General features: G+C 35.5%; 44 protein-coding genes and 3 tRNA genes (2 of these 47 running past the window's edge). 13 read left to right on the top strand and 34 right to left on the bottom strand.

The features are described 5' to 3' along the window. Positions 1-126, top strand: the final stretch of a protein-coding gene (locus tag LZQ00_RS17920; protein WP_234510623.1) for a DNA-3-methyladenine glycosylase I. 435 nt of this gene lie to the left of the window's left edge; only the last 126 of its 561 coding nucleotides appear in the window; the start codon falls outside the window, past its left edge; the stop codon is at positions 124-126. On the opposite strand, the gene hpt is transcribed toward LZQ00_RS17920, so the two are convergent. Further along, positions 123-662: a hypoxanthine phosphoribosyltransferase gene (hpt, locus tag LZQ00_RS17915; protein ID WP_234510622.1), complete on the bottom strand. Its 540-nt coding sequence runs from the start codon at positions 660-662 to the stop codon at positions 123-125. The genes LZQ00_RS17920 and hpt overlap by 4 nt on opposite strands. After that, entirely contained in the window at positions 663-2702 is a 2040-nt protein-coding gene (locus LZQ00_RS17910) for a transglycosylase domain-containing protein (RefSeq protein WP_234510621.1), read from the bottom strand. A gap of 181 nt (positions 2703-2883) precedes the next feature. Between LZQ00_RS17910 and LZQ00_RS17905 the strand changes: the two genes are divergently transcribed. Beyond that, on the top strand, positions 2884-3945 hold the full coding sequence (locus LZQ00_RS17905; protein ID WP_234510620.1) for an Mrp/NBP35 family ATP-binding protein: 1062 nt from the start codon (positions 2884-2886) through the stop codon (positions 3943-3945). A gap of 112 nt (positions 3946-4057) precedes the next feature. Here LZQ00_RS17905 and LZQ00_RS17900 read toward each other — a convergent pair whose 3' ends face one another. The 5 genes from LZQ00_RS17900 to LZQ00_RS17880 form a co-directional block, all read right to left on the bottom strand. Beyond that, positions 4058-4822, bottom strand: coding sequence for an exodeoxyribonuclease III (locus LZQ00_RS17900; RefSeq protein ID WP_234510619.1), 765 nt, complete (start codon positions 4820-4822; stop codon positions 4058-4060). A gap of 20 nt (positions 4823-4842) precedes the next feature. Next, positions 4843-5595, bottom strand: coding sequence for a peptidylprolyl isomerase (locus LZQ00_RS17895; RefSeq protein WP_234510618.1), 753 nt, complete (start codon positions 5593-5595; stop codon positions 4843-4845). A gap of 6 nt (positions 5596-5601) precedes the next feature. Further along, positions 5602-5949, bottom strand: coding sequence for a hypothetical protein (locus LZQ00_RS17890; protein WP_234510617.1), 348 nt, complete (start codon positions 5947-5949; stop codon positions 5602-5604). Between the two features lie 28 nt (positions 5950-5977). Next, a complete protein-coding gene (locus LZQ00_RS17885) occupies positions 5978-6412 on the bottom strand; it encodes a low molecular weight protein-tyrosine-phosphatase (RefSeq protein WP_234510616.1) in 435 nt (144 codons plus the stop codon). A 166-nt stretch (positions 6413-6578) separates the two neighbouring features. Then, positions 6579-8126 (bottom strand): Do family serine endopeptidase, encoded by a 1548-nt coding sequence (locus tag LZQ00_RS17880; protein ID WP_234510615.1) that lies wholly within the window; start codon positions 8124-8126, stop codon positions 6579-6581. Between the two features lie 231 nt (positions 8127-8357). Between LZQ00_RS17880 and dapF the strand changes: the two genes are divergently transcribed. Together dapF and LZQ00_RS17870 are read left to right on the top strand one after the other, a co-directional pair. Continuing rightward, positions 8358-9140: a diaminopimelate epimerase gene (gene dapF, locus LZQ00_RS17875; RefSeq protein WP_234510614.1), complete on the top strand. Its 783-nt coding sequence runs from the start codon at positions 8358-8360 to the stop codon at positions 9138-9140. A gap of 184 nt (positions 9141-9324) precedes the next feature. Beyond that, a complete protein-coding gene (locus LZQ00_RS17870) occupies positions 9325-12210 on the top strand; it encodes a DEAD/DEAH box helicase (RefSeq protein WP_234510613.1) in 2886 nt (961 codons plus the stop codon). Between the two features lie 128 nt (positions 12211-12338). Here the strand turns inward: LZQ00_RS17870 and gltX are convergent, their stop codons facing one another. Beyond that, positions 12339-13862, bottom strand: a complete 1524-nt coding sequence (gltX, locus tag LZQ00_RS17865) for a glutamate--tRNA ligase (RefSeq protein ID WP_234510612.1) — start codon at positions 13860-13862, stop codon at positions 12339-12341. A 163-nt stretch (positions 13863-14025) separates the two neighbouring features. On the opposite strand from gltX, the gene LZQ00_RS17860 reads away from it, so the two are divergent. From LZQ00_RS17860 to LZQ00_RS17835, 6 genes are all read left to right on the top strand, one after another. Then, positions 14026-15255, top strand: coding sequence for a sensor histidine kinase (locus LZQ00_RS17860; RefSeq protein WP_234510611.1), 1230 nt, complete (start codon positions 14026-14028; stop codon positions 15253-15255). Next, entirely contained in the window at positions 15236-15784 is a 549-nt protein-coding gene (locus tag LZQ00_RS17855) for a DinB family protein (protein WP_234510610.1), read from the top strand. Before LZQ00_RS17860 ends, LZQ00_RS17855 begins: the two co-directional genes overlap by 20 nt. Beyond that, a complete protein-coding gene (locus tag LZQ00_RS17850; RefSeq protein WP_317259286.1) occupies positions 15756-16175 on the top strand; it encodes a hotdog fold thioesterase in 420 nt (139 codons plus the stop codon). Before LZQ00_RS17855 ends, LZQ00_RS17850 begins: the two co-directional genes overlap by 29 nt. A gap of 332 nt (positions 16176-16507) precedes the next feature. After that, positions 16508-17803, top strand: a complete 1296-nt coding sequence (locus LZQ00_RS17845; protein ID WP_234510608.1) for a sugar MFS transporter — start codon at positions 16508-16510, stop codon at positions 17801-17803. 76 nt (positions 17804-17879) lie between these two features. After that, positions 17880-19607 (top strand): DUF4091 domain-containing protein, encoded by a 1728-nt coding sequence (locus LZQ00_RS17840; protein WP_234510607.1) that lies wholly within the window; start codon positions 17880-17882, stop codon positions 19605-19607. Between the two features lie 107 nt (positions 19608-19714). Beyond that, the gene (locus LZQ00_RS17835; protein WP_234510606.1) at positions 19715-20563 is read left to right on the top strand and encodes a DUF2911 domain-containing protein; all 849 of its coding nucleotides are present in this window, start codon (positions 19715-19717) and stop codon (positions 20561-20563) included. Between the two features lie 45 nt (positions 20564-20608). Here LZQ00_RS17835 and cdaA read toward each other — a convergent pair whose 3' ends face one another. Continuing rightward, positions 20609-21403, bottom strand: a complete 795-nt coding sequence (cdaA, locus tag LZQ00_RS17830) for a diadenylate cyclase CdaA (RefSeq protein ID WP_234510605.1) — start codon at positions 21401-21403, stop codon at positions 20609-20611. 115 nt (positions 21404-21518) lie between these two features. On the opposite strand from cdaA, the gene LZQ00_RS17825 reads away from it, so the two are divergent. Next, positions 21519-22235, top strand: a complete 717-nt coding sequence (locus LZQ00_RS17825) for a pyridoxine 5'-phosphate synthase (RefSeq protein ID WP_234510604.1) — start codon at positions 21519-21521, stop codon at positions 22233-22235. 40 nt (positions 22236-22275) lie between these two features. Here LZQ00_RS17825 and lepB read toward each other — a convergent pair whose 3' ends face one another. The 5 genes from lepB to LZQ00_RS17800 form a co-directional block, all read right to left on the bottom strand. Then, positions 22276-23700, bottom strand: coding sequence for a signal peptidase I (gene lepB, locus LZQ00_RS17820; protein ID WP_234510603.1), 1425 nt, complete (start codon positions 23698-23700; stop codon positions 22276-22278). A gap of 104 nt (positions 23701-23804) precedes the next feature. Continuing rightward, positions 23805-24548 carry a 4-hydroxy-tetrahydrodipicolinate reductase gene (dapB, locus tag LZQ00_RS17815; protein ID WP_234510602.1) on the bottom strand — a complete coding sequence of 248 codons (744 nt, stop codon included), beginning with the start codon at positions 24546-24548 and terminating at the stop codon, positions 23805-23807. Between the two features lie 84 nt (positions 24549-24632). After that, positions 24633-25358: a DUF5683 domain-containing protein gene (locus LZQ00_RS17810; RefSeq protein ID WP_234510601.1), complete on the bottom strand. Its 726-nt coding sequence runs from the start codon at positions 25356-25358 to the stop codon at positions 24633-24635. Between the two features lies 1 nt (position 25359). After that, positions 25360-26280 (bottom strand): ParB/RepB/Spo0J family partition protein, encoded by a 921-nt coding sequence (locus LZQ00_RS17805; protein WP_234510600.1) that lies wholly within the window; start codon positions 26278-26280, stop codon positions 25360-25362. Between the two features lies 1 nt (position 26281). After that, positions 26282-27079 carry a ParA family protein gene (locus LZQ00_RS17800; protein WP_234510599.1) on the bottom strand — a complete coding sequence of 266 codons (798 nt, stop codon included), beginning with the start codon at positions 27077-27079 and terminating at the stop codon, positions 26282-26284. Positions 27080-27308: 229 nt separating this feature from the next. Here LZQ00_RS17800 and LZQ00_RS17795 point away from each other — a divergent pair, with 229 nt between their 5' ends. After that, on the top strand, positions 27309-27830 hold the full coding sequence (locus tag LZQ00_RS17795; protein ID WP_234510598.1) for an NADPH-dependent FMN reductase: 522 nt from the start codon (positions 27309-27311) through the stop codon (positions 27828-27830). Between the two features lie 101 nt (positions 27831-27931). Next, positions 27932-28654: a DUF1080 domain-containing protein gene (locus tag LZQ00_RS17790; protein WP_234510597.1), complete on the top strand. Its 723-nt coding sequence runs from the start codon at positions 27932-27934 to the stop codon at positions 28652-28654. 48 nt (positions 28655-28702) lie between these two features. Here LZQ00_RS17790 and LZQ00_RS17785 read toward each other — a convergent pair whose 3' ends face one another. From LZQ00_RS17785 to LZQ00_RS17690, 20 genes are all read right to left on the bottom strand, one after another. Next, positions 28703-31636: a M16 family metallopeptidase gene (locus LZQ00_RS17785; protein WP_234510596.1), complete on the bottom strand. Its 2934-nt coding sequence runs from the start codon at positions 31634-31636 to the stop codon at positions 28703-28705. A gap of 258 nt (positions 31637-31894) precedes the next feature. Beyond that, positions 31895-32368 carry a DinB family protein gene (locus LZQ00_RS17780; protein WP_262910917.1) on the bottom strand — a complete coding sequence of 158 codons (474 nt, stop codon included), beginning with the start codon at positions 32366-32368 and terminating at the stop codon, positions 31895-31897. 541 nt (positions 32369-32909) lie between these two features. After that, positions 32910-33155: a GIY-YIG nuclease family protein gene (locus LZQ00_RS17775; protein WP_234514829.1), complete on the bottom strand. Its 246-nt coding sequence runs from the start codon at positions 33153-33155 to the stop codon at positions 32910-32912. A 45-nt stretch (positions 33156-33200) separates the two neighbouring features. Next, positions 33201-33275 (bottom strand) — tRNA-Val (locus LZQ00_RS17770). A gap of 27 nt (positions 33276-33302) precedes the next feature. Then, a tRNA-Val gene (locus tag LZQ00_RS17765) sits at positions 33303-33380 on the bottom strand. Between the two features lie 55 nt (positions 33381-33435). After that, positions 33436-33513: transfer RNA gene (locus LZQ00_RS17760), tRNA-Val, on the bottom strand. Positions 33514-33657: 144 nt separating this feature from the next. Further along, positions 33658-35646, bottom strand: a complete 1989-nt coding sequence (locus tag LZQ00_RS17755) for a putative porin (RefSeq protein ID WP_234510594.1) — start codon at positions 35644-35646, stop codon at positions 33658-33660. A gap of 27 nt (positions 35647-35673) precedes the next feature. After that, positions 35674-36489 carry a purine-nucleoside phosphorylase gene (locus LZQ00_RS17750; protein WP_234510593.1) on the bottom strand — a complete coding sequence of 272 codons (816 nt, stop codon included), beginning with the start codon at positions 36487-36489 and terminating at the stop codon, positions 35674-35676. A gap of 69 nt (positions 36490-36558) precedes the next feature. After that, positions 36559-38049, bottom strand: coding sequence for a sodium:solute symporter (locus LZQ00_RS17745; protein WP_234510592.1), 1491 nt, complete (start codon positions 38047-38049; stop codon positions 36559-36561). 28 nt (positions 38050-38077) lie between these two features. Further along, positions 38078-38890 carry an N-acetylmuramic acid 6-phosphate etherase gene (murQ, locus tag LZQ00_RS17740; RefSeq protein WP_234510591.1) on the bottom strand — a complete coding sequence of 271 codons (813 nt, stop codon included), beginning with the start codon at positions 38888-38890 and terminating at the stop codon, positions 38078-38080. Between the two features lie 24 nt (positions 38891-38914). Continuing rightward, the gene (locus tag LZQ00_RS17735) at positions 38915-39610 is read right to left on the bottom strand and encodes a polysaccharide deacetylase family protein (protein WP_234510590.1); all 696 of its coding nucleotides are present in this window, start codon (positions 39608-39610) and stop codon (positions 38915-38917) included. Positions 39611-39612: 2 nt separating this feature from the next. After that, complete coding sequence (locus LZQ00_RS17730; protein WP_234510589.1) at positions 39613-41439, bottom strand: glycoside hydrolase family 9 protein; 1827 nt, start codon at positions 41437-41439, stop codon at positions 39613-39615. 19 nt (positions 41440-41458) lie between these two features. Next, on the bottom strand, positions 41459-43315 hold the full coding sequence (locus LZQ00_RS17725) for a PQQ-binding-like beta-propeller repeat protein (RefSeq protein WP_234510588.1): 1857 nt from the start codon (positions 43313-43315) through the stop codon (positions 41459-41461). Positions 43316-43498: 183 nt separating this feature from the next. After that, a complete protein-coding gene (locus LZQ00_RS17720) occupies positions 43499-45358 on the bottom strand; it encodes a RagB/SusD family nutrient uptake outer membrane protein (RefSeq protein ID WP_234510587.1) in 1860 nt (619 codons plus the stop codon). 11 nt (positions 45359-45369) lie between these two features. Next, positions 45370-48828, bottom strand: coding sequence for a SusC/RagA family TonB-linked outer membrane protein (locus LZQ00_RS17715; RefSeq protein WP_234510586.1), 3459 nt, complete (start codon positions 48826-48828; stop codon positions 45370-45372). 52 nt (positions 48829-48880) lie between these two features. Next, positions 48881-50095: an exo-beta-N-acetylmuramidase NamZ domain-containing protein gene (locus LZQ00_RS17710; RefSeq protein ID WP_234510585.1), complete on the bottom strand. Its 1215-nt coding sequence runs from the start codon at positions 50093-50095 to the stop codon at positions 48881-48883. 473 nt (positions 50096-50568) lie between these two features. Next, complete coding sequence (locus tag LZQ00_RS17705) at positions 50569-51219, bottom strand: N-acetylmuramoyl-L-alanine amidase (RefSeq protein WP_234510584.1); 651 nt, start codon at positions 51217-51219, stop codon at positions 50569-50571. A gap of 64 nt (positions 51220-51283) precedes the next feature. Next, the gene (locus tag LZQ00_RS17700; protein ID WP_234510583.1) at positions 51284-53056 is read right to left on the bottom strand and encodes a SusD/RagB family nutrient-binding outer membrane lipoprotein; all 1773 of its coding nucleotides are present in this window, start codon (positions 53054-53056) and stop codon (positions 51284-51286) included. A gap of 12 nt (positions 53057-53068) precedes the next feature. Continuing rightward, positions 53069-56230, bottom strand: coding sequence for a SusC/RagA family TonB-linked outer membrane protein (locus LZQ00_RS17695; protein ID WP_234510582.1), 3162 nt, complete (start codon positions 56228-56230; stop codon positions 53069-53071). Positions 56231-57081: 851 nt separating this feature from the next. Then, positions 57082-57671: the 3' end of a glycoside hydrolase family 10 protein gene (locus LZQ00_RS17690; RefSeq protein ID WP_234510581.1), read on the bottom strand. 1033 nt of this gene lie beyond the right edge of the window; only the last 590 of its 1623 coding nucleotides appear in the window; the start codon falls outside the window, past its right edge; it ends in the stop codon at positions 57082-57084.

The raw sequence follows: 57671 nt of genomic DNA, 5'->3' as shown, positions 1-57671 counted from the left end.
GACCTGATCGCTAAAGATCTCAAAAAAAGAGGTATCAAGTTTTTCGGATCGACAATCTGTTATGCTTATATGCAAGCAGTTGGGATGATTAATGATCACCTTGTTTCTTGTAGTTTTAGAAACTAGACAATTATATTTTTATAGATATCTGGAATATTCCGGCCTAAACCATTATAATCCATGCCATATCCTACAACAAATTCTTTTTCTATTTCGAAACCAACATACTGAATGTTTTCAAAATCATATTGTAAACATTCAGGTTTCAATAATAAGGTACATACAACCACACTAGCTGGTAATTGCCTTTCAATAGCCTCAATCGTATATTTCAAAGAGTTCCCCGAATCAACAATATCTTCAACAATGATAACATCCCGCCCTTGGAGATCTATCCCCAATCCAATAAGTTCACTCATTTTACCTTGATCTGTTCCTTCATAAGAAGCTAATTTCACAAAAGAAATTTCGCAAGGAATAACCACTTGTTTTAATAAATCGGTCATAAACATGAAACAACCATTTAAAACACCAATAAATACAGGATTCTTTTGCTCATAACGATGATTGATATCAGTACCTATCAACCGTATACGCTTTTGAATTTGATTTTCATCAATCATCAACTCAAAATGTAAATTATCGATTTCTAATTGTTTCATTTACTTCTTCTCCTCTTCTTTATTTCGACCTAATAATTTATCAAAAATAGAACGTGTATGTTCTTTGGTATGCTCTGTTTCATCTGGAAAAATTTCTTCTCCTTCATCCAATTCAAAATCTAAACTATCAATCGTATCTACATGAGCTGGTCTTGCAGATCTTAGATGTGGTAATAATTCCACTTGGTAAAAACCATAGTTCGACACCGTGGAGTCTACCCCAAGTTGTCCAGTTTTCACCATAATATGACCATAAGTATTAAAATAATGCAACATATTGGATTTTAAATGCCCAGTCCAATCAAAAGAATAGAGGCCTGTTTTGGGACGAGGAACAATACTTGACAAAAAGATGCTCTCTCCTAAAGTCAAATCCAATGGTTTCTTTCCAAAATAATAACGCGATGCTTCCGTAATACCATATACATTGTTACCCCACTCAATCACATTCAGGTATACTTCATAAAGTCGCTTTTTACTAACCTGTTTTGAAGATTCCATTAACCAAACCAAAATAATTTCTTCTACTTTTCGGACAACTGTTTTATTGCGATTCAAAAAGACATTTTTGACCAGTTGCATAGATATGGTACTTGCCCCACGCTTGAATTTCTTTTCTTTTAAATTGGTTGCTATAGATAATCTGAAAGCTTCTTCTTGGAAACCATTATGTGAAAAAAAGAAAGGATCCTCTGTATTGATCAAAGAGATCTGCATATAACGAGAGATCTGATCTAAAGGTGTAAAGTCTGGATTTTGAGAGCCCAATACAATCGTACGCATTGGTTCTCCTTTTTCATATGCGATATATGTAAATGGGGTATTCAATTCTTGTATATTGGCATTTCCCCATTTCTCTATCTTTAGATCTTTGTCATCCATTTTTGAAGAAAAGACGACATCGTTTGGCTTTTTAAAATTCAAGGCAAAATTCAAATCATATTGCATATGCCCTGACACATGAATACCTTCCAATGAATTGAACAATCCTACTGGTATGGCATCAAAAAACTTTTGTGCTTCTATACGGTCTGTATGGATAGCTAATTCTAACTTTTGTTGCGGTTTATGCTCGTATTTAACATAAGGGTTAAATTCAAACTCCTTTACCTTCACCTTACTTTCTTTATCGATTTCAATAGAAGTTTTTCCGATGTTCAAAGCGCCACTCATTACTCCTCCTGGAAATATTACATCTTTATCTGAAATCCGCCAATGATTGAGTTTTAAGTTTTCAAAACCCCAATCTCCTGATAGTGATAGCAGTTCTTTGTTTTTTCGATCTACCTTATTTAATCGAAATGAAATCGCATCGAAACTTGCTTTCAATCCAAACTTTCGTCTCAAAAGTGGTAGTTCAACATCTTTTTTATCAGAAAATAATTTGAGATATAATTCTTTGTCATCTGGATTAACAGTACCTTCTAGATTCCAAACAGCTTCATGATCATTAAGTAAAAATTTTGTCTTCAAATCACCACCAGAAATCTCTGCCTCAGGGATTAGAATTCGTTGTGAGGTACTGTCGTCCTGATAAGATATTTCAAAATTATTCATATCCATATCTTTTGGAATCTTAAAGAATACACTTTTCAACATGCGATCAGCCAAATCAGCGAAATTAGTTTCTGCCTTATCATTTTTTGTACTATCTTTTTCTCTCTTTTTGAAAAGAAAATCATAATTACTCGTTGAATCTTTTTTGACCAATGTTACAGCACTATTATCCATTAGGATTTGTCCGATTTTAACGTCTCCAGATAATAGTGGAAGGATTCGAACAGAAACCGTTAAATCCTGGATATGTGCTAATTGCTCCTTCCCTTTTGGCTGAAGAACAATATTTTGAAATTGAACGGAAGATAGTCCTTTAAAAGAATAATATTGAATCTTAAGATCCAGGTCATATTTAGATGCAAGTTTTTCCTTTGCTTTATTAATGGCGGACAGTAACATGCCGTCTCGTTTTTGATATGCAAAAACACCTCCTGCAATCATAAACACAAAAAGAACTCCAAGTACGATGTACAGAATTCTCATTTTTTTGGAACGGAGAATAGTGGTAAAATTATTGGACATATTATAAAAACGTGTGACTCTCTGTTTTGAATATTCAAATGTAAAAATTAAATCTTAATATCATTAAAAACATATATATGACAAGTTTTAATTTATCATTCAGTAATTTTGTAGTATTAATATTCATGCATCCATAAATTAGATGATAACCAAAGAACAAGTACTAGAAGCTCTATCATATGTGGAAGAACCAGATTTAAAAAAAGATTTGGTTACACTCAACATGATTCAAAATATTGTCATTGACAATCAAAAAGTATCTTTTGAAGTAGTGTTAACTACACCTGCCTGTCCCCTTAAAGATCATATAGAACATGCCTGTCGGAATGCGATTGCGCATTTCATTGACAAAAATATTGCAGTGGATGTCCATATGACATCTCGTGTATTGGGTAAGGAAGGAAATCAATTATCAGGAATTAAAAATATCATCCTCGTTTCTTCAGGAAAAGGGGGTGTTGGTAAATCTACTGTTGCTGCGAACTTAGCATTGTCCTTACTTGCCAAAGGTGCAAAAACTGGTCTTTTAGATGCCGATATTTATGGCCCATCGCTTCCTATCATGTTTGGTCTTGAAGGTGAAAAACCACAATCTGTACAACATGAAGATGGCTCTGTTAAAATACAACCTATTGAAAAATTCGGATTAAAATTATTATCCATTGGGTTTTTCACAGATCCAAACCAACCTATTCCATGGAGAGGGCCGATGGCTACATCTGCAATCAAACAGCTTTTGAATGATACAGACTGGGGTGATTTGGATTATTTAATAATCGATATGCCTCCTGGAACAGGAGATATCCACATTACCGTATCTCAAAATTTCCCTATTGCTGGAGCAGTAATCGTGACGACGCCACAACATGTTGCATTAGCAGATGCTGTTAAAGGTATGGGCATGTTCTTGATGGATTCAATCAACATTCCTTTGTTAGGAGTCATAGAGAATATGGCTTATTTTACACCGGCTGAATTACCAGAAAACAAATATTATATCTTTGGTAAAGATGGAGGTAAAAGATTGGCAGAGGAGTACAAAATACCATTTTTGGGAGAGATTCCTTTATTAAAAGGTATCTCTGATGCTGGGGACAATGGTTTTCCAATTGCAATTGACCCAGAAGATCCAACGACGAAATCTTTCATTGCAATTGCTGAACGTGTAGCACAACAATTGTCTATTGTACAAGCAACAAAATAATCTATTATTTTATACAGAAAGTGGCCTCATGCTATTCAATGAGGCCACTTTATGTATATAAATTATTAATTAAAGCTAGCTTTTACCTAAGCGATTTCCTAGTTTATTATTATTATTTCAAATGGAGCACTACAGGACAATGATCCGAATGTATTGCTTGATTTAAGATCTCTGCAGATTCAATTCGAGATGCTAAGGCATTTGAGACCATATTATAATCGATGCGCCAACCTAAATTTCTTGCTCTTGCTCCTGCACGATAACTCCACCAAGTGTATCGATCTGGCTCTGGGTTCAGATGACGAAAGGAATCGATATAACCCGAGTTAATAAAGTTCTCCATCCACTCTCTTTCCTCTGGCAAAAAGCCCGAAGAATTCGCATTTGATTTGGGATTATGAATATCAATCGGACGATGGCAGATATTGTAATCTCCACAAACGATTAAATTTGGTTTTTCCTGCAAAAGTTGATTAGAATAATCTTGAAAATCTGCAAGGAAACGATATTTAAAATCTTGGCGAATATCACCTGTTGTTCCTGAAGGGAAATAAGTACTCATGATAGATACATCATCAAAATCAGCTCTAATAATACGCCCTTCAAAATCATAATCCTCATGTCCGCAACCGTACTCAACATGTTTTGGAGTTATCCTCGTAAATATTGCTGTACCACTATATCCTTTTTTCTGTGCTGGATACCAATAATGCTCATACCCCAACTGTTCCAAAAGGGCTATTTCTGGAATTTGATCTGGTGTAGCTTTGATCTCTTGAAGACAGACAACATCTGCATTTACTTCTTTTAACCAACCCAACCAGTTTTTCTTAATGGCAGCACGTAAGCCATTCACGTTATAAGTAACTATTTTCACAACAATGTTCGATTTAACAATTAATAATCCTTAGAAGAAAACAAATCACTAATTTTAGTAAAGAGACCATTTTTAGGTTTTAATCCTTTGAGTTCACGTTCTAAATTAACCGCTTCTCTTTTTGTCAATAACTTTATAGACATGTGTTCATCCACTACAGGACGATCATTTTTGTCAGTCTTCACTGCTGCAATTTCATCAACAACCTCAATTCCACTTATCAATTCTCCAAAAACAGTATAATTACCATCCAAATGAGGAGATCCCCCTACTGTCTTATAAGCTGTACGCTGTGCTTCGGTAAACTTAACACCTTTCATCCTCAAGGTCTCTAAACTATCTAAACCTCCATCTGAAAATTTCTTCCCTTGTACAATATAGAATTGCGAAGCTGAGGACGCTTTAGCTGGATTATCATCTCTTGCAGCACCAAGAGCTCCTTTTTTATGGAAGAGACCTGTCTGGATTTCAGAAGGAATAGTATAGTTAGGACCACCGTCCCCTAACAATTGACCAGGTTTAGCATTTCTGGAATCAGGATCTCCACTTTGAATCATAAAATTGTGTATAACACGATGAAAAAGTAAACTGTCAAAGTAATTCTCTTTCACCAATTTCACGAAGTTGTCTCTATGCTTTGGTGTCTCATTATAAAGTTTTAATACGATCACTCCTTTATCAGTTTGAATACGTACATACTTATTCGTTGGTTTTGCAGCAAAAACAACCAACGATATCACACAAAATAATGAAAATAAAATTATTTTTTTCATGGCAATTTAAATTACTTTTAGATCTTGAAAATAATCAATGATTAATGATTTAATGATGAGCTCTTGCTCCAATAATGTATAATTCGGAATTGGCTTAATCAATTCCCAATGCGGCCACCCCTCTTCATCTAGTCCCCTCAACTCATAAAAACCCATCGCACTAAAAAGACGACAATTGGCAATATGCATCAATTCTTCCTTTTCTCTTTTCGAAAATTTTTGAGGCCCCTTACCGAGCTCTTGCACGCCAATCAAAAATAAAAACACTTTTAAATCTGGCAACTCCATATCAAATGATTCTGCAATCTCATGTTGCAAAACCACCCATTTTTTATTTACTTCTGATGCGTTCATATAAAAACAAATATAGAGATTTAAACAACTACTTCCACTCTTTGATCAACTGCTGACAGCGATTTTCAATAAGCTTATACACGGGTTCAAATAGGTTTTCATCAAAATAAGGATCTGGCACAATATCATCCACTAAAAACAGCATAACTTTATCCCGTTCTTCTTTTGATGTTGCCTGCGAAACTACATCCTTATAATTTTGATGATCCATCACTAAGATATGATCGTAGGCATTAAATAAGCTTGCGTTAAAATGTCTTGCTCGTTGATGAGAAATGTCAACATTATATTTTTTAGCCACAGCAATAGATCTCCTATCTGGGGCCTGTCCAATATGCCAATCTCCTGTACCTGCAGACTCAATCGTCCAGTCTAATCCTTCTTCTTTTGCCAGATGACTTAGGATGCCGTGCGCCAACGACGATCGACAGATATTACCTAAACAAACCATTAAAATATTCATGGTTTAAAAATAATGATAATATTGCGAGTATAAATAAGATTTATGAGATTAACACTTGTAAAAGTTGTCCTATGCCACAATTGAAATATAATTCCAGTAAATTGAATGACAAAAAAAGGTGATTCCGAAAACGAAACCACCTTTAATGAATCAATTATAAATACGATTAATATTCGATTGGAACATTGAGTACAACTGTACTTCCTCGTTCTGGCACACCTTTCATGCTAACAATGTTTCGTTTTGTTTTTGCTAAAGCAGCTTCAATATCGTCCACATTATTAACTGGAGTACCATTTACTTCAGTAATCACCAGACCTTTCTCAACACCAAAATATTCAAAAACACCACCTTTATTAATTTGGGTGACCACTACACCAGAGTTTATACCCAACTCTTTTTTCTGTGCACTCGAAGCAGGAAGAAAACTAGCACCTAGTTTGTTATAAATTTCAGTAGCACTTTTACTAGAATTTTCTCCAGCCGCTACTTTATTTATTTCTTCTCCTTTCAGCGTGACATTCACTTCTTTTTCTTTTCCATCACGCTTAAAGGTCAATTTCACTTTATCTCCTGGACGTAAACGACCAACAGTTTCTTGTAGAACTGGAGAAGAGGTAATGACTTTGCCATTGATCTGGGTAATCAAATCTCCTTTTTGAATTCCTGCAGCTGCTGCAGCACCACCTTTAACGACATCCTGAACATACAATCCATTCACATCTGTCAAGCCTTTTTCTTTTGCTAATTCCGGTGTTATTTCAGTAAAGGTCACTCCAATATAACCACGTTTCACATTTCCAAATTTCACAAAATCATCCACAATTTTCTTCACTAAATTTACTGGAATTGCAAAACCATAACCAGCATACACTCCTGTTGGAGAAGCAATAGCTGAATTAATACCAATCAACTCACCTTGTGCATTTACCAATGCTCCACCGCTATTTCCTCTGTTAATAACCGCATCGGTTTGGATAAACGACTCAATCGATGAATTAGCCACAGGTTCTTCCTGACCACCATAGCCACGAGGCTGTTGTTGACTTTCTCCTAAAATTCCTATTTGACGTCCTTTTGCACTAACAATTCCTGCAGTCACTGTTGATTGCAAACCTAATGGATAACCCACTGCTAACACCCACTCGCCAATATTCACATTATCCGAATTTCCCAATTTAACAACAGGAAGTCCTTTAGCCGTTACTTTTAAAAGAGCTAAATCTGTATTTGGATCACGTCCAATTACTTTTGCTTCAAAAGAGCGCTTATCCGTAAGAACAACCTCAATCTTATCCGCATCTTCTACCACGTGGTTATTCGTTACGATATAGCCATCATCAGAGATAATCACACCAGATCCCGAAGCTTGAACAGGTTGCGCCTGTCTTTGTTGACGACCTTGACCTTGTGGATTACCAAAAAACTCCTCAAACATATCAAATGGAGAACCTGATCCTCCACCCTGAGATATTTGTTTGGTATACGTTGTTTTAATGTGTACAACTCCTGGAGACACAATTGCAGCTGCTTGTGTGAAATCTGGATTTCCTGTCGAGGAAATCACTCCAGTTGGATTGTTCGCAAAATATACCTTTTGTTTGTCCTCGAAAGACATTCCATCAAATGTTTTATTCTCAAAAAGCTTATAGCCTCCTATAGCTACGGCTCCTCCGAAGACAGCTGTTAATAAAGTTAAACCTACTTTGTTCATAAACTATTGCTTCTAAATTTTATTAAAAATATATAACTAATTTTATATCTAATCTGAAATTTATTAAATATACTATTACTTTTCAAATGTAATACCATTTCAAATTTCACTGCTAATTAGGCACGTTAAAAAATGTTAATTGACCACTAAAAATCACCTTTTTAACAAAACTTAACTTTCTTTATGTTATGTGTAACAGAAAAGTTAATTTTGCTAGATATAATCACTCAAATGGAATCAAAAATTAAATTTTCAAAATACCAAGGGGCTGGCAATGACTTTATTCTTATTGACAATAGAAACCTAGGTTTCGATCGTAAAAATGAAGATTTGATCAAACAACTTTGTGATCGAAGATTTGGTATTGGAGCTGATGGTTTGATGCTATTACAAGCAATAGAAAACTTTGATTTTGAGATGGTTTATTTTAATGCTGATGGCCGAGAAGGAACGATGTGTGGTAATGGCGGTCGCTGTATTGTCGCTTATGCAAGAGATCTTAACTTGATACATGACAAAACTGTCTTTTTGGCAGTGGACGGTGTTCATCAAGCGAATTTAGAGGGCAATTTAATTGATCTCCAAATGATTGATGTCGAAAAAATAGATCGAGATGGAGAAGCCTATGTCATCAATACAGGTTCACCTCACTATATTACCTTTAAAAATAAGTTGGCAGATCTGGATGTTTTTAATGACGGATATCAGATCAGAAATAATCAAACGTATAAAAAAGAAGGAATCAATGTCAACTTTATCGAAAAAGAAGGTGACACAGGATATTTCTTACGTACATTTGAACGAGGAGTTGAAGATGAAACTTTTGCATGTGGAACTGGAGCTACAGCCGCTGCAATGACCATAGCATTAGCTGAAAATAGAAATGGAAAAATAACAATCCCCATCCGTGTACTAGGGGGGCAATTATATATCTCTTTTTTAAAAGATGGTCATTCTTTTACTCAAGTATATTTGAAAGGTCCCGCAACTTTTGTTTACAACGGAACTATCTAGAAAAGAGAATACCAATATCTACATCCCTATAAGAACATTACCTATTGAATGGTAGATAAGCCAAGTTCATCTTAACGAACTTCTTATTCTTTCATCAGTATCAAATTAATAATAATTATTACCCAGATCATATAGATTAATCTGTATATTAGAAACCTTATTTAATTAGGGTACGAATATATTAATGCAACAGACAAAGTTATCTTCATCGCACCGAATTGTTTATTCCATATGTGAACATCCCTATTTGGGTTATTTAATGGAGCCACATGTGGTCAAATTGAATCCAAATGGGACTTATTCACTTCGCTATAAACGCGTATTTAGCAATACAGTCAATGAATATGCACAAGCTGTTGATGAGTTAGACTATAAGTTGATCCGACTTCTTGACGAGATCGAACAAACTAATCTGATCAAGAAGTACCATAAAAAAGCCATCAGACCTGTAGACTTCTTTTCAAAAGTTTTTGACAAGAAATTACATGAATTGTTAAGAACAAAAATTGATCAGGTACTCCTTCAGTTTTTGGCTATTGTAGGTGATAAACCCATATTCTTGATGAGTAAAGATGGGTATCCTGCAGATCAAAAAGTTCAGATCGCACCTCAACCAGCCTCTATCCTTTTTCATTTTAGAAGAAATGAAGAGGAGACACGTTATTTCCCAACCATTAAGTATGAAGATCATCGAATGGAATTCATGTTTAAGAATGCACAGGTAATCATTAATGAACAAGCGTGGCTCTTACTTAACAATACCTTATTTCACTTTGATCAACAATTAGAAGGCAAAAAACTAAGCCCATTTTTGAACAAAAGATTTATTTCCGTTTCTCGAAGTACTGAAAAGAAGTACTTTGAAACCTTTGTTTGTAGCTTGATAGAAAGATATCATGTGTATGCCGAAGGGTTTGAGATTAAGACGCATCAACATAATGCCAATCCTATCCTGAAGTTGATTGGTCATGAAGAAGGATATTTCCATTTACAATTACAATTTCAATATGGTCCCTATATATTTTCCTCCGGCAAAGATAATAAGGTAAATGTCCGAATGGAATATATAGAAGATCAAGATCTATATGTGTTCCATCGCATCAAACGTTCTCTGACTTGGGAAGCAAATCAACTTCAGATCATAACAGAACTTGGTTTGGAAAAAGTTCAGCAACACGTAAATGATCTATTCCCCAAAAAAGTATTGGGCAAACAAGTTTCTATTTTTGATTGGATCAGTCAAAATGATGCTATATTGAAAGAAAAAGGATTTGAGATCATACAAGATGTCGCAGAAAAAAGATTTTTTATTGGACATACCTCTATTGATATTTCAATTAATGAAGGTAATGATTGGTTCGATATCAAGGCAATAGCAAAATTTGGTCCTTTCGAGATTCCATTTATCCAATTAAGACATCATATCCTTCATAATATTAAAGAATTTACACTTCCAAATGGAGAAATAGCCATGATACCGGAAGAGTGGTTTGCGCAATACAATCACTTGTTTCAATTTTCTACAGATAAAAATGAGCTTAAATTAAATAAAATTCATTTAGGATTACTTTACGAGATCAGCGAGCATGCGGAGCTCATGTTCTCCCGAAAGTTGAAAAAATTGACGGAATTTGAAGAGATTGAAGACGCCCCCTTACCCAAAAATTTTCATGGACAGCTTCGCCCCTATCAACAGGCAGGATACAATTGGTTTAACTTTTTACAACAGTACAAATTTGGAGGCTGTCTTGCTGATGATATGGGACTGGGAAAGACCATTCAAACACTCGCCTTACTTCAACGTCAAAAGGAATTATTGGTCAAAAGCAACGATGTCAAGACTTCATTGCTTGTATTGCCGACTTCATTGATTTACAATTGGCAAAATGAAGCGCATAAGTTTGCACCAGATCTACAGATTCATCTACATACTGGCAATAACCGATTAAAAAATCCACAGTTACTGGCTTCTTTTGATTTGGTCATTACGACTTATGGTATCACACGTATTGATGAAGAGCTGTTAAGTCAATTTTACTTCAACTACATCATTCTTGATGAGAGTCAAAATATTAAAAACCCAACCTCAAAATCTTTCAAAGCTATTAAAAGCTTAAAAAGTAAAAATAAGCTTGCCTTAAGTGGAACTCCTGTAGAAAATTCAGTCTCTGATCTTTGGACACAAATGCATTTTACAAACCCTGGACTTCTTGGTAGTTACACCTATTTTCAAAAGGAATTTGTGCAACCTATTGAAAAGAAAAAGGATGAGGAAAAGGCAAGAAGACTTCAAACCATTGTTAAGCCTTTTATCTTACGCAGAACCAAAGATCAAGTTGCAACAGAGCTTCCTCCAAAAACGGAGCAAGTACTATATTGTGAAATGCCTGAAAAACAACATGAGCTCTATGAAAAAGTAAAATCAGAATATCGTAATGCGATTCTAGATGGTCAAATGATAGGAAAAGCAAAATCAAATCAAATTGCGCTCCTGCAAGGTTTGATTAAATTAAGACAACTTGCCAATCATCCTAAAATGGTCGACCAAGAATATATAGGCAGCTCAGGAAAATTTGACACGGTAATCGAGACCTTAGAGAATGTATTACAACATGGAAATAAAGTCTTAATATTCTCACAATTTGTCAAGCATCTCAATATTTTTAGGGGATACTTTGATAAGAAAAAAATCAACTATGCTTATTTAGATGGGAGTACAAAAAACCGAGATGAAGCTGTCAGTCAGTTCAGACAAGATGAAGACACAAAATTATTTTTAATATCGATCAAAGCTGGTGGTGTAGGTCTGAACCTAATTGAGGCTGACTATGTATTCATTTTAGATCCCTGGTGGAACCCTGCTGTCGAACAACAAGCTGTAGATAGATCGCACAGAATCGGGCAAACTAAAAATGTATTTATCTATAAATTTATTTCGAAAGATACGGTAGAGGAAAAAATATTAGCTATGCAAAATAGAAAACGTTCTATTGCCCAAAGTTTAATTACTACGGAAGAGAGTTTTATCAAGTCATTATCACCAGAAGATATTCAAGAACTATTGGGATAACAAAAGACAGAGTTGAGAACTATTTCCATAATCGAAAATAATATGTGACATGTAATCTGTCATCTCTTTTAACAGAGAAACCCGTGCTCATTCAGTAGCATGGGTTTCTTTTTTTATAGTATAGTTACCTACGCTGTAAAAGCAATTAATGCTTTTCTCACACGAGCAATAACTTCTTCTTTTCCTAATAACTCTACAATCTGGAAAACATCTGGTCCAAACTTACCCCCTACTAACATAATGCGAAATGGCATCATCAACTCACCCATTTTCATTCTTGAATCTTGAATAGCTCCTTTGAAAAAGGGTTCTAAGTCAGTAGCTTTCCAGGATTCAACTGTTTCAAAAGCAGCATTGATGTTTTCAAAGAAAGTGGTTTTTTCAGCAGACCATTTTGGTTTTACCGCATCCAAGTCATAGCTTTCGGGTGTGACAAAGAAAAATGAAGCATGTTCCCAAAAATCCGAAACAAATGTCAATCGCTCTTTCACTGCATACAACACTTGAGCTACATACTTATCATCAATATGTTGAATCTGGTGAGCTACTAACACATCTTTTATTTGTGGAAGTAGTGCTTCATTCGATGTTTTCTTGATCCACTCATGGTTGAACCATTTTGCTTTCTCAAAGTCGAATTTCGCACCAGCTTTACTGATACGCTCTACAGAGAATTTTTGCGTTAATTCCTCCAATGAAAACAGTTCTTGTTCAGTACCATCATTCCATCCCAACACGCCTAACATATTAACAAAAGCTTCGGGTAAAAATCCCATTTCTCGGAAACCTTTAGTTACGGCATCCGATTGTGCATCTTTCCAATTCATAGCATAAACAGGGAACCCCAAACGATCGCCATCCCGTTTACTTAACTTGCCATTTCCGTCTGGTTTTAAGATTAATGGTAAATGTGCCCATTGCGGCATTTGATCATTCCAACCCAAATATTCCCATAATAAAATGTGAATTGGAGCAGAAGGTAACCATTCTTCCCCACGGAAAACATGAGAAATCTCCATTGCTTTATCATCAACAACAACAGCCAAATGATAAGTAGGCATTCCATCTGCTTTTAATAAAACCTTATCATCAATTAAATTCGTGTCAAAACTTACTTGACCACGAATCATATCAGTAAAAGAAACGATTTCATCTGTTGGTACCTTAATCCGAATAGTATGTGGAGTACCTGCGCCTAATAACTGTTGTGTTTCCTCTGGAGAAAGGCTTAATGAATTTCGAAGTTTTAGTCGATTCTCATGACTATAACGAAAGTTCGGTTGCTCTTTTCTTTGTTCTTCTAACTCAGCAGCAGTATCAAATGCATAATAAGCATATCCATTTTCAATCAATTGTTCTGCAAATTGACGATAAGAAGGTTTACGCTCACTTTGACGATATGGTCCAAAAGAACCTCCTTTAGCAGGACTTTCATCAGGTGTCAAACCGCACCACGCTAAACATTCATTAATATATTCTTCTGCACCAGCAACAAAACGTGTTTGATCTGTATCTTCAACACGTAAAATAAAATCACCTTGATGTTTACGTGCGTACAAATAATTGAATAAAGCTGTACGAACTCCTCCAAGGTGCAATCCACCAGTAGGACTAGGTGCAAAACGCACTCTTACTTTTCTTTCCGAACTCATGAAGACAAAATTACATCAAAATTTTCATTTCATTAACACGATACAGCTGGTAACCATAAGAAAATAACAAAACCTAGCGTTTATCGTGAGATATATTATGCCATCTAAGCATTAATTTCATTTAATTCGTTAATTTGCAGGATCACGATTCCTTTTGTTTAATATGAATCCTTATCAATACAATCAACAACGTTGGAAATTCTTCTTACTCATCTTCGCAGCAATAATAGCAGCAGCATCCTTATTGTACACGAACTATTTAGTAAAAAATCTATCTCGCGTGGAACGTACAAAGGCTGAAGTATGGGCAATGAGTACAAAAAGTATTATGACCATGCCTGATGTTGACGATGAGTTTATCACTTTCGTTTATGCTGTCAGAGATAGCCTTGCTGTTCCCGCAATTATTACGGATGAGAAAGGACATATTGTTTTTTGGCGCGATCTCGACTCCACCAAAACCAATATCAAAACAACAACGAAAGACAGTACAAATCATCATTTGGACTATGATCCACAATATTTTGAGAAGCAACTCAATTTTATGAGAAAAAGCCATCCTCCAATAGTGCTAGAATTAGATACTGGAGCAAAATGGCTAGTTTATTATAAAGATTCATGGTTTCTTCAGCAGCTGCGGGTATTTCCTTATATTCAGCTTTCTTTGATTGCCATTTTTTTGATTATTGCATATACCGTATTTAATTCCATTCGAAAATCAGAGCAAAACTTAGTTTGGGTAGGTTTGACAAAAGAGGCAGCGCATCAATTAGGTACGCCAATCTCTTCCTTAATGGGTTGGTTGGAACTTATTAAATTAAAATTTGATGCAGAAGATGATGATACATTAAATGAAATGGAAAATGATATCAAACGCTTAGAAATAGTTGCAGATCGTTTCTCTAAAATTGGTTCGACACCTGTCCTTCATAATGCCAATGTATTTGAAGTGATCGAATCTTATATTCGTTACTTTAAAGTTAGAACCAGTGACAAAATTACATTTGAGTTAATTGGCGATAAACATGTCGAAGCAAAGCTTAATATCCCTTTATTTGATTGGATTATAGAAAATTTATTAAAAAATGCCGTTAATGCGATTTCTTCTGAAGGAAAAATAACTGTTAAAATATCTGAAAACATTGCAAAAGAAGAAATTTTTATTGACATTAGTGATACTGGAAAAGGAATTTCGAGGTCAAACTTTGAAACGGTATTTCAACCTGGATTTACCACTCGCAAACGTGGATGGGGATTAGGATTAAGTCTAACAAAAAGAATGGTACACTATCACCAAGGCCATATTTTCGTGAAAGATTCTGAAATTGGAAAAGGCACAACATTTAGAATAATATTAAAAAGTAATCTAACATATGAACCCACTGAAATCTGATGAATACCCAGCGGTGTATTCCACATACATTGAGACAGTTGTAGGAGATGTCATGGAGGTATTGGAGGAACAAATTTTATCCTTTCCCGCGTTTCTTGACACCATACCTGAAGAAAAAGGTGATTATCGTTATGCAGAGGATAAATGGTCTATCAAAGAGGTCATCGGACATATCTTGGATAATGAACGTGTTATGGCTTATCGTGCATTGAGGTTTTCTCGAAATGATATGAAAGAACTTTTGGGATATGATCAAGAATATTTTATTCAAAACTCCAGATACAATGAACGTACATTAGCTTCCCTAAGTAAGGAATTTGTTCATTTACGAAAAGCAAATATGTTTCTTTTTGAAAATCTTAATGAGGCTGAGCTTGAAAGAAAAGGTATGGCGTCAGAAAGACTGATAAGTGTAAAGGCATTATTATATGTCGTTGCTGGCCATTTAAATCACCACCGCATTATTATCCACGAACGTTATTTAAACTCAAACAATGTCAATGATTTGGTTTCAGAATTACAACATTGATCAAGTTAACGGAATACTTGCCCAATATATGACGGGATTTCTGGAAATTAAAGCAACTGCTATTGATAGTCATTCTATTACGGCAACAATGCCCGTAAATGACAAAACAAGACAACCTTTTGGAATATTACATGGAGGAGCTTCAGTCGTATTAGCCGAGTCAATCGGTAGTATTGCTTCCAACTTAATCATTAATCCTGATACACAAAAGGGAGTTGGATTAGAAGTCAATGCCAATCACCTACGCCCAGTAACAACAGGGTTGGTGACGGCTGTTTGTACAGCAGTACATATTGGAAAGCAAACCCATATTTGGGATATCCGAATCTCGGATGAATCTGGCAAATTAAATTGCATTTCAAGATTAACAGTAGCCATTATAAGTAAATAACGTTATTTCAAAACATTCTTTCTTATTATTTGTCTTGGTAAATATACTAAGCCAACTGAATTGGTTTACAAATACGGTTTTATTAAAAAGGGAGCGTTACACCAGGTGTAATACTCCTTTTTTTATTCCATTTATTACCAAATAAACGCTACCTCCCCGTCTTTTTATTTTCTTAATTGAATTAATTTAATTAGTCTTGTAGTAGAAAAACTTTGATTTTTACTATAAACCAATTTCAATCGATTGTGTAAAACAAATCTTGAATAAAGACACCCAAAAATCAATGCATTCTAATTTTTTAATCTAAAAAAACAATTAATCGATACTAAAAAATGAATTCTCAATCAAATTCAGGAAAAACAGCCTTTCGTCCTATGGCCATGTGTTGTGCCTTATTCTTCATTTTAGGATTTGTCACTTGGGCAAATGGAACACTTATCCCCTTCTTAAAGATTGCCTGTAACTTAGAAACAGACTTACAAGCTTTTTTCGTAACATTTGCTTCTTACATTGCTTATTTCTTTCTAGCAATTCCTAGTTCTTGGATTTTAAAAAAAATCGGATTCAAAAATGGTTTAGTGCTCAGCTTAATTTTGTTGGGTCTAGGATCATTAATTTTCATTCCTGCTGCTGATAGCAGAAGTTATATTTTATTCCTGACAGGTATCTTTGTTCAAGGATCTGCAATGGCACTACTTCAAACTGCCGTAAACCCTTACTTAAGTATTATTGGTCCCATTGATAGTGCGGCACAAAGAATATCAATCGCAGGATTTTTCAATAAATCTGCAGGGATTATCGTCCCTTTGATCTTCGGAACTCTATTCTTAAAAGATTCCTCAGCGGTGACAGCAAAGTTAAATGCTGCAGTGGATATGGAGGCTAAAAATGCCATTCTGGACTCGTTATTACAACGTGTACATACACCTTATATCACACTAGCCGTTGTTTTTGTTTTATTTGCTGTCGTTATTAAAATAACACACCTACCAGAGGTAGATGTTAATGCCGAAGAAGAGCACGTAGATGAAGATGGGGCAGTTATTATCAAAGAAAAGAAAACAAGCATCTTCCAATTTCCACATTTATTTTTAGGCTCTTTAGCAATCTTTTTCTGTGTAGCAGTAGAAGTAATGGCAGGAGATATTATTGGTGTATATGCTCGTCAATTAAATATCCATGGCGCCTTGGTAACCTATGCAACGACATTTACTTTAGGTTGTATGCTTTTAGGATATATTATAGGTATTATTACAATTCCTAAGTTTGTTTCCCAGCAATTTGCTTTACGTATCTGTACCATAGTGGGTATTCTTTTCACCTTTATTTCGGTGTTTACAACTGGTATTACTTCCTTTATTTTTGTAGCCCTTTTAGGTATTGCAAATTCTCTCATGTGGCCAGCAATTTTTCCATTAGGAATCAAAGGATTAGGTAGATTTACCAAAACTGGATCCGCAATCATGATTATGGGGATCGCTGGTGGAGCAATCTGGCCGTTGATTTATGGTTTCTTAAAAGACAACATACATGTTGATTTTCAACATGCATTCTTATATGCAATGGTTCCAGCTTATTTATACATCTTGTATTTTGGAACTAAAGGCCACAAAGTAGGACAGAAATAATAAATAATTATAATTTGTTTAAATTAAATAGCGGTTATTTTAAGCAATAACCGCTATTTTTCTTGAAAATCAAAATATGAAAAAATCAATCTACTGCTTAATCTTTAGCTTATTCATTTCTACACAGCAGGGGTATTCACAAAAAATAACAGAATTAAAAGATCCAAAGGCTCCCCTTTCCACTGAAAAATGGAGTTTATTAAAAGAAAAAAGTAATTTTTCTTTTAGCATAGCTGATTACAGTTATTCTAAAACAAATCCACCCTCTGTAGAAACATTGACCAAAGCTTGGAATACCAAAGCTTGGAAAGGAGAGAAAGTTCATACACAATTGGTATTCTGGAGTAATCAGAATCATGATAAAGTTGAAATCAGTTCTTCCTCATTGAAAAATGCTAAAGGTAATCCAATTAATACAGATCAAATTTCTATTGGATACATCTCCTATGTTATGACAGACCTTGCAGGCGATCTAAAGAATGGTTGTGGTATCAACAAAGTATTAGACTCAGCCTTAGTGGCCGATCGTATTACAGATCAATCAAGCTTTGAATATGAAAAAAACACAACAAGACCCCTTTGGTTAAGCATTCAAGTTCCTCGTGATGCGGCAATAGGTACCTATAAAGGATTATTAACGATAAAAGGAACAAATTATAATACAACCATTCCTTACAGTATAGAGGTGCTTCCACATGTTTTACCTGAAGCAAAAAACTGGGAGTATCACTTGGACTTATGGCAAAACCCTTACTCCATTGCTAGACAATATCAAGTAGCATTATGGTCACCTGAGCATTTCAAAATCATGAAACCATACTATGAAAGATTACGTGATGCTGGTCAAAAAAATATTACAGCGAGTATTATCAATGACCCCTGGAATGGTCAGACGTATGATAAATATCAAGCCATGATCAAATGGACCAAAAAGAAAGATGGTACTTGGTCATATGATTACAGCATCTTTGATAAATGGGTGAGTTTTATGCGTGACATTGGCATTTCAGAATATATCAATTGTTACAGTATGATTCCTTGGAATATGAATTTTCAATATTTTGATGAACGTACAGGCAAATACGAAATCTTAAAAGTAAAAACCGAAGATTCAAAATATCGAGAACATTGGCTACCACTTTTAAAAGATTTTGCTAAACATCTAAAAGAGAAAGGTTATTTCGAATGGACGACAATTGCCATGGATGAAAGACCTCAGGAAGATATGAAACGTGCTATAGCCATTATCAAAGAAGCTGACCCAGCATTCAAATCATCACTTGCAGGCGCTTACCATCCACAGATCTCCGATCAATTTGCAGATTATAGCATCACATTAGGAGAAGATATGGCACCAGAGGTATTAAAGATGCGCAAAGAAAAAGGTTATAAGACGACACTGTATACCTGTTGTTCCGAGATTTTCCCAAATACGTTCACCAATTCAGGTTATCAAGAAGCAACTTGGTTAGCTTGGAATAGTGTGCAAAGAGGTTTTGATGGTTATTTAAGATGGGCATTTGATTGTTGGAATGCCAATCCGAATCAAGATACCAGACATGGAACTTGGTTAGGTGGTGACACTTATTTTGTATACCCTGACAATATGACTTCAATTCGTTTCGAAAAGCTAATAGAAGGCGTACAAGATGCTGAGAAAATAAGAATTTTAAGACAAACATTGAATCCTTCTCAATTGCAGAAATTAAATACTGCAATAGCTACTTTCAGCAATAAAAACATCAACCAAAAAATGATTCCAAAACAGCTGATTGAAGCGAAAGAAATATTAAACAGTTTATAAAAAACTGCAAATAGTGAAGGTCAATTGATCTTCACTATTTTTTTAAAATCAAAATTCTTTATTCTGATTATTTAGAATTATTTTAGAGAAAATTAAACATTTACAAAATGAAAAAATCTATTTTAACATTTTGCGCTACGACAGTACTGGCGTTGAGTATCTCAACGGCTTCGTTTGCTCAAGTAAAATTACCTCAAGCGAGTAGTTCGACTTCCATAACACAAGGGTTGGGGATTAAAAATATAGCACTTACTTATCAAAGACCAAATGTGAATGGTCGTGTTATTTTTGGGGATCTAGTCCCTTATAATGAAGTCTGGAGAACAGGAGCAAACAGTCTCCCTGTTATTAAATTTGAAGAAGAAGTAACGATTGAAGGAAATAAAGTACCTGCTGGAACGTATGGTATATTAACCATTCCGACAAAAACAGATTGGACGATTATCTTAACAAAAAATAGTAATCAATGGGGAGCATATACCTATGATAAAAAAGATGATCTATTACGTTTCAATGTTAAGTCTGAAAAATTAGCGAACAAAGTAGAATCCTTCACGATGCAATTTGAGAATGTAACGACGAACTCGGCAACGTTATCATTAGCTTGGGCAAATACGTTGACCAAATTCAATATTAAAGTAGACCAGAACAATGAAATTATGGCGAGTATTGATGAGGCAATGAAAGGGGAGAAAAAACCATACCTACAAGCTGCTCAGTTTTATTTGAATAATAATTTAGATCTTAACAAAGCTTTATCATGGGCTAACGAAGCTGAAAAAGCAAATCCAAATGTTCCATACATCAGTTATTGGAAAGCTAAAATCCAATTGAAAGCTGGTGATAAAAAAGGTGCTATCGCTACTGCTCAAAAAGGTGTTGAACTTGCTCAAAAAGAAAACAATGCTGAGTACGTTAAATTAAATACACAGGTTATTAAACAAGCTAGCAAATAACATATATTATAAAAAAGAAAACCGCTTTAAAAGCGGTTTTCTTTTTTATAACTCTTCTTTAAGAAGCTCTGCTAACTCTTCATGTGTAATATTCATATTCACATTTCCATCCTTGGCAAAGGATATTTCCCCTGTTTCTTCCGAAACAATAACGGCAACAGCATCAGATATCTCTGTTACACCAATACCTGCTCGATGACGTAATCCAAATTGTAAAGGTAAATCTTCGCTATCTGATAAAGGTAAAATACAAGAAGCGGACATAATCTTAAAATCTACAACAACAACTGCCCCATCATGTAAAGGACTATTTTTATGAAAAATACTTTCAATCAAACGTTTCGAAATATGAGCATCTATATATTCTCCACTGCTTTGATAGTATTCTTCATCAAAATATTTAGCAAACACAAGTAAAGCTCCGGTGTGCGTTTTAGACATACTACGACACGCTTCGATAATTGGTTTTAAATGTTCAGAATTATCTTTTGTAACGGTTTTCTTGCTCATCAAGAATGACCATAAGATCTTCTTTCGTTTCATCGAAATATTCTTACCCACATGCAGTAAAAAACGCCTAATTTCCTGTTGGAAAACAACAATCAATGCGATTGAGCCTACAGAAATAAATCCACCGAATATCTCTGTCAACAAACGCATATGCATTTGTTTTACGATAATATAAATACCATAAAATAAAGCAACACCTATTAGAATATTGACGGCAATGGTACCACGAATTAAACTATAAACATAGTAAATGATAATCGCCACCAACATAATATCAATGACATCTAACAAACGGAAGCCTCTAAAGAGGCTGTAATCAATTCCTTCCATATAGATGCAAGTTAAAAAAAATCAAATAAAGAATCTGTTCTTTATCAACCAAATTATCGTTAATATGAACATGCATCCAAATTGTTTTGTATTTTTACTTAAACGATTGAAATAAATGACAGCATTATCCGTAAATATCAATAAAATAGCTACTCTTCGTAATTCCAGAGGAGGAAACAATCCAAATGTTTTAGCTGCGGCTTTAGCCTGTGAACGCTTTGGCGCTCAAGGAATCACTGTTCACCCCCGACCAGACGAACGCCATATTCGTTATGCCGATGTGTATGATTTGAAGGCGAATATTCAAACAGAACTAAACATCGAGGGAAATTGTCAAGAGCAGAAGTTTATTGATCTTGTTTTAGCTAACAAGCCAGCACAGGTAACATTAGTACCTGACACTGAAGGACAAATCACTTCAAATCATGGTTGGAATACCGTTAAAAACAAAGCTTACCTTTCGGATATGTGTAAACTTTTCAAAGATCAGGGTATTCGTGTTTCTATTTTTGTTGATCCAGATCGAGATATGGTAGAAGCAGCTGCAGAGACTGGAACGGATCGTATTGAATTATATACAGAGGCATATGCACAAGCCTTTATGGATGAAAGAGATGAAGCCATCAAACCATATTTCCAAGCAGCTTTAAAAGCACGCGAAGTAGGATTAGGTATAAACGCTGGTCATGATTTAGATCTCAATAACTTAACTTATTTTAATCAACATATCCCTGGATTGTTAGAAGTAAGTATTGGCCATGCCCTAATTGCTGATGCACTCTATCTAGGTCTAGAAGAAACGATAAAAAGATACTTAAATGCTTTAAAATAAAATAGAAGAGGCTTTACAAATTTGTAAAGCCTCTTCTATTTTATTCTATTCCTTTGAATATTCTGTTCCATCTTATTTTCGACAGTCCAGAACCTAATTCATCAAAGCTCAACCAGGTAAATAAAGCTTTACCAACGATATGGTCTTCTGGCACAAAGCCCCAACCACGAGAGTCTAATGAGTTATGACGGTTATCACCCATCATCCAATAGTAATTCATTTTAAAAGTGTAAGAATTCGCTTTGGCTCCATTGATATAAGTACCATCTGCTTTCTTTTCTAATGTATTTCCCTCATACACTGTAATGGCACGTTCATAAAGTGGAAGTGTGATACTGTCTAACTGTATCGTCCAGCCTTTACTCGGAATGGTAATCGGTCCAAAATTATCAAAGTTCCATTTTAATGCTGCTACATTTGGAAAGGTGGCCCCATCATCTATTCCTGGTTTTTGAATATTAGGAACTACTTGCTTCACATTGGCCCATCCTTTCATCATCGCAGCCTCTTCTTTAGTCATAAAAACTTGGTAAACATTAGGTTGATTCGTTTCATATGTTTCCAATCTTTTATCATTCATAACCCGAATATCCAATCCTGTCTGATCAGCAGTCACTAAATAACCCAATTGTCCCTCTGGTGGTACAAAGCCAGGCTTACCGTTGACAAATAATACCGCATTAGACATAGAAACTTTATCTCCAGGCATTCCTACACAACGTTTAATATAATTCTCTCGCTTATCAACTGGGCGATTAAAAGGCGCATCAGCCTCCATCGGGTAATTGAATACAACAACATCATTTCTTTTAATTTCCTGAAATCCAGGTAACCGTTTATAAGGAATCTGAATCAATTCTGAATAAGCCTTTCCACCTGTTATTGGCATCGTATGATGTGCAAAAGGAAAAGCGATAGGTGTCATTGGAATACGGGGGCCATAATTTAATTTACTCACAAATAGAAAATCCCCCACCAATAATGTATGCTCCATAGATCCTGTTGGAATCATATAGGCTTCAATCAAAAACCCTCTGATTAGAGATGCTGCAACTGTCGCAAAAACAATCGCATCAGCCCACTCCCTAGCCATTGATTTTTTATAGAAGTATTTCTTCTTAAATTCTTCTGTATTAGGTTTTCCTAAATACTTCACTAAAGGATCATTTGCCCAAAGTGGTAATACGATAAATGGAACTAAGATTGCTGCTGCATTTTCCCAAAATCTTCTTTTCCCAAAAGCTTTAATCAAATCCAAGTAAAGACCATAGAAAACAAATATATTGACAATAGGTACTAACAATAGAATAACGGTCCATTTAGCTCTACCTGTTAATTCAGCCATTACATACTCGCGATAAAAAGGGACTATAGCTTCCCAACCTTGTCTTCCCGCTTTAACAAATAGTTTCCAAAGCCCATAAAGAGCGATTATTGTTAAGACAGCAAAAATAATATACCACATACCTTTCTTTAAATTTAAATTTTAATAATCCAATATTTCAATTAGTATAACCGACCATAGTTTCGTTACATGGTTCCCCTTTTAACGTAAAATCGTTGCTAGGATTACTTATTGAAATCAAACATTTCTGTTACCTGATAGAATCCTTTTCTTCCAAATAACCATTCAGCAGCAATAACAGAACCTAATGCAAAACCATCACGACTATGTGCTGTATGTTTAAACTCGATTTGATCGACTTCGGAACTGTATACAACAGTATGTGTACCTGGCACTTCTTCTATACGGTGACTCTCTATCAACAACTCATTCCCTTTCGGAATGATCTCTTCCCCATCACCAACTAAAGAATTAACCCATGAAGTTTTGACATCACTATTGTTTAAAATTCCTTCAGCTATTGTAATCGCTGTTCCACTTGGAGAGTCTAATTTGTGAATGTGATGAATCTCCTCAACCTGAACATCATATGCTTTATAAGGTTGAATCGCTTTGGCTAACATTTTATTGATATGAAAAAAGATATTCACGCCAATTGAAAAGTTAGAACCATATAATATGGAGCCATTAGCTTGTTCACATTTCTGCTGTACCTCGTCCAAATGTTCATACCAACCTGTCGTTCCCACAACAACAGGAAGATTAGCTTCTAAACAAAGTTCCATATTTGCTAATGCAGCTTGAGGAACACCGAAATCTATGGCAACATCGGCATCTTGTAGGTCAGTAGCGGTGATTGAGTTGCGGTTTTCGCTATTGATAATCAAATGAATATCATGTCCTCTTTTTTGAGAAAATTTCTCAATAATTTGACCCATTTTGCCATAGCCGAATAATACAATTTTCATATTAATTTCAGATCACATTTAATTAAAAAGTTATTATAATTAGAAATACACTAATTTTTAAATATGAATTTAAGTTAAATAATTTTATTTTATATGCATGGATAATTTTAAACCTACATTTGGTACAGCATTGTAAGCAAAACGGTTAGTTGGTCCTTGCAGAATAGTTGGTCTGATTGTAAATCCAATTTTTTCTGAACTTACATTCCAACGGTTCTTTAACATAGAATCCACATAGGCTTCTACCACATTAAGCCCATACCATCCCACTGTCAAGAGGACCATCAAATCTCGATTACGACGTGCATAATCTTTTGCACTAATAAGTCCTTCTGTTGATGCTCCAGCATATAATGGATTACTAACAGCTCCATTGTTTGAATACCGGTAATCTAATTCCGTGATTAGCTCTTTATAGTAACGATTGTTAAAATCAAAAACAAGTACAGTAGAGGTAAATCCACCGTATATGATTGGCACCTTGAGCCACCAAAGACCTTTATTGGTATATTGCCCCCATCCAGGTAGGATTAAAGAGCGTTTCCATGCTGTAGCTGTCTTTGCCTCTATAGCAAGACGTGTAGAATCTTTGAAAATTTTAGGTTTCTTAGCCTCCTCCTCTGCTTTTTCTCTCTTCTTTCTTTCTCTTCTTGATTCTTTTTTTATTGTATCTTGTACCGATAGCGCCTTTTTTGTTGAGTCTGTTAAAGACACTGACTTTAATACCGGTTTTCCTTTCTGATCCACTTGTTGTGCTTGAACAACAAAAATGATCAATACAAAAAACAATAGACTGATTACTTTATACATACTACCAGTCTAATAATTCTAAAATACGGCTCAAATCATCTTCTGATTCAAAAGGAATTTCAATCGCTCCCTTTCCTTTCGCACTCTTCAGATTCAACTTAACACGAGAAGAGAATTTAGATGCTAAATCATCTTCAATCTTTTGAAATTGAAAAGATTTAGGGGTATTTTTATTCTTCTGCGTCTTTTTCTTATTTCCATTTTGGATATCCCGAACTAATTCTTCAGCCTTGCGTACTGATAAACCTAAATCAAGAATTAGTTTAAAGATGTATAATTGCTTATCAACTTCTCCAACATTAATAAGTGCTCGAGCATGTCCCATAGTCAACTCTCCATCGCGAATAGCCGCCTGGATCACTGGAGGTAATTTTAACAGTCTTAGATAATTGGTTACTGTAGATCGGTTTTTACTTACTCGTTCTCCTAGCTCCTCTTGTTTCAGATCACATTCTTCAATCATACGTTGAAAACTTAAGGCAACTTCAATTGCATTTAGATTTTCACGCTGAATATTTTCGATCAAAGCCATTTCCAACATCTGTTGGTCATTAGCCATACGTATATACGCTGGAATTTCAGTGATGCCCGCCAATTTTGAAGCACGATAACGTCGTTCTCCAGAAATTAATTGATACGCATGATCACCAATTTTTCGAACGGTAATCGGTTGAATCAAACCTTGTAATAAGATCGATTCAGAAAGTTCTTGTAGCGCTTGTGGATCAAAATCAGTACGAGGTTGAAATGGATTCACTTCTATTTCATCAACATTGACTGTACTTATAGTACCAGAGGATTTTGATTTTGCAGGTATTTCTGATCGAGATGTCGCTGCATTTTTTCCTGGGATATCGACACTATCATTTAATAAGGCACCCAATCCTCTTCCTAGACCTGTTTTTCGCTGTTGTGCTGCCATATTATATTGTAACTGTTGAATCTAACTCTTTTAAATGTCCATTCTTGTGTAAAATTTCTCGTGCCAAATTTAAGTAGTTGATCGCTCCTTTACAAGATGCATCATGCATAATTACAGAAATACCAAAACTTGGCGCTTCGCTCAAACGCGTATTCCGTTGAATAATGGTATCAAACACCAATTCTGTAAAATGTGTTTTTACTTCTTCTACTACTTGATTAGACAATCGTAATCGGACATCATACATCGTCAATAAAATTCCTTCGATCTCTAAACTTGTATTTAAACGCGTTTGAACAATTTTAATTGTATTCAATAACTTACCCAAACCTTCTAAGGCAAAATACTCGCACTGAACAGGAATAACAACTGAATCGGAAGCCGAAAGTGCATTGATCGTAATCAAACCTAATGAAGGAGAACAATCAATAATGATAAAATCATAATCATCTTTAATCTGATCTAAGATTTTTTTCATTTTATATTCCCGTTCGTGCATATTAATCATTTCAATTTCAGCACCAACTAAGTCGATATGAGCAGGTAATAAATCCAAATTAGGTGTTTCAGTTGTTTGAATAGCATCACGAGGATCTAAATCATTCACCAAACATTCATATATGCTTTCTTTAATAGATCTTGGATCAAATCCAATTCCTGAAGTGGAATTCGCTTGCGGATCAGCATCAACCAATAACGTTTTATATTCTAAAACCGCTAAACTAGCTGCCAAATTGATTGATGTTGTTGTTTTACCTACACCACCTTTTTGATTTGCAATTGATATAATTTTACCCATTTCGAATGAAATTCTTTCTTTATAAAATGTCGTTTTATTCCCTTTACGTCACAAAAAAGGATTATTATGCTAATTCTTAGATTCTTCTCCGTAAAAAAAATGCTTAAATGATGCTTATTTCTTACTTTTGAAAGTATCTAAAGGAATACTTCCTCAAGATGCTAAGATACAAAAAATCAGGATATACATCCACTTTGTTCGGAGGGTTTTTATAAGTTACAACTAGACAATGATTTTAATAATTTCGGGAACAAATCGTCCCAAAAGTAAGACGCTAAAAGTTGCACAACACTATCAAGAGCAGTTGCAAAAAAAAGGAGAACACTGTGAAATACTATCCTTAACAGACCTGCCTAAAGACATCATTGTCTCGGATTTATATGGTCAACGAAGTGATTTATTTAAGGGAATTCAACAACTTGTTTCCGACGCAGATAAATTCGTTTTTATCACCCCTGAATATAATGGAAGCATACCTGGTGTATTGAAGATTTTTATAGATGCTTGTGCTTTTCCTGCCAGTTTTTTTCATAAAAAAGCTGCTCTTATTGGACTTTCATCTGGGCGATACGGCAATTTAAGAGGAATAGATCATTTAACAGGAATTTGTAATTATTTACGAATGTATGTCTTACCCTTAAAAATATTCTTACCTCATATCCAGAATGAAATAAATGAAGAGCATTCATTTATTCATGAAGAAACAATCAATGCAATACATGAACAGATAGAAGAATTTGTTCGTTTCTAATCATCAAAAATATTCGTACAAATCAATGATTTATTATTGGTTTTTATAGAAATCCGATATTACTATAACTTTTTTGTATTTTGTTAAAAAAAACGATCAACATGAAGTCAACACTAACCTACATCGTATTATCAATAGTTTTATTTTCCGCCTGTAAACAAACCAACAAAAACAACACCCTTACCCCTTCAGAAGAAAAGGACGGGTGGCAGTTGCTCTTTAATGGGAAAGATCTTAACAATTGGCATATTTACAATCAAGGCAATCAACCCTCAAAATGGGTTGTTAAAGACGAAGAAATTCTATGCGATCCTACCGTAAAAACAGGAATATTTGGAGATCTAATTTCCAATGAAACTTATCAAGATTTTGAATTAAAGTATGATTGGAAAGTTGCCAAAGGGGGAAATAGCGGTGTATTTATTGATGTGCAGGAAGACAAAAAATATGATGCTACTTTCGTTACAGGTTTGGAGATGCAACTTTTAGACAATGGCAATGCTGAATCTCGTCATCAAGCAGACTCTACACATTGGGCGGGGTGTCTTTATGCTGTAAAATGCATAGGATCAAATTCAAAACCCAAACCCTTCAATGAATGGAATGAATCTCGTATTGTACAAAATAAAGGAAAGGTTAGTTTTTGGTTGAATGGTCAACTCACTTTCGAAAATGTGATCAATACAGAAGAATGGAAAAATTTAATCGCGAAAACCAACATGAAAAATTATCCAGATTTTGGTCTATTTCAAACTGGAAAAATTGCATTGCAGAATCATACAGATGCCGTTTCATTTCGAAATATCAAGATAAAAGTATTATAAAAAGAGAAGAGCGGGATAATCCCGCTCTTCTCTTTTTATCTGAAATCATTAATACCCAAACAACTCATCCAAAGTTAGTTTTTTAACTTCTCCAAGTTTTTGCAAATCTTCCAGTTTCACATTTTCATCTTTTGCAACAATACAGTAAACGTAAGGTTTCTGGCTCATTTCTTTATTATGGAAAGCTTTTAAGTCTACAAACGTTAACTTCGGAGCTTGCTCATAGATCTCTTTACGAATATCTGTTGAAAGCCCCAATCGTTGTGCTGTCAAATAATTTGACAATATTCCTGCATTTGTGACACGGTCACTAGCCAATGATTTCACTAAACTCACCTTTGCAATTTCTAATGCTTTTGGCGCATCTGGTAAATCATTCAGTAACTCATTCATTCCAATGACAGCTTCGTTAAATTTATCAGCTTGTGTTCCCACATAAGCCCCTACTGAATAACGATTTTCCTTTTTCGCTGGAACACCAAAATAGGCATATGTAGAATATGCTAGTGCTTTTGATTCTCTAATCGTTTGAAAAACAATACTGCCCATACCTCCCCCAAAATAGTTATTAAATAAAGAAACAGTGGGACTATATTTTTGATTGTATAATTCAGCGTTTCTAAACCAAAACACTTCCGCTTGTTTCATATCAAAGTTAGCAAACAGCACTTGATTTGTAGGAGTTGGTAATTCTTCAAAATTGATTGCTTTTTGAACGGAACTAAAACTAGTATTTGTATTTAATGGTTTCAAATCAGCTACTAATTGGTTCGTTGTTTTTGGCCCATAATATAGAATTTGGTGTTTTGTATTTGCTAATTCGTGCAATAGATTGACTAAATCTGATGCTTTAATAGTACTTAGTTCCTCATCTGTTAAGACATTATTAAACGGATTTTTAGCACCATATTTGGCATAGGATTTAAGCCCTTCCATAATTGCATTTTTATTTTCCTTCGCATTTGTCCTTGATTTTTTCAAACGAACAATATAAGCTTCCAATGCCCCTTGATCAGCCACACTGTTTTTCAACAAATCTTGAATGAGTGTAACCGTTTTTTCAAAATTTTCATTCAGTCCTGAAATATTAATTCTTGTCTCTTCATTGCCAGAAGTAACAGAAAAATCTGAAGCCAACTTATAGAACTCTTTACTGAAATCTTCACTCGATTTATCTTTAGTACCCAAAAATTCTAAATAATTTGCTGCTATAACTAATAATTTATTATTCCATTTTCCCATATCATAACGATAGGTCAAACTAAATAATTCATTATCTTTATTCTGAACAGCCAAAACATCCACACCTTTTAAACTAGCCTTTTGAATATCTTTATTATAATCTAACCATACCGGTTTGATTTCATTTTCAGGCATTTCAGCAATCGTTTTTACAAAAAGTGATTGATCATTACGATTAACTGTTACTGGTGTAATTGGCGGCTTTTCCACCTTAACAACACTATTATCTACTCCCTTACGTTTATAAACAGCAACATAATTGCTGTTATTCAAATATTTAGAAGCAAAATCCATGATATCTTTCTTGGTTATTTTACTCAAATTATCAGCATAACTTAATTCTGTTGACCAGTCTACACCAGATGTAAAAGCATCCATCAATTCTTCTGCACGATTACTATAACTTTCATTTCTAGCAATTTCTGACTTCTTCTCATTATTGACAATAGAAGTAATCAAATCATCTGAAAAATCACCTTTTCTCAATTTCTCCATCTCCGCTAAAACCATTGCCTTAACATCATCCAAAGATTGTCCTTCACTTGGATTCGCCTGCAAAATCAGCATAGAATAATCTTTCAACACATAAGGAAATGCACCAGCACCCAATAGCTTTTGCGATTTCACTAAATCCAAATCAATCAGACCAGCAGAACCATTCGCCAAGATATTACCCAGTAAATTCAACATCTGCGCATCTTTAGTTGCTGCTCCTGGGAAACGGAATCCCAAAAATAAAAATTCAGAACCTGGTCCTTTTACCTCTCTTACAACGGGCTGTGTAATCTCCTTCTCCGCATCAAATGTATATGCTGGAATTTGTTTTGGTTGCATGTAGCTAAATGATTGATCTATTTTCTTGACCACCTCATTGGGATCAAAATCACCTGACATAATCACACCCATATTATTCGGCACATAATACGTATTGAAATATTCTCGTATTGCCTTTAGAGATGGGTTTTTTAAATGTTCTACCGTTCCTATAGTGGTCTGCTTTCCATAATTATTATTGGGAAACATCGCTTCAAACATCGCCTCTACAGATTTCCGACCATCATCATCCAAACCTCTATTTTTCTCTTCATAAACAGCCTCTAATTCGGTATGGAAAAGTCTTAAAATAGGATTACGGAAACGTTCTGCTTGAACGGCAAGAAACTTATCTATAACATTATTTGGAATATCTTCTGTATAAACAGTTTGTTCAAATGAGGTGAATGCATTCGTTCCATCTGCGCCCATCTCACTCATCAACTTATCATACTCATTAGCGATAGCATACTTCGCTGCTTCTCCAGATACTTGATCAATTTGTTTATAAATTTCTTTACGTTTTGTCTCGTCTTTAGTAGAATTATACTGTTCATACAACGCATCAATTTGATCTAGCAAAGGCTTTTCTTTTGCCCAGTCTTTTGATCCATACTTATCGGTACCTTTAAAAAGCATATGCTCTAGATAATGCGCTAGACCTGTATGATCAGAAGGATCGGTTTTACTACCCGCCTTAGTCGCGATATAGGTTTGAATACGAGGCACCTTTTTAGAAGGACTCAAAATTACTGTCAAACCATTTTTTAAAGTATAAAAACGCGAATTAGTAGGGTCATTGCTTACGTAACGATACGAGTAGCCTCCCTCACTTGCTTCTTTCCAATCATACTTTTTTGTTTGTGCAAATGTGTTAACACTAGATAAAAAAACAAATGCTATTACAGAGATAGATTTAAAATTCATTCTTAATATAAGTTTATAAGATTCAATCAAATATATAAATGTTTTGAAGAATATATATATTAGACATATATAATTACTATAAAATTATTAAAACACTAATAAACAATATGTTTATATAAAAATTTATTAAATTTTAAAGGAGATGTTTCGTATTTAAGTTGAATTTCTACTGATGCATTAGAAGGATAGTAAAAAGTTGCATCAGCTTAGAACAGCATACAAAATATAAACGAAATGCATAATCTTCACTGATGTACTTCATTCTTTGAGTAACAGCTTCAAATACGTAAAAATCTTCCCACTGTGTTCCGCTTCGTGATAGTTCGCGGCTTGTAGTGCCTGAACATGATTTTTCACTTGAAATCCTATGGGTAACTCAAAGGGGTCATAGTTGACAAATAATCCGGATTCCAGATCTGATTCAAGGTGATTAACTGTGTCAATCAATAAATGTTTCACCTCATTAACATCTGGAGTGATTTTCCAAGAACCTGGAGACGATCCAATTTTAAAGGACTCCATGAATTCTTTAGATATATACATTGGTAATCCGCTACGCATATACATATGTCTCTGTTGAGAAGTAATACAATGACCAATTTGCCAAATTATATTATTGTTGAAACCCTCTGGAATTTTAAATAATATTTCGTAATTACTCGTTTCCATTAATTGCAATAACCTAGTCCTGCTAGCTCTTAAAATTTCGCATTCGAAACGTACATTAATCATTTAAATTGGTTTAAGTTCTTAATAACGGAAGAAGTCATAATATTCTCTAAAGTAAGCTTTTCGCATTAAAGTTCAAACTTTACCTCCTTTTAAGAATCCATGTGCAAAAATTATATTGACTGATTGTTTATGATACGCTTCACAAAGCCAAGCAAGGCTGTTTAAAGGCATACCTGTTCTATAGTACTACTAATGTGAAGACCTAGATGTTTCGTCCTCTGTCAAAAAAACGATCGTTTTGTGACATGTACTTTTGGATTCGTTTTAATAATAAAGTTTCAACTAGAATCTCTTATATAACATTATTCTCTTATGACCATCCGTAAATTATTTAATCAGCAATTGAACGGATTTATTAGAAGAAAAAACTAAATGGGCTCGAATCATAAAACAGCCTTTATACTACTATTAAGATCGATAAAATTTTCAGCTAAAAAATACAAATCCTCTTTACAGACTGTAAAAAAGGGTTTGTGGAGGCTACTGGGTTCGAACCAGTGACCACTTCCGATGTATCGGAATGCTCTGAACCAGCTATTATTTAGCCATTGATCAGTGCCTCAATCTTTATTCGGCTTTTCCAAGATTTAAGAATTTTTTCTCTAGCCAGAGCTTCTGATTTTGAAATATATTCTTCTCGGTATACAACAACCCAATCCTGCGATCGGCCTGTAAAGCCTTTCTTATGTGCTACATTATGACGACGTAACCGCTCAGTTAAATCAGAAGTTATACCAATATAATAACGACCGCAAAGAACGGAATACAAGATATAAACGAAATACATAATTGGTCTAAAATGAAAAAGCATCGATAAATCGATGCTTTTTTGTGGAGGCTACTGGGTTCGAACCAGTGACCCTCTGCTTGTAAGGCAGATGCTCTGAACCAGCTGAGCTAAGCCTCCTTTAAGTATTTTTGAAACACTTCTGTTTGGTGGAGAATACTGGGTTCGAACCAGTGACCCTCTGCTTGTAAGGCAGATGCTCTGAACCAGCTGAGCTAATTCTCCTTTTTACATTTAACAGAACAATCTTTTGTGCCAACGAGCACTTTCGATATTTGTTTGGTGGAGGCTACTGGGTTCGAACCAGTGACCCTCTGCTTGTAAGGCAGATGCTCTGAACCAGCTGAGCTAAGCCTCCTTCTTAGTTCCAGATACCTGAAATATCTTTCCCTAATTGCGTGTGCAAATATAGTTCAAAATTTCGACTCTCAAAATTATTTCAAAAGTTTTTTACCGCTAAAACCGCAATTCACTAGAATCCACGTAAATAATTTTAATTATTTTAGTCATAGAATTTCCAGGAAACTCCAAATCTAATATTGGCATCATTCATCGGATAACGACGAACAGTATAATATCCCTTTGGCATACCTAAATATTGATTTACAAAATTACAACTCAAGAATAGTGTTACACGTTGTATATTTGCTGTTGTCCAGACATCGATAATCGGATACGTTGAAAATTCAAGACCTACATTATTATTATAAAACTGGCCTGAATTTATCGAATATGAAGGGGTATTAAATGGTGTGTTAAATTTGGCATCAATACCAATATTGAAATCAACCACTTTATAAAGCATATCATTATAGTATAAACTATGCCAAGTATAAATCTCTGGAATAGCTAAAATATCCTGTTGATCTGTTTTTTGATAAACAACTAAATTATCCAGCGTAAATTTTCTAAACTTAAACTTTTGACCTACCGATACCTTCAACAGATTAGCTGAAGATAACTGGGCGGGCTCTATTAATTTAGAAAAGCGTGCATCATTTGTAGGATTATCAATTTCTTTAAAATAAAGATAGTTGTCCATCAAAAAGTATTCAACCTTACCCTTAAAACCAATTTTCGGATTGCTATATTGAAAAGCTAGATTTTGGGTTTTACTTTTTTCAAAATCACGATCCCATTGATGGTAAGTATAATTCAAGCGGTTAAATACCATCTCTGGAGATTTATTTTGAGAATAAGCCGAAAGTGTTATTTTTCCAACATTCGAACTCAGTAATAAATCAGCTTTGGCTTCATATAAGTAATCTCCAAAATTATGTCCTAAAACAATTTGGTTTACATTAGCAGTAACATTCACCCGATCGGAGAACTTATATCCTAGTTCACCTTTTAATGTTCCATTTTGATAAAATCGATTGTTGATGCCGCTATCGGTATACCAATACATATCATGTTGGAAGGCTAAATTCAACCTTGCTTCGTTCTTAAAAATTGACTTCCCTCTCAAATAAAAGTTATATTCAAATTCATTCGAAATTGAAGTAATTTTGGTAGTATCTGTACTTAACATTGATCCACCATAAGGAAATGCACCATTTCCATCGGTCTCATTCTTAAAAAAGTTGTATTTCTGAACACGGAAAGAAGTATTGTGTGCAATACTATTTGTTGGATAAATCTGCATAGTAGGTTTGCCCGCATCAACGGTATCCAGACGTCCCATAAATAGGGACTGACGAATGAAAAAAGAATTATCTCGCCATTGATTTCGAGGTCTATTTGCCCCTGTTCCATTTAAACGTACGATATATCGATCAGAAGATTGATTCAAAGAGTCCTTAAAGATATCGTTAGCGACTACAGAACCATTTTCAGTTGCATCTAATTTATTAAAAACAAGATTAGTCAATAAGTTATAACGATGATTCTTGGATTCATACCAGGCAAACAAAGCCGATTTTATATCCGAATATTTTTGATTGGTATAATATCCGTCAGCTTTTGTTGCATGAAACTCGCCTCCAATATTGAGTCTTGGATTTATGTTTTGAGCTAATCGTGTTCGAAATACTTGGTCATCAAAGAAAAATCCAACAGCATAAAGTTCAGAAAATCGAGCTCTAGCTCTAAAATATTGTATGGAATCCGGACGATATAATGTCCGTTCTAAGCTATGAAAACCACTCTGAAAACCAATAGATTTACTCGGTTGAAACAATAAATCTCGAGTAGCTAAACCATAAGAACCTAAATTAATACTAGGGTTCCAGGGTAAATTCTGCTTATTATAATATTGAAGATTTTGGTGTGATGTATCGATTTGAGTTGTGTAAGTCCCCTTTTTCATCATATCCAATGTTGTATATCGAATATATTTGGCTGACAAAATAACTGAATCCTGTTTTGAGTCTTCTTTTGCTCTAGCCGAATCTAAAGCACTACTCCATTCATCATTACTTTGGGCCTGAACTTGATTTATGAGACCAAGAATACAACAAAAAATCGCTAAAAAGCGCAGAAATACCTTCATTTATATTTGAACTAGCATTGTTTAAAATTATTGCAAAGCTATCAATTCTTTCAAAATTAACGTCATTTTAGGTTCAGCTTTTGCGGCAACATCGATGATCTCTTGTAAAGAGACGGGTTTTAAATCGTCATGAAATCCTTCATCAGTAATCACAGAGATAGCAAACACGGGTAAATTCATGTGATTCGCCACAATAACTTCTGGGACAGTACTCATACCCACAATATCACCACCAATCAGTCGCATGTAACGATACTCTGCTCTAGTTTCCAAATTTGGTCCTGTTGCAGATACATATACTACCTTATGGGCACGAATTCCTTTATCTGTAGCAATAGCCAAACCCTGACGAATGAGTTCGCGATTATAAGGCTGGCTCATATCAGGAAACCTTGGACCAAATTCTGCTAAATTTGATCCTCTTAAAGGATTATCAGGTAATAAATTGATATGATCTTCAATAATACCTAAATCCCCTTTCAATATATCTGGATTCAAGGAACCTGAAGCATTCGAAACAAAAAGCTTTTTAATGCCCAAGACTTTCATTATACGGATAGGAAATGTAATTTCCTGCATATCATATCCTTCATAATAATGAAGTCTACCTTGCATGGCTACTACTTTGCGACCATTGAGCGTTCCAAATATTAGTTTACCAGAGTGAAATTCGACTGTAGAGATAGGAAAGTTAGGAATGTTGGAATACATAAGCGAATATGCAACGTCAATCTCATCCACCAATTTACCTAAGCCAGTGCCTAATATAATTCCAAATTCAGGCTCAAAATCGCCTATTTTCTTGCGGATAAATCCTGTGGTTTCTTCTATCAATTGATACATACGTACAAAAAAACTAATTTAATCAAACTTAACTTAATTTTTTTGCACGTACAAATCACTTAACTTTTTTTAATTATGCGAAAGTTCTCTTGTAGAAGCCTTTCCTGGAGAAGTAATGAACAATAATAAAAAGGTAATGAGGCCATTGATAATAATTAAATCTAGTCCTATTACATAAGGTGTATAAACTTCGATAACGTAAGTCTTCAAGACATACAAAATAACTGGCGAGATCACACAGATAAATGGCACCCATTTATCTTTAACAGCGTATTTCGTTAATATGCCGAAGACAAATAAGCCTAATAAAGGTCCGTATGTATAACTAGCAGCAGTAAAAATCGCATTGACAACCGAATCATTATTAATCAATTTGAACACTAAAATCACCAATAGCATGACGATTGAAAATCCAAAGTGTACATAGTTACGTTTCTTTACCAGTATTGGATCATTTGGATTCTCCTTTTTATTGAAATTTAAGAAATCTATACAATAAGAAGTCGTTAAAGCAGTCAAAGCGGAATCAGTAGTCGCAAATGTAGCTGCTGTCAATCCCATCATGAAAATAATGGCAGGAACAAGCGTCAGATGATTTAAAGCAATTTCAGGATACAAATAATCGCGCGTTGCAAGTTTTGATACATCGATTCCATTTTTTGCAGCATAGATATATAAAAGAGCTCCAACGGCCAAAAAGAAGATATTGATCACCACAAATACACTGGTGAACGTAATCATATTCTTTTGAGCCTCTTTGATTGTACCCATAGAAAGATTCTTTTGCATAAGATCTTGATCTAGACCAGTCATCGCAATTGTTACGAAAATACCTCCTAAAAATTGTTTCCAAAAATTCGCTTTACTACCCACGAAATCGTCCCAGAAGAAAATTTTAGAATAACTACTTTCTTTTACCGCTTCAAAAGTGTCCACAATTCCAAAACCAAGTCCTTTTGCCATAAAGAAAATTGACAAAATAACCGCAGTAATTAAGAACGTTGTTTGTAAGGTATCCGTAACAATAATTGTCTTAAGTCCACCTTTATTTGTATATAACCAAATTAAAATCAGACAGATCACAACAGTAACAACAAAAGGCACATTCCAAGCATCAAAGATAAAGTGTTGCAATACGATGGCAACCAAGTATAAACGAAAAGCGGATCCAATCGTTCTTGAAACTAGAAAAATTGCTGCTCCTGTTTTATACGTCGTATGTCCAAATCGTTCTTCTAAATACGTGTAAATAGAAGTTAGATTCATCCGATAATACAGGGGAAGCAAAACATAGGCGATAATTATAAAACCTACTGCATTACCCAATACGAATTGAAAGTAACTGAACTCAGAAGCACCAACAGCACCAGGTACAGAAATAAAGGTTACACCAGACAGTGCCGTACCGATCATACCAAAGGCAACCATATACCATTTTGAATTGCGATTAGCAACAAAGAAAGTCGAATTGTCTGAAGACCCCTTTGATGTAAAATGTGCTACAGCAAGCAAAACAGCAAAGTAGATGATTAAAAAAGATAATAAAATTATTGGTGACATAAGTTTGTTTTATAATTAGGTTATGTGTTTAATGTGTTTCTTGGTAAGTTTCAATAGCTTGGCGAACATTACCAAATTTCTCCAATAAATCTGTTGCCTCTGCTTCTGTTGCATTCGTTTCATCCATAATAATACGAACACCACGTGCCACCAACTTATGGTTGGACAATTGCATGTCCACCATTTTATTTCCTTTCACACGACCTAATTGAATCATGATAGAGGTACTCAACATGTTTAACACTAATTTCTGAGCTGTACCTGCTTTCATACGTGTAGAACCAGTAACAAACTCTGGCCCTACAATTACTTCTATTGGAAATTGAGCTTCCGCAGCAATCACTGAGCCTCCATTACACACAATACAACCTGTTGCTAACCCTGCAGCATTTGCCGCCTTTAGACCACCAACGACATATGGAGTCGTACCCGAAGCCGCAATGCCAATAATAACATCTTTCGCATTGATGCTATACTCTGATAAATCTTTCCACGCCTGTTCCATATCATCTTCTGCGAATTCTACCGCTTTTCGAATCGCTACATCACCCCCAGCAATTAGGCCGATAATCCAGTCAAATGGAACACCGTATGTTGGAGGACATTCTGAAGCATCCAAAATCCCTAATCGTCCACTAGTACCAGCACCAATATAAAAAACACGACCTCCATTTTTCATTTTAGCTACACATTCATTTACAAGTACCTCTATTTGAGGAATAGCTTTCTCCACAGCAATCGGAACTGTTCTATCTTCGTTATTAATATTGGTTAACAACTCCAAAACAGTCATTTTTTCTAAATCTTGGTAATTCGATTCTTTTTCGGTTGTATTTATCATTCTATAGTGTAATTATCCTTAATTCTATTGTAACAACGTTCGAATATCAACAAATTGATATCCTTCTGTTTTTAATTGATCTATCATTTTACCCAAATGATCATAAAATTTATCCTTCCTACGCGCATCAGTACCCATATGTACTAGGATGATGAATCCATTTAAACCATCTGCCTTTTCATTTTCTTTCCAAATTCCTTTTTCGATATCTGCTGATGAAAGATATTTTTTGCCCATTTCTGGATATGTGTAATCGGCAGCTGTACGCAAACCTGGCGTATAATTAACAGGAATATACCCCATCTCTTTACTCCATGCGACAATATCTTTGTTATACCATTCGTATGAAGGTATATAATATTTATTGTCATTTACTCGAAAACCTAGTTTTTCCAATTCCCTAAAATTCGCTTCCAAATCATGTACAAACGAATCTTTTGTCACTAATAAACCAGCTCGATCTCCCCAATCACTCACTAGCAAATGTTTATCTGAATGAGCAGAAATATAATGATTATTTCTTTTTATTTCGATTACTAGGGGACGAAATTTTGGTTCTCTTAAGAAATCTCCCGTCAAAAAAAATGACCCTTTTACAGATTTATTTTTTAATGTTTTGAGAACTTTCAATCCCCCCTCTGCTAAATCATGTCCAGTGAAAACAAGCGCTATTTGTTTTAGCGAACGATCGCCTCTAACTACCGCACCATAAGCATCCACAACTACTTTTTTCCTTGAGGCTCCTCCAGTGCCTTTTGCTCCTGAGAAGCCAGCAGATAAATCAGCGAAGCAGTCCCATCCATTGTCGGTTCATTCGTACTATAATCACCGTAATCATCATGATAAACAACCAGATTACTCTGGAAAGCTTGATATGGATCTTCATTGACTAACTTGATACCAATCAAATTTCTATATGTAGAAGTCATAATCGGCCCATCAACCAATCCCCCATCTATCGGAAAATTCTTTAAATGAGTAAAAGCAGAATGTGGATTTACTGGAGTATCTCCCCACGCAGGCAAACCATATACCATACTTGTTCCCCAAGGATTGGTACCAAATAACCAATCTATATTTGCTTGTGCTAATTCATCAAATTGAGCATCATCTGTCAACTCTTTATACCATAAACATTGTATAGCAAAAGAAACAGTCAAATTGTTGCTGCACCAAATAAAAGGAACACCTCTATAAAATGCATTTTCTTTTGCTCGAGTAAAAACCTCTTCTATTCCCGATTTATAATATGAGACAATCTCCTCGCGATCATTGCCTTTTAATTGTTTCCCTAATTCGTAGTGACCAAGATTAATGAACGGATACCACTGATAATGTGCAGCAGTATCTGTGATCATCCAAGGTGTAATCTTTTCTTGGCGAGCATATTCGAAGGCATGTTTTAAAAACTTATTGTTCTTACTCGTTTCATAAAACATAGCACCTGCTAGTTCCATATCATCCACCCAATTATCCTCTGCATAAATATAAGGTGATTTCACAGATACTGTTTGTGTTACACCTGGCTTTATTAAAGCAAAATCGTAAGCAGTTTTTGCTTTTTTAGCTAACGTTTTCGCATATTTTTTATCCTTATTTTGAAACAAAGAACTACCTAAATGAAAGGCACTCGAAAATTTTGCTGCCGTAGAACTTGTGCCTGTCGTATTATTCATGAATTTACCACGTTGTTGTGGTTCACCATCAATAAAATAAACGGGTCTTTCAAATCCTCTTCCATAGAAAGGATCCTCTCCTGGCATTCTCATATTCGTATGATCACGATCATCCGCAATCTGATTAAATAGCAGGTTAGGAGCTGGATGCATCTTCAACAACCAATCTAGTCCCCATTTAGCCTCATCCAACACATCTGCCCGACCATTCTTTCCATCCAAGCCATTTGCTTGTTTTTGATCAGCAAATACCTTTGGAAAATCACGATAAGCAGCCAGCAAATGATAAGTCGCATTTGCGGATGTAGTCGAATATTGCAAATAATCTGAAGCATCATGCCAACCACCACCAGCGTCAATATGTGTACTGTCAGCAATTCCTACTCGACCAGCATGCATCGTAAACCCATCATGCGTATGACAACTATCTTTCAAATACGGATTAAAGAGCGTCCTTTGCTGACGCATATAACGAAGTGCAAAATCCGCAGCTCCTTTATAAACGTCTTTTCCAATCTTAAAAACAGGAGATTTTACATCTCCAACCACTAAATAATAAGAACCTGTATCACGATAAACAGAAAAATCAAACCTATAGCTTTGAATAAATGGCCCATAAGCACCATAATCTTTCCCTATCTTGTTTGAATATACACGCTTCTGAGTTTTTGCATCAATCAAGTCAAAACTTTCGTACTTTCCCTTTTCTTTCGAACCAAATACCGCTACTTTTATTCCTGCAGGTGTATATCCTAGCTGGTTTACTCGAATCCATGCTTGCTCCTGCGCTTTCGCAAAGCTAAAAACAAAACATGCAAAAACAAGCAAAAAAGTTAGATATAAATGTAATAAGTTTTGGTTATTTAATTTCATAATTAAGATTATTTATAATCTAAAATTTCAACTTAACTATTTTCCCATCCATTGTACTACAGATTAATCCATTTTTTCCGACAACTAACAGCGGGTTAATCATCCCATTTGAAATTTTATACTGCCATAATAAACGGCCAGATTTAGCATCTACAGCTGATAAGAGCCCTGAATGACTTGGCACAAAAACAACCTTACCATTTGTGCTGATAGCCGAAGGCGTTAATTCATAAGGAAGTTTCAATGTAGATTTCCAGGAGATTTCCATATGATTCTCTCGTGCTGAAACTCCCAACAAATCACCATCCATTGTTTTCACATAAACATATTTATGATCTAAAGATAAACCCATAGATTCTCGCACTCGAATCGTATCTCTTTTTTCTCGCCAAATAACCCGTCCATCTTTAGCATCTAAAGCTGTCATGAAACGATCTGGAGCAACAACAAAAACTCTATTATTTACCGCAACTGGGTAACAAGCTGCTGCAGAAAACATGCGATTCGATTGTCCATTATTCCATTCCCATACTAAGGCGCCCGTTTTGGCATTTAATGCATAAAATCCATTACCCCATGATCCAAAAATGATCAGACCCTTATAAAACGTTGGCAAAGTAGACACATAACCTTTCACATTTTTAAAATCCCACTTTTGCTGTCCAGTAGTCACATTTAAAGCTCTAAAAACACCATCAGATCCACCGATATAAACAGTATTGTTATGAATTAAAGGAGAACCAAGTACGGCTTTCTCCGTGGCAATTTTCCATTTTAATGCACCATTTTCTGCATTTAGACCATAAATATAATGATCCGAAGAACCAGCCACAACGATACCATTACTCACTGCTGGGGTTGAATAAACTTTACCCCCTGTTTTGAATGACCACTTCTTCTTACCCGTCTTACTATCTAAAGCAAAAATATCTCCTGAAGTATTTGCGGTAATAACTAAATCGCGATAAAGAGCCATTCCTGCTCCAATATCACTAGCATCTTGAAATGCCCAAGTTTCCGAAACAAGGTTTGCATATTTTTTATTGACAGCATAATTAGGTCTAGGATAGCTTCCTTTGTCCGATTCAAAATGATGATTTTTCAACGGTATAACAGCCCAAGGGTTTAAGTTTGTCCCATTTGCTAGTCTTTCTTGATAGGTTGCTTTATCCGAATCTATTGTTACAATATTATAGCCCCCAAACTCTTTATTAGCACGCAAATTAGATCTTCCCATTACACCAGGAATGCCTTCCCAATTGTACATTTTATTTGTATGACCATGTCCACACAATGCCAATTGCACATTTCTTGTTTTCACACGATCCAACGCTTCAAACCAATTATTTAAAGAAGAGTCCTGAGGATAATGATTGATATAGATTAAAGGGGTATTTTTATCTGGATTGGCATTAAATATAGAATCCATCCACACTAAATTTTCTCTAGGGATTTGTCCTGGACTCATGCGCATATTAGGTCCTGAGTTTGTCCCCAGAAACATGAATCCTTTATGTTTAAAAAAGAACGTTTCCCCTCCAAAAACACGACGAAACGTATTTGCCCCATTTTCAGACCAATTACCATCATGATTACCTGGAATGACATACCAAGGTAATTGCAGGCTATCCAATATCTGTTTTGCCAATTTTAACTCATGATCCGCACCAAATTCTGTGATATCACCCGATAAAATAACAAAATCAATACCTTGTAATGTGTTGAGATCCTTAACCGTTCGTCGTAAATCGTCTGCTCCAGTACCACTACCAACATGTGTATCTGTCACATGTGCAAATTTGAAAGATTGCCCTTTTGAAATGCTAAAAGCAAAAATCAGCGCAATAATAATCAAGTAGGTTCTTTTTATCATCATAGGAATTAAATCGTATCGTAAATATACTTGAAAAAAATATAAATAATGCATGTTTGTGCAATTTTATATATATTTTAAAAGCAAACAAGCAAATTAAAATCAATGCACCTAACTCGTCTATACAAAAACGAGCCACCTAAATAGATGGCTCGTTTTATTTAATTAATTAGGTCATTGATTTGATTACCAACCTTTTGTTTGACTTAGCTTATATCCTTTTGCACTATATTCATTCACCTGCTCTAGTCCAACAGGAGACATATAAGAACGATCGGTAAAAGGTTCACGATTTTGAACATCTTCTACGCGGTAGAAACCTACGATCTGATCGCCATTTGTACCATCATAAGTTATGGTATTACCATTAGCATCTACAACTTTCAACAAATTTTTCTTACTTGCATTCAATAATGCAGGTATATCTTGTGCAGCATTAATCCATGGGCCCAAGAAGTAATCATTATTCTTGCTAAAATCCATGTAATTCAATTTCTTCCAGCGCTTGATATCCAACAATCTCAACCCTTCAAACACAAATTCCATTCTACGCTCACGACGGATTTCCCACATTAACGCCGAAACATCAGCATCTCTAGCAGGATCATTCGCAATAGCCCCCAGCATCAAAGGAGCTGTTTTCTTCACGCCCTTAGCAGTAGCAACGGCATCCAATGGACGATTACGGATGGCATTGATCGATTTATCCACATCGCCTTGTGTTACGGCCGCAGCACCAAAACCTTCCACTAAAATTTGTTTTGCCTCAATCCAGTTTAACACCACCTCAGCTAAACGAATGACAGGAGCATCAGAAGTATTGGTATTGGATGACCAAGCCGCTGGATATGTTTTTCCTAAATAAGACAGTGCTTCGCGAGATGCAAACTTAAATGCATAAAACAAGGTAGAAGACGACGTTAACGGTTTTTCATAAAATGTAGCTTCAAATCGTGGATCACGAGTTAACGCTAAATCTTTAAGACTAAAACTATTTGCATTTGCTACAGATGAGCTTTGAAAAGGTTGTCCATCATTACAGATAAATGATTTCACCAACATTAGGTTCGCCGCATTTCCCTGTCCTTCTGTACCATTACTATATGAACCTACACTGTGGGTAGCACTTTTACCACTGTCATAGGCTCTATATAAAATAACCTCCTTATTGCTACTTAAATCTTCTGAAGCAAATAAACTTTTGAAATCACTTGTAAAGCTATAACTACCCGAATTCATCACAACTTCCGCTGCCTTTTGAGCCATTTCCAAATATTTCTTTGCGCGATCTTTGTCCAAATTATGGTAGTACAGATATGATCCTTCAAACAGCATCAAACGCGAAATAAAAGATGCCGCAACATATTTATTCAGATACTGTTTACCATCATTGGCACGCATATTATCCAAAACATACTGAAAATCATCGTATACATGATCCATCACAACAGCACGGCTATCGCGATCTTTATACATCAATTCAACATCGGTATCTTTCAGCTCCTTATCAAAGTAAGGAACATCTCCAAACACTTCTACTAAACGACTATATTCAAAACCTCTGAAGAATCGAGCCACAGCTGTCCAATGACGATAAGTTTCATCATTAATATTTGGTTTTGTCTTATTTTCTATTCGATCAATAAAAATATTGGCTCTCCGTACATAAGTAAAACTCCAGGTAGGCCCCGAATATTGTCTTAACATATCAGGTGTTTCCATCAATGCAATTGTGCTTGAGTATTGATTTTTCCGTGAAGTGGGAACAGAATTTTCAAAGTTATCCTGGATATTCTTTTTTGTTAAGTCATCGGAAAAATTATATCCTGTTACTGGCGCAAATGCAGTTGCAAAACCAGTATTATAACCTGTAAAGTAATTCGGATAAAATCCATTTGCATATAAGCGCAGGGCTAATTCATTCCCCCAACCTTTTTCATCTTCTAGACTTGTTAGTTGATTGCGATCTAGCACATCTTTATTACACGATGATAGCACCAGAGCAGCCCCTAAAGCCAGAAATACTATTTTTTTTGTAAATTTCATTGTCGTAAATTTTAAAAATTAACTTGAACACCAAAAGAAACGGATTTAAACATAGGTGTACCAACACCTGTTCTACCTGAATTATAGTTTGTATCATTAAAGATAGAGAAACCATTAATTGCTTCTGGATCTACAGGCAATCCATTCAAATGATCAAATGTAAAGAAGTTTTCAAGTGATGTATATACTCTGGCAGACTTAATAAAAGCTTTATTCACGAATGAAGCTGGTAATGTATACCCCAATGTGATATTTTTAACACGCAAATAGGACATATCCAATAAATAACGTGATTGTTTCACCATATTGTTAGCATCATTACTTGCTGCATTATTGTACGCCCGTGGATAGAAAGCTTCCAAATTATCAGCTGACCAGAAATTATCTGCAATAGCGGATGGCATTGCACCATCTGAAGCATTATACCCAGGGATCGTTAAGAAACCATTTCCCCATATTTGACGTTTTCCTACACCCTGGAAGAATGCTGAAAAATCAACTCCTTTATAGTCTAATCCTAAACGGAATCCATATTCATAACGAGGCGTTTCATTACCAATAAGCTCTAAATCACCATGATCATCAACTGTACCTGCACCTGAATTAATCTGTCCATCACCATTCAAGTCAGCAAATTTAACATCACCAGGACCAAATCTAAAGTTACTATTTGTCGGGAATGTATTGTATGCAGCATTCGGATCGCTCAGTTTATTCATCACCTTACCCTCGACAGTTGTTGTCACCAATTTACCGTCAGCTCCATATTCAAAATCTCCTGCTTGGTATAGCCTATCAGTACGATACCCCCAGATCTCTCCTACTTTTTTTCCATTATAGAAATTGCTTAACACTCTGGTATCTGTATATTTTAAGATCGTTGTCGTTGCATCCGAGAATGTTCCTCTTAAATTTACACCTAATCCATTCTCAAATCGATGATTGAAATCCAACGCTAATTCATAACCTTGTGTACGCAATGCACCAAAATTACCTTGTGGAGCAGGGGCACCAAATGTTGCACTGACATCCCCACTTGGAACAATCATATTTTTGGTATCTCTTCTGTACCAATCGAACACGATTCCAAATTTATTCTTGAACATCCGCATATCCACTCCAAAATCGGTCGTTTCAATTTTTTGCCATTTCAATTCATCACGAACGGCAGACGGTGCTCCAATGCTGTACAGGCGACTTCCATCACTACCTAACCAAGCCAAATCTCCACCAATCATTGTGGAAGTATATAAACTTGGAGGAACCGTCTGATCTCCGATGGAACCCCAAGAACCTCTAAACTTCAATTGATTCAACGCAGGCTTAGCCCATTCCATAAAACTTTCTTCAGATGCTACCCAACCTGCTGAGAAGGATGGAAACCATTGCCATTTTAAGTCTGTAGGAAACTTCGAAGCACCATCATAACGGATATTTGCTTCCGCCAAATATTTGTTTTTGTAAGCATAATTAACACGACCAAAATAACCTAATTGTGCTTCCCATGACGCGTCTCCTTTAGCCTGTTGAGCTGCGGTATTCACACCAAAACCTAATTGTGGATTTTCAATATCTAGCAAATTAAATGTCTGCGAAGAGTTCATATTATAATCCAATGTCACGCGATTGATACCCGCAATAAACTTGAATTCATGGTCATCACTGACATTTAAATTATACGTCGTGAATGCATTAATTGTATTATTCCGACGAGCTCCTGAAGCCCTTAAGTAATGATCGGGATTCGCTCCATTAGCTGTATAAGTATAATAATTAAGGTCGTAAGCAGGCATAGCACCTGCAGCACCTGCATCTACAACTTGACCGTCAGCATTTACATATACCAGATTACCTCCTGTGTTTTTACGAGGAACACCAGCAACCCAAGAATCTGCGGCAGTAAAACGCGTACCTGGCTGAGTCGTAATTTCTTCTTGATTAGAGAATGTATAGTCAAAATCGACCTTCCAGTTTTTCATGATATTAACGGTCGCACCTAAGTTCAGGTTAATATAATTATTTTGGAAACTCGCTGTATTTGCCGAGGAAATTTCACTCCATGGGCTGCGAATCTTGTGGCCGTTTTCATCCAGTCCCATAGGATATAAGGAACTCCAACGGTAAAGATATAACCATGGATCTGCAGTTGTTGAGTTTGTTGTATATGGATATTCTTTCTTCCTTCTGGAAACCATGGCACCACCACGAACGGTTAGGTATTTGTTAATCTCTGATGATAAACGCAATGCTGCATTTGCTCTACTGAATTTATCGTGGTCGGTAGGTTTCATCATACCAGACTGATTCAATAACCCCATGCTTAACGTGTAATTCGTTTTACCCGATGTTCCATTGATACTTAAATCGTGCTGAGAAGTTGGAGCTGTTTTACGGATCATATAATCTTCTGGATTATAGGTTCTCACCCCATATTTTTTGGTGGGCTCAGCAGGATTAACATACCAATCGCGTCCATATACGGTAGGATCATCTGCCCCAATTGAATTTCCATATTTTTGTTTCCAATCCAATGCTCTTTGATAACTTTCTCTGTTGATTTTATAAAAAGCACCCGTTTCTGATTCCCCTACACGTTCAGCAGCTTCCAATGAATATTTTAAGGCATTTACATCCCCCATATTATAGTCTACAGCCGAATTTTGAAAAGAGAAGTTATTCGAATAATTGATATTAAATTTTTCACCTCCCTGCGCACCTTTTTTGGTTGTAATCAATACAACACCAAAAGCCGCTTTAGAACCATAAATAGAAGCCGCTGCTGCATCTTTCAATACAGAGATCGATTCCACATCTGCAGGATTAACCAATTGAATGCTTGGAATCTCCACATTATCCAATAAGATCAATGGACTTGATCCACCTGTGATAGATCCCATCTGACCACGGATTTTCATCACAGGATCAGAACCAACTTCACCACTCGGTACAACCACAGTTAAACCTGGCGTTGTTCCTTGGATACCACGCCCCACATCAGCAATAGCTCTTCCTTGCAAATTGTCTTTAACAGAAATTGAAGATACAGCTCCCGTTAAATTCCCTTTCTTTTGTGTACCATAACCAACAACAACAACCTCATCCAAAGATTCATTGCTTGATTCTAGGCTTACATTCATTGTATTCGAGACTACGACAACATCCTTTGTCGTATACCCAACAGATGTGAATCTCAGTTTACTACCAACTGCGGCATTAATTGTAAATTGTCCTTTCGAATCAGTCTTTGTGGAAGTAGTCGCTCCTACAACGGTTACGCTTACCTCAGCCATAGGGCCCTCAGGACCTGTCACAACACCCTTAACTGCATTCTGAAGTGCAGTTTTAGAGGAGGCTAAAAGCGATTGTGTTACTTGAGGATTATTTAAAATTCCTTCCTTTTTCACAAAGGAAAATGATTCAGAAGGAATACCCAATCCAAAAGCAATAGAAAATAGTATAAATTTTCTCATTGATTATCGAGTTAAAAAATAAATGATTTTTATATTAATGTTTAATTTGTCTTTATTCAAAATCAGGGTATAATAAATACTTTTTACGCATCTGTTTATATTCCTTTAAATCATCTGCCCAAGAAGCTCTGATTTGATCTTCTGTTTCACCTGCCATGATCTGTTTTCTTAGCTGATCAGTCCCTGCCAGCTTATCAAAAAATTCTGGTCTAGCAAAAAACGTTGATTTATCTGGTGTCTTATTATAGAAATCCAATAAGTAACTTAACGTAAATTTATGGGTAGCCGGAACGATATTTCGCAAGTCTACACCGTAATTAATAGCTCCTTTACCTTCAACATGTTTAGACATCCCATGACGATCTCCAGGAGTGAATGTGAATGATCCATATACAGGATTTGTATAACCAATGATTTGAAATGGCCAGTCTGTTCCACGTCCCACAGAAATATCCGTTCCTTCAAAAAGACAAAGTGATAAATACAAACGAACAGAAAGTTGGTTGGGTAAGCTAGGAGAAGGAATAACAGGTAGATCATACATCATCTTATGATTATATCCTTGAACAGGCACGATCGTTACATCACATTGTTTTCCATCCGCTAACCATTTTTCCCCATTAATCATTTTCGCTAATTCACCAATTGTCAAACCATGCACCATAGCTATTTTATGCCAAGAAACAGCAGATTTGAATTTATCGTCTTTACGAACAGGACCATCAACTTGATCTCCATTTGGATTAGGACGATCCAACACGATTAATTTTTTATTATATTTTGCACACAACTCCATTACCCGATGTAAGGAGGTGATGTATGTGTAAAAGCGAGCGCCAACATCTTGCAAATCAAAAATCATCACATCAATTGAATTGACAATGGAATCTTGCTTTTCATTGCCCCCATATAACGTATATAGTGGAAGACCCGTTTTTGAATCTACATCATTAGCAAATTTCTCCCCTCGTTCTACATCGCCGCGAAAGCCATGCTCAGGAGCAAAGGCAAATTTCAAATCTACTTTTTCACGCAACAATACGTCAACTAAATGCTCTTTAGATGCGCCTACGATGGAAGTTTGATTACCCATTATACCGACCTTCTTACCGTTCAATTTTGGTAAATAGCGCGATAATTGATCCGCTCCAGTAAGGACATGAGCGGGTTGATTCTTAGAGGTATTACCAATAATAGCTGATTTGCTAGCACATGAAATGAATGAAAGAATACTCGTAAATGCAAGAAATGCAAATAGCTTTTTCATAATTAATTTAAAAAATTGATGATAATGAAGTTTTCACCTATTATAAATAATAAATAACTTGAGATAAAAGTAAGTAGATGTTTTCGTTTTTTTTATTAAATCACTCACAAAAACGCAAAACAAGGTGAGTACTCACTTTTATTTCAAAAAAATCATCTTAACTATTTTTTAACTGTATTTAACTTAAAAAGTGTTAAAAAATATATAAATAGCTGAAAAATAATACAATATATATACATAAAATTTTTACAAAAATGAAACATAGTGTATAAAAAACACACAAATGAAACATTATTGTTACAATAAAACAACTAAGCACAAAACGGCATATATCATTGTGATAAAGAACAAAATAAAATAGATTTCCTATAATATTTATACATCCATAAAAACTCGTTAATTGTAAAAACCCGATTAAAAAAACAAAAAAAAGGAGCCTGACTGGGCTCCTTTAAAAACAAATCATTTTTTTATTATTTCGCTATAGCAGACAAGTGTAAATCTGTCAATCTTTTTCTCAATTTTACCATAAAGTCATTTCCAGGATCTGATTTACTGGTGATGTAGTTGGGATCTGTTTCTTTCCAATATTTTGTTTTGCGAAAAGCTGTATACTCATGATGACCTAAAACAAATTCAATTGGGTATTTCTTTTTTAACTGACGAATAAGTGCTTCGTTGGCATCCAATTGTGCTGTAGTGAGTGGGAACTTGTCTCCCCCTATATTCTCAATACCGATTGCACAATAATTTAAACCAATTGTATGTCTTGCAAACACCGTATCAGGAAGAAATTGGTAAATGGTGCCATCCCGATCAATAACATATTGGGAAGAAACATTCAAGGGACTGGCTTTTGTGAGCTCAGGCCTACCTGGTAATCGAACAGGATTAAAAGTAGCAAAGGTAGCCTTTACACTATTGTTTGCTGTCCAATGTACCACTATCATCGTTGGCTTTATAACAGCTTTTTCCTGTATAACACCATGTCGATTTTTCAAATAATCGAGTGACAATTGCTCTCGTTCCGCATTCCAAGTGATTGGTTTTTGAATGATTTTCGGTGTTTGGGCATAAATCCAAATTGGAAATATAGCAAAAATGAATTTCAAAAGATATTTCATATGAATATGTCTATTTATTTTAATATGAAGAAGAAAGCCGCACATAGCGGCTTTCAAATATAAATCATTCTTTAATATCCCACCAAACTGGATACGACCAAATATCATCATTTAGTGCACTTGGGTGTGAAGCTTTCAAGTTATCGGCATTATAATTAATTTCATGAGAAACCTGACGTACTCTCCTGAATTGCTTACCTTGTGGTATTTTCGTTTGAGCCGCAGCAGTAGCAGTATATTCGTAGGGGACTTTCCATCCCGGATAAACCAAATTGCTAAAATCATATCTTCTCATATCATTCCAGTTTTGCTGCGAGAATGATAATGCGATGAACTTTTGTGTCATGATCTTTGCTAACGTGAGATCTGCTGCTGTTCCGATACCCTTAGTAAGAAAATCATCAATCTTATTCTGCGCCATAGGAGATTTACTTACGTTTTCATTTCCATAAGTATTCAATTTGATATTCATCAAATCAATATGACCTTTAATACCTGCTGCGTATGCGCTAAATGCACCTGCTTTATCTCCTTTATTAAATAAAACTTCTGCTTTGATAAAGCACATTTCAGGATACCCCAATAAATGTGTCGGTGCATCTGGACGTGAATAAAATGTACCGGACGCAGCGACTACCCCATCTTTCCATTTATAGGTATCCGAGACATCGGTATCGTATCCTTTTGAGCTACTCTTCACAGATACATATACAGTATCTCCCCAGCGAGCGTTATTTGCTGTATTTACGTACCAAGAATGAGGAGCTACGGTACGCCCATTACTTTGAATAGCCGTGTTCTCTGCATTATAGGAAGGCGTAATAGGCCCTGAATTCATGCGGATATTTGACTGCATATCCACACCTTTGGAACGAACAAATTTCTTTGGATAGCCATATTCTGCCCAGGGAAGCAGTTTATCCGCTCGTGGATCTTCAACCCCTTTATTATCAAAGTTGATTAACAAATCTTCATACCATTTGGTAACAAGTGTGTTGGTGTTCATACCTGCATTATCAAAAACAATAGCTGTTTTTACGGGATCAGCGAATAAAATATCTCCAATATTATCGGAAGGATCATCCACATGTGAAACTACAGTACTTTCACCCACTGCTAAAGGAGCTTTTGCTAATGCAGCTAAAACATCATCAGGTTTGTATAGACTAGATTTTTTAGATAAATTATTTAACCATCTTGCTTTCAGTCCATAGCACAATTTCAACCATTTATTAACATCTCCTCCGTTCCAGCTATCTCCTTCAGATAATGCGGTAGCTGTATTCGGTTGCGTTTTATTAAAATACTCTATTGCCTTATCGATATCAGCGAGACACCCTTCATAAATGGTTTTTCCATCATCAAACTTAGGGGTATTAATTTCTCCCAACGCTTCAGTATAAGGCATTTCGCCATACCAATCCGTCATCAACATAAATCCCATTGCTTTAATCGCTTTCAAAGCTCCTAAATAATGATAGGCATTTTCCGCAGTGGCTTTTTCTTCCAAATCTTTGAAATTGGAACCCGCTCCAACAAAAAAGAATTGATAAGGTGTCGTGGACATACCCGCAATTGGGTTCCATCCTGCTGCCATACTTTGCTGTGCTGTACTATTCACAAATGTTAATTGTTGCGTAACAAATCCAGCTCTTGTACCAGCAGTTCCTTGCGCATATAAATAATAATGTTGGATCCATGCCAACCTACTCTGTACAGAAGCAACAGTACTAGAAGGTGTATTCGGATCCACATTGATATCTAACCAATTTTTACTACAAGATGAAAACAAAGTCAAAACCAGTAGTAGTGAAACTATTTTTTTATATTTATTCATGACTTTTCTATCTTAAAATTTAAAGTTTAAACCAAACATGACTCCTGCTGTATTAGGCACACCGTTAAAGTCAATACCTACAGAACTTGAACCCGTAACACCGGAACCAGCAGCTGAGGTTTCAGGATCCATTCCTTTATAATTTGTCAACAACCATAGATTTGTTCCTGTTACAGTCGCAGTTAAGCCTTTTACAACCTTCGAGATTCCTGCATTTTTAAGCACTCCGTTTGAAAAATTATAAGACATGGAAACATTCCGTAATCGCAACCAATTTGTGTTAGTCATAAAGTTTGCACTTTCTCTGGCATAATAATCACTCCAGTAATCTTGAATGATTTTTCTTCCACTTGTCTGTACGCCTTTAATATCATAAAATTGATCTGCTAAAAAGGTAAAGGTTTTATCGTCATAAATAGGAGCTTGTTCTGTACCCCCGTTGCGAACTGCTCCAGTCAAAACTAATTCATCTCTGTTTTCTGAACGTTTACTCATACCATTGATCGTCATGGCATAATCTGTTCCATTGTAAATATCTCCACCAATACGAAAATCCAACAAGAATGATAGATTGAAGTTTTTATATGTAAAACTATTATTGAATCCGCCGGTCAGTTTCGGTTCACGGTTACCAATATGATAAGTTGTTTGATTATCACTCGTCGGCATTCCTGTATTGGCATCTAAAACTACTTTACCATCTGACGTACGTGTCCATTTAGATCCCGATATACCCATAAAGTTTCCGCCATTGAAAGACGCCGCTTTCGCGTTTCCTACCTGAACATCAGTTACGTAAAGAATATTAACTCCAGCCAATAAATTATCTACAGTTCCTTTATTCTTAGACATGTTCAAGGTTGACTCCCATACAAAATCTTGCTTTGCAATAGGCTTTCCAGTTAATGACAGTTCCATACCTTTATTGTAGATATCACCTCCATTTACAGACACAAAGATATATCCCGTCGATTGACCTAATCGTGGAGAAAGAATCTGGTTGTAAGAATTATTCGTGTAATAAGCATAATCGACTCCTAATCTTCCTCCAAAGAATCGTAGTTCTGCACCTACTTCAAATGAACCTGTCGTTTCAGGTTTCAACAAAGGATTACCTTTTTGCCAATTGTTTCCCACTCCAACGATACCTCCCAAGTACTCAATAGGTCTCCATAGATACGTATTGGTCACGTATGGGTTTGCATCCTTACCTACTCTAGCCCAAGAAGCACGCAATTTTCCAAAACTCAACCAATCTAATCCTGCATCTTTCAATAGTTCTGTAAACACAAAGCTACCACCAACAGATGGATAGAAATAAGATCTGTTTTCAACTGGCAAAGTAGAAGTCCAATCATTTCTTCCCGTAACATTTAAAAACAGCATGTTTTTATAGGAAGCTCTCAATTCGCCATATAAACCAAATAGTCGTTTTGTAGCATTGTTAACTCTAAACTGTTTATTGGATGCAGCAATATTTTCAAAACTATAAAAATTATCTACCTCAAAATGGTATCCCATTCGTTGGTTATTCGTGGTTTTCGTTTGCTCTGAGAAGAATCCAACTAAAGCACCCAAATCAAAATCTCCTACTTTTTTATGAAAATCAGACATCAAGTTAGATGACCAGTAATTATATTTAAAATCACTCTCTGACATCATTCCATCTTGCCATATTTTTTTTACAGCTCCCCCTTCTGCTAAAGTTGTCGAATTTTTAGTTAAGTAACTATCCATACCTACACGGTAGGAAACATTCCACCAATCATAAATTGGTAGATTTGCATTGATACTTCCCGTAATACGTTCGGTATTATCGCCAAGAATATTTCGATTAATTGTCCAGTAAGGATTTTCAATATCTTCTTCTAAGGGCTGTAGTCCTTCAAACATCCGATATTTTGTACCATCATCGTTGAGGTATTTCTTCATATCGTCGCTTCGAGACCATCCATATAATGATTCCAAAGCACCTGTTCCGCCTGATCCATATAATCCAGCAGAAGTCAACGTTTTATCTGTATTCGCTAAGGAATAGCCAACATTAGCCCCTACTGTTAATTTTCCAAACTTTTGATCTCCGTTAAATCTAAATGTCGTTTTATTGAAACTTGTGTTTGGAATGATCCCTTTTTGATCAAAGCGAGAACCTGATAAGTAAAACGAACCATTTTTATTTCCACCTGATAAATTTACGGAGTTATCAAATATAGTTGAGTTTTGAAAGAAATCTTTTGTATTATCATAGATTACATCATCTGCTCCAAATTTTTCTCCCCAAGATTGTGTGGTATAGGTATCAAGTGCACCTGCACTATTGTAATACCCTCGTTTATATTTGCCTTGTTGCTCTGGCAGTCTATTCACCCAATTATTAGAAACGCGACTGGAGAACCCAATTTCTGTCCGACCATCTTGTCCTTTTTTAGTTGTGATGATTATTGCACCTGCCGCAGCTCTGGAACCATATAATGCTGCTGCTGCTGGCCCCTTTAAAACGGAAACGTTATCAATATCTTCAGGATTAATATCCATCACACGATTGCTATTGGAAGATGACGTCGCCTGAGCACCATCAAAACTACTATTTCCCCCTATTACAGTAGAGTTATCATAAATAACACCATCTACGACAAATAGCGGTTGATTATCTCGTTCTAATGAAGTACCTCCCCTTAAAATAATTTGCGCTCCTGCACCTGCAGCACCCGAAGATTGCGTTACATTAACACCCGCTATTTTACCTGCTAATGAGTTGACAACATTGGCCGTTTTATTCTTCATCAACTCATCCGCTTTAATATCTTGGACAGCATATCCCAACGCTTTTTTCTCCTTCTTGATACCCATTGCCGTTACGACAACTTCTTGTAATGCTTCTTCACGACCAGCAAGAGAAATATTGATCGTTGAACCCGAACCAACTGTTTGTTGTGATTCTTTTGCTCCAATAGCACTAAAGATTAAAGTATCACCTGGTTCGGCTTTAATGGTAAAACTTCCATCTGGATTGGTTTGTGTCTTTACTGTTTTTCCTTTAATGCTAACAGTAACATTCGACATTGATGTTCCATCTGATGCATTGGTGACTTTTCCCGAAATTGTTTTCGTTTGCGCCCACAAACTGGTAGATAACATCACTCCCGAACAGAATAAGAGTAATTTTTTGTTCATGATAGTAATTTAGATTGTAATAATTGATCATATCGGATTTTTCTCATCCGAAGGTTTATGCAATTACACTACAATACTATAAAAAGGTTCTAAGCTTTGCAAGATTATGCGTAATTATTTTTATAATTGACTAGAAAGCACATGAAATAACGCTTTTTATTCCGCAAAACCGATTGCTTTATCATATAAAAACGCACGATTCAGCAAATAAGCTTGTAACAAGACCTTCGCAATCCTCAATTATCTCCTCTGTTTTTTATCCATTTCACATGATCCTGATTCGTTAAACTTAAACCGTAGCGGCAATCCATTTCCTAACGTAACCCTATTTCAAATTCAACTATTTTTCAGAACAAATTGTTAAATCAACCTCAACAGCTTTCTACAGATCTATGGCGTATTTTTTCAGGAATTTAATTAAGCGGAAATAGGATAAAACAAGAATTTAACTGGTAAACTAGTAGGGAGCTGGTTCGTATCTCATTCGTACCTTGTTCGTACCTCGTTCGAACAAAAACGAATAAGGTACGGTTGAAGTACCTATGAGCTACGTTTTATATATGAATTGTTTTACTATTTAATATCCAGAGAATCCTAATCAAAAAAGAAAGGCTTAGTCTATGAAAGTGTGGACAGAAAAGGAAAAAGAATCGTCTAAAATCATCTGATATACGATAGCAATGGCACATTTTACTAAAGTTTTTTTACCGACAATCCCATGAGTTTCGAGATGGTTCAAACGAGTAATGTTGTTTTAAGGTTATTGTTACTAAAATGTTCTAAAAATAAAAAAGCAAAAAAAAGAGAATGTCATTACTGATCATCCTCTTTATAAACAATATCTATTATTCTTACTTTATCTTTTCAGCCGTATAGGGGCTTTCATTACTCAATCGGTCTACGGCTTTTACCGCAACATATTGAAGTTTTTTGCCATTTTTACTTATCGCCAATTCTTTTGAAGTTATAGCTGGATCAAAGATCTCGTATGACCATTCTCCTCCGTAATTGGTATATAGCACCCAATGAAACACTTGGTCTGTTTGTTGATGTTGCCATTTTGCAAATATTTGATTTCCTTCTGGGGTTAACAGCAAACTTGGTTTCAACAAAGGATTTGCATTTAACCAAGGAGTTGTTGGAATCAAAACTTTATTCTGATAGGGTCCATCAACAATCGCTTTTGTCATCGCTGGATTTTTTGTCAAACCAGCCAAGCTCCAATGTACAATTCCTTTACTATTGGGAACGATATTACGCATGGCTGCAATTTGATTCACAATCTCATCTGAATATGCTGCGTTTCTTTTTCCAACAGTATTGACCCCTGGCCACAGATGTCTATGCATCGTATTTTCGCTTTCCCACCATTTCAACAATGTGGTAAAACTTTGTTTAGCTGGTTCAATTGGCCAATACAATTGAGGTGTATAATAATCCA

It is taken from the genome of Sphingobacterium sp. SRCM116780, from assembly GCF_021442025.1.
Lineage (GTDB): Bacteria > Bacteroidota > Bacteroidia > Sphingobacteriales > Sphingobacteriaceae > Sphingobacterium.
Note: the sequence above shows the minus strand (reverse complement) of the source record. Positions and strands in the feature narration are given on the sequence as shown.

Coding starts and splice junctions, on each gene's coding strand:
- hpt (WP_234510622.1), bottom strand. CDS start 662: ATGAAACAATTAGAAATCGATAATTTACATTTTGAGTTGATGATTGAT.
- LZQ00_RS17910 (WP_234510621.1), bottom strand. CDS start 2,702: ATGAGAATTCTGTACATCGTACTTGGAGTTCTTTTTGTGTTTATGATT.
- LZQ00_RS17905 (WP_234510620.1), top strand. CDS start 2,884: ATGATAACCAAAGAACAAGTACTAGAAGCTCTATCATATGTGGAAGAA.
- LZQ00_RS17895 (WP_234510618.1), bottom strand. CDS start 5,595: ATGAAAAAAATAATTTTATTTTCATTATTTTGTGTGATATCGTTGGTT.
- LZQ00_RS17890 (WP_234510617.1), bottom strand. CDS start 5,949: ATGAACGCATCAGAAGTAAATAAAAAATGGGTGGTTTTGCAACATGAG.
- LZQ00_RS17885 (WP_234510616.1), bottom strand. CDS start 6,412: ATGAATATTTTAATGGTTTGTTTAGGTAATATCTGTCGATCGTCGTTG.
- LZQ00_RS17880 (WP_234510615.1), bottom strand. CDS start 8,126: ATGAACAAAGTAGGTTTAACTTTATTAACAGCTGTCTTCGGAGGAGCC.
- dapF (WP_234510614.1), top strand. CDS start 8,358: ATGGAATCAAAAATTAAATTTTCAAAATACCAAGGGGCTGGCAATGAC.
- LZQ00_RS17870 (WP_234510613.1), top strand. CDS start 9,325: ATGCAACAGACAAAGTTATCTTCATCGCACCGAATTGTTTATTCCATA.
- gltX (WP_234510612.1), bottom strand. CDS start 13,862: ATGAGTTCGGAAAGAAAAGTAAGAGTGCGTTTTGCACCTAGTCCTACT.
- LZQ00_RS17860 (WP_234510611.1), top strand. CDS start 14,026: ATGAATCCTTATCAATACAATCAACAACGTTGGAAATTCTTCTTACTC.
- LZQ00_RS17855 (WP_234510610.1), top strand. CDS start 15,236: ATGAACCCACTGAAATCTGATGAATACCCAGCGGTGTATTCCACATAC.
- LZQ00_RS17850 (WP_317259286.1), top strand. CDS start 15,756: ATGATTTGGTTTCAGAATTACAACATTGATCAAGTTAACGGAATACTT.
- LZQ00_RS17845 (WP_234510608.1), top strand. CDS start 16,508: ATGAATTCTCAATCAAATTCAGGAAAAACAGCCTTTCGTCCTATGGCC.
- LZQ00_RS17840 (WP_234510607.1), top strand. CDS start 17,880: ATGAAAAAATCAATCTACTGCTTAATCTTTAGCTTATTCATTTCTACA.
- LZQ00_RS17835 (WP_234510606.1), top strand. CDS start 19,715: ATGAAAAAATCTATTTTAACATTTTGCGCTACGACAGTACTGGCGTTG.
- cdaA (WP_234510605.1), bottom strand. CDS start 21,403: ATGGAAGGAATTGATTACAGCCTCTTTAGAGGCTTCCGTTTGTTAGAT.
- LZQ00_RS17825 (WP_234510604.1), top strand. CDS start 21,519: ATGACAGCATTATCCGTAAATATCAATAAAATAGCTACTCTTCGTAAT.
- lepB (WP_234510603.1), bottom strand. CDS start 23,700: ATGTGGTATATTATTTTTGCTGTCTTAACAATAATCGCTCTTTATGGG.
- dapB (WP_234510602.1), bottom strand. CDS start 24,548: ATGAAAATTGTATTATTCGGCTATGGCAAAATGGGTCAAATTATTGAG.
- LZQ00_RS17810 (WP_234510601.1), bottom strand. CDS start 25,358: ATGTATAAAGTAATCAGTCTATTGTTTTTTGTATTGATCATTTTTGTT.
- LZQ00_RS17805 (WP_234510600.1), bottom strand. CDS start 26,280: ATGGCAGCACAACAGCGAAAAACAGGTCTAGGAAGAGGATTGGGTGCC.
- LZQ00_RS17800 (WP_234510599.1), bottom strand. CDS start 27,079: ATGGGTAAAATTATATCAATTGCAAATCAAAAAGGTGGTGTAGGTAAA.
- LZQ00_RS17795 (WP_234510598.1), top strand. CDS start 27,309: ATGATTTTAATAATTTCGGGAACAAATCGTCCCAAAAGTAAGACGCTA.
- LZQ00_RS17790 (WP_234510597.1), top strand. CDS start 27,932: ATGAAGTCAACACTAACCTACATCGTATTATCAATAGTTTTATTTTCC.
- LZQ00_RS17785 (WP_234510596.1), bottom strand. CDS start 31,636: ATGAATTTTAAATCTATCTCTGTAATAGCATTTGTTTTTTTATCTAGT.
- LZQ00_RS17780 (WP_262910917.1), bottom strand. CDS start 32,368: ATGATTAATGTACGTTTCGAATGCGAAATTTTAAGAGCTAGCAGGACT.
- LZQ00_RS17775 (WP_234514829.1), bottom strand. CDS start 33,155: ATGTATTTCGTTTATATCTTGTATTCCGTTCTTTGCGGTCGTTATTAT.
- LZQ00_RS17755 (WP_234510594.1), bottom strand. CDS start 35,646: ATGAAGGTATTTCTGCGCTTTTTAGCGATTTTTTGTTGTATTCTTGGT.
- LZQ00_RS17750 (WP_234510593.1), bottom strand. CDS start 36,489: ATGTATCAATTGATAGAAGAAACCACAGGATTTATCCGCAAGAAAATA.
- LZQ00_RS17745 (WP_234510592.1), bottom strand. CDS start 38,049: ATGTCACCAATAATTTTATTATCTTTTTTAATCATCTACTTTGCTGTT.
- murQ (WP_234510591.1), bottom strand. CDS start 38,890: ATGATAAATACAACCGAAAAAGAATCGAATTACCAAGATTTAGAAAAA.
- LZQ00_RS17730 (WP_234510589.1), bottom strand. CDS start 41,439: ATGAAATTAAATAACCAAAACTTATTACATTTATATCTAACTTTTTTG.
- LZQ00_RS17725 (WP_234510588.1), bottom strand. CDS start 43,315: ATGATGATAAAAAGAACCTACTTGATTATTATTGCGCTGATTTTTGCT.
- LZQ00_RS17720 (WP_234510587.1), bottom strand. CDS start 45,358: ATGAAATTTACAAAAAAAATAGTATTTCTGGCTTTAGGGGCTGCTCTG.
- LZQ00_RS17715 (WP_234510586.1), bottom strand. CDS start 48,828: ATGAGAAAATTTATACTATTTTCTATTGCTTTTGGATTGGGTATTCCT.
- LZQ00_RS17710 (WP_234510585.1), bottom strand. CDS start 50,095: ATGAAAAAGCTATTTGCATTTCTTGCATTTACGAGTATTCTTTCATTC.
- LZQ00_RS17705 (WP_234510584.1), bottom strand. CDS start 51,219: ATGAAATATCTTTTGAAATTCATTTTTGCTATATTTCCAATTTGGATT.
- LZQ00_RS17700 (WP_234510583.1), bottom strand. CDS start 53,056: ATGAATAAATATAAAAAAATAGTTTCACTACTACTGGTTTTGACTTTG.
- LZQ00_RS17695 (WP_234510582.1), bottom strand. CDS start 56,230: ATGAACAAAAAATTACTCTTATTCTGTTCGGGAGTGATGTTATCTACC.